Below are 56217 nucleotides of genomic sequence, written 5' to 3' on the forward strand. Positions count from 1 at the left end.
GGCTTGTTCCGGGGGCGGGGGCGCCCTCCAACCCCGCCCCCCCCCCGCCCCCCCCCAAAAAAAAACCCGCCGGGGGGGCCGTGTCCCCACACCACCCCCGCCCCCCCCCCCCCACTGCCGGGTGGATGTAAGTCCCGATGAAAAACGGGGTTTGCTGCCTACCCCTCTAGTTCAGCCCAACCTTGCCTTTCATGGAGTCAAATAGCTTCATGGAGTCAAACCCTACCCCTTGCTTGAAGACCAGCTCCATGCGGCGCACCTGCTGTATATCCTTTTCCGGGTCGCCGTCAATCAAAACCAGATCGGCCTGCTTGCCGGCCTCAATCGTCCCGATTTCCTTGTCGCGGCCCAGGTAGATGGCCCCGTTCAGGGTGCTGATCTTGATGGCCTGCACCGGCGTAAAGCCGGCTTCTACCAGCAGCTCAATCTGGCGGCGGTTGGCGTAGCCGGCAATGGTGCGGCCCGCGCCGGTGGGGTCGGTGCCGGCTACCAGCAGGCCGCCGGCATCGTAGAACTGCTTTTCCCAGGCCATTTCCTTCTTGAACAGCCGCACGCTGGCCGAGTCTTTCTGCTGGTTCTGCTGCCAGGTGGCGGTTTCGCGCTCCTGCAGCTGCGGCAGCAGGGCGCTCAGGCCGCCACCGAGCACCACCTCCCGGCCGGTGTAGGGCTCAAACACGGGTAGGGTAGAAGTAAGGGCTACCTTCTTGCTGATCAGGAAGCGCATCAGGTCTTGCATGGCCGGGCTGTTGACCGGCAGCTGCAGCAGGGAGCGGCGCCCGGCGGGGTAGTCGGCTACGTCGGGGGCTTTGTTGGGCACGAAGTCGGAGCTGGCCATAAACCCGTGCTCCAGGTTGTCGATGCCGATTTCGGCCGCCTCGCGGTAGGTAATGGAGCAGAGGTGGCCGGTTACTTTAAGCTGGCGGGCATGGGCCTCGCGCACCACGGCGGCCAGGTCGGCGCGGGTGGCGTGCATGTACATCTTGAAGGAAGTACAGCCCTTGTTGGCCCAGAAGGTGGTAGTAGCCGCCGCGTCCTCGGGGCCTTTAATGGTGTTCAGGGCCGGAATATCGAGGGCCGGCTCCTCCATGTACGGCGCCGTCACGTCCATTTCCGGCCCGATGAGCTTGCCCTCCCGCACCATGCGCTGAATGGCCAGATCCGTCTGGGGCTCGATGCTGCCGGCCGTGCGGATGGTGGTAGCCCCGCCGGCCAGGTACAGGCGCGGAAAGGAGTACGGCATCTGGGCGATGTTGAAATAGCTGCCCGTGGGCATGGTGTAGTACAGGTGCTCGTGCAGCATCACCAGGCCCGGAATCAGGGTTTTGCCGGCGCAGTTAATCACCTGGGCATCGGCGGGCACCTTCACCTTTTTCGCGGGCCCTACCTGCACGATGCGCCCCTGCCGGAGCACCACCGTCTGGTGCAGCTGGGCCGGGCGGCCGGTGCCGTCAATCACCTTGGCGTCCGTCAGGGCCACGGTGGGGCTGTTCACCCTGATGAACTCCTGCACCTGCGGTGTGAATTGCTGGGCCCGGACTGGCAGCGCGGCCATGAGCAAAAGAAAAGCGCCCGACAGGAGCCGGTGGCGGGTAGAAACAAGCATGGAACAGGGAAGGAAGGAGGTGAAGGCGAACCGGACGAGCGGTTCGGCCGGCGCAAGGGTAAAGTGGTAGATGGGGGTAGGCTCACTTAGCTTGCTGCTACCCCGCAAAAGGTAGCAACGCGTATCGTCAGCCGGCAAGCCCTTACCGCTCTTGCGGCTCGATGATATCTACAATTCGGTAGCGTACAGCTGATTTTTTGGGCCGGATGTCCAGGCCTACGTAATGCGCATACGCTTTGGTAAAGCACGCTCCGAAGTAGAAGATCATGGCGGAGTAGAACACGAACAGCAGCACCAGCACAATGCTGGAGGCCGGCCCGTAGATGGGGCCCAGGTTGCGCGGGACCAGCAGGTAGCCCAGGGCGTTTTCGCCCAGGTCAATAAGCACGGCCGTTACCAGGGCGCCGCGCAGCACGGCCCGCGGCGGCACCCGGGCGCTGCTCAGGTTGCGGAACGTAACGGCAAACCAGGCCACCAGAATCAGCAAAGAGGCCAGCTGGTTGGCCACCTGGAACAGCACGAAGCCGAAGGTGGCATCGAAGTCGCGCACGTAATCGGCCAGGAAGGCCAGCGCCCCATCAAAGAGAAAGGCCAGCAGGGAAAGCAGGCCTGTGGCCAGCAGCAGCCCCAGGGAGCGGGCCCGCTCCTTCAGTACCTTATGGAAGCGGTCGGTATGGCGGCTGGGCCGGATTTGCCAGAGCTGGTTCAGGGAGCTTTGAATAACGCCGAACAGGGTAGTAGCAATGAAAAGCAGAAAGCCAAACCCCAGCCAAGTTACCAGTCGGCTGCGCTCCAGGTTGCTCACGTTCTGCAGAATCTGCTCTACTAGGCCGGCCGCGGAGTAGCCCAGCAGGTGCGAGAGTTTGGTGAGCAGGAGCGTCCGGACCTGGGAGGTAGAATAGAGGGAGCCCAGCACCTGAATCAGGATAATCAGGATGGGCGGCAGGGCAAACGTGGTGAAAAAGGCCGTGGCGGCACCCAGGCGCAGCGGGTCGTTGGCCGCAAACTCCCGGGCCGCGCGGCGCAGCAGCAGCAGGAAATCCAGCAGGAAATTGCCTCGGGCTCGGCCCGGCGGGTGTACTTTTGTCATCTCAGATGCGTAGGTAGCCGGAAGCAGATAGCCAGCCCGGGGCAGCCCACGAAGGTAACGCCCTCGCCGCGCATCCCCCAGCCTCCCTGGTTTTAACTTCGCCGCCCGTGACTGACCGCTCCGACCCCGCCCTGCCCCTTCCGCCCCCTGCTGCCCCGCCCCAGGGTTGGGTACGGCGCCGCTTGGTGCAGCCGCTGCTGGGGCTGCTCAGTCAGGGCCTTACCGCCCACCAACTGGCTCTCACGGCCGCGCTGGGCACTGCGTTCGGCTTGGTGCCGATGCTGGGTATTACCAGCCTGCTGGCCACGTTTACGGCCATGCGGCTGCGCCTGAACGTGGCGGCTATTCTGCTGATTGCCCACCTCTGGAGCCCGCTGCAACTGCTGCTCATTATCCCGTTTATGCAGCAAGGCGCCAAGTTATGGGGAAGCCACAGCCCGGCCCTTACCCTGGGAAAACTGCAGTATTTGTTTGCCCATAGCTGGGCCGAGGCGCTACGCCTGCTCTGGCACGCCATGCTGGGCGGGCTGGCCTTGTGGGCGGCAGCCTGTCTGGTGCTGGCCCCGCTCCTGTACTTTGTGCTGCGGCCCGTACTGGCCCGGTTTATCAAGTAGCCGCCGGGCGCAGTACCAAAAAACCTTCGCCCTGCCGTATCCGGCGCTGGCATGCGGCCGGAGTACAGCAGGGCGAAGGGTAAAGAATTCCAGCTACCGGCCGGATAAGGTCAGGGCGCTTAGGCGCGCTGATAAACGGGGGAAGTCTGGAGCAGGTACTGAATCAGGGGTTCCTCGGAGGCGGGGTCAATCAGCATCAGGTCCACGAACTGCGTCTCGCCAATCTTGCCCTGAATAACCGGGCCCAGCTCCTGCAGGAAAGCCGGGTCCTGCTGCTCCGTGTCAATGGCCACCAGAAGGCGGGCCTCCGCCGGGTTGTGCTGCATGCGCATTTCGGCCAGGTACACGTTGCGGATGTGGGACTGGGTAGCGCTGTACTCGCGCAGGGCCTCCATCAGCTCGGTGGGCTCGGGCTCCGGCTGGTGCAGCGACACCTGCAAATCCTGGGGGTTGGGCATTTCAAACAGCTGCCCGCTGAGCAGGGCCTGAATTTCATCGGCGGCCAGCAGCTTGCCTACGGCCGAGAAAGGGTTCAGGGCACACTCCGCGCCTTGCACCATCGTAAAGAAGTCGTGGCCCCGCAGGCGCATGTAGGTTACGCTGCCTTCGGGTACGGCGCCGTTGTCGAAAATGCGCTCAACAGCCGTGAAAACCGCAATTTTGCCGTCGTGCAAAGCCTGGAGCTGTACTTCCATGCCTTCGGTGGGCGTAATCTCGCCGGGCTCCTGCTCTTCGCGGGCGGCCAAGACTACCACCACTTCCTCACCGAGCAGGGCCTGGTAGAAGGGGCTGCGGAACTGAGGATCCACGGCCGCCTGCATCAGCAGCTGTTCCAGAATATTAAGGGGCTGGAAATCGGGCAGCTGGGGAGCTTCTTCGCTGAAGGTGCCCGGCAGCGGGATGGGCGGGGCCGGCGGAATGTGGGGCATGGGCGGCGCGGCCGGGGCGGGCGGCATCTGGTAGTTAGAGCCTTTATAGCGCGGGCCGGTAGTAGGAGCCGGTTCAGGGGAAGCGGGCGTAGCCGCATTATCGGCAGCCGGAGCAGGGGTAGGGGAAGACGCGGGAGCGTCTTCGGGTTTCTTTTTCAGGAAGTCAAACAGACCCATAACAAAACATACAGATGAAGCTGCAAGCTAAGCAGGTTTAGGGGAAGATGCACCTGCAGTGAACCAGGAACCAGTGAGATAGTAAAATAGTGAGTTTGCCGTGCTATAAAGCCGAGGGGCTCGGATTTGCTCCCCACCTCATCCGCTGGAACCTCGTGCCCATCAAGCGCACTACCTCACCCTCTTGCCGCTACTGGCCATCGGAGCCGTTGCAGCGGCCTAGCAGCTCCGAGGCTTCCCGAATGGTGTAGGGCTGGTTCTGGTTGCCCCAGTTGGTTTGCAGGAAGTTGAGCAGGTTGGTAATCTGCGAGTCCGTGAGGTCCTCGTGGCCGGGCATTACCTGGTTGTAGGCTACCCCGTTCACGGTCAGGGGGCCTTTCATGCCCTTCCGGATAATGCACGGCAACTCGGCGCGGTGCTGAGCTACGTAATCAGCAGCGGCTACCGGCGGAATCAGACGCTGCAGGCCCTGGCCCTGGTCGCCGTGGCAGTTAGAGCAGTGAGCGGCGTAGAGCTTGGCCCCCTCGTTCTGGCGCTCCGTGAAGCAGCCCCCGAGGCTTAGCAGCACCACGGCCCCGCCGCTGACCAGCGCCGCCCAGCCATTGCGCGTCAGACGGGAAGCTCGCCGGCTCATTTGGCCGCCGTTGGTTGATTGTCGGCTTCCTCCTTGAGTAAAATGGGCAGGTCGTGGATCAGTTGATCTACTTGGCTTGCCACCATGCCATCGTACACCCCGCGCACCCGGCGCCTGGAGTCCACCAGGGCAAAGGAACCGTCGTGGGCGTAGCCGCCGGCCGCTTGCTTGTCTATTTGGGCAGCGGCCATGTACGCTTTGGCCAGGGCAAACACGGTGTCGTGCGGGGCCGTGGCAAAGTGCCAGCGCGAGGCATCGTTCACGCCCAGCCGCTGAGCGTAATCCCGCAGCACGGGAATCGAGTCGTGGGCCGGATCAATGGTATGGCTCAGGAACAGCACGTTCGGGTTACCCTCAAATTTCTTGTACACGCGCAGCATCTCGCTCTGCATCTTGGGGCAGATGTCGGGGCAGGAGGCAAAAAAGAAGTCGGTCACATACACCTTGCCCGCAAACGTTTGGTTGGTAATCGTTTGCCCATCCTGATTAGTGAGGCGGAACGAGGGAACCGGGTCGGGCAGCGTATCGGCCGGAGTGCGGGGCTCGGTGAGCTTGATACCCAGAACGGGCAGGCGGTCTGCTTCGGCTGGTTTTTCGGTGCAGGCAAACGGCAGCACTCCAGCCGCAGTCAGCAGGGCGGCAAGAACAGCAGTGCGCAAGGCGGGCAAACGCATCATAAAAAAGGAGATCATAAACGGGCGGAAGAAGAGGTAGAAGATGCCGCCAGAAGGCGCCGGGCCGAGTCCTGGCTAGCCCGGAACAGGTGCCCGACGGAATCAATACGGGTTTGCTGGGCGGCGTAGTAGGTTAGCCGGCGCGCCACTGCCACGGTATCCTGGGGGCGGCGGTAGCGGTGCATCCAGTCCATCATGCCGGCTTCGGCCGCCAACAGCGCCCGGCGGCTGCGGCCAGCCGCCGCCGTATCGGTGGGCGGGGTTTTCTGCAGCTGCTGGCGCAGCTCGTACAACTGGCCCAACTCGGCCATCAGCTCGTTGTGGCGGGCCAGAACGGCTTTTTCGGCGGCCTCCGCTTTCTGCTCGTCACTTTGCAGCGACAGACAGGCGGACAGGAACACCAATACAGAAGCAAATCGGAGCGTTTTCACGGCGCAAAGGTACAACCGGATCAGGGAGTGTGTGGTGGTAGAACTGGCAAAAGCGGAATCGGTTCGGGCCCGGCCGGCAACCTCCTCACCAGCAGGCTGTACCGGAAAAAGGCTATTTCGCGCAAATAAGTTCGGGCCCAGCAGCTGCCGGGGCCCCGTACCCGTGGGTACCAAAAAGCCCCGGTACCAGCGGGCCGGGGCTTCCAGAGTTGAAAGGAAAACAGCGGTAGATGCGAAGGGCTTACGCCTGCTCCTGCTCCCGCAAATAAGCCAGCATATGGCTCAGGGTCAGCTCCTGCTGAGCCACCATGTTCAGCAGGCTCCGCTCATAGGGGGCCAGCACGCGGTCAGAGTCGTGGGTTAAGGCCAGCGCGGCCGCCACTATCCGTTGGCTGCCTTCCTCCGATTCAACAAGCGAAGGGTACTGGCTCAACCACAGAAGAAACAAAAAATGCATGCGTAAAAATTGCAAGCCCTATTCGCATTGCAAGCTCAGCAGGCGGGGGTTGAATGCCAACAGGAGCAACCAGCAGGCGAAGGAAGCCAAACCACCGACGAACGAAGCCGGGCGCTTGCTCTAGAACGCCTGCTCCAGCAGTTGATACAGGGCTCCGCCCAGCTTCCAGGCGCCCCACACCAGGGCGCCGCCCAGGGCCAGCAGCACCACTGCTACCCCTATAAGCAGCCCCTTGCCGCTGCCCTGGTACCGCCCTTCAGCGTAGTGCGCCCGCAGCAGGCGCACGTTTCGGTCGTTGGCTTTATAGGCGAAGTCGAACAGGTTGCCCAGCACCGGAATAGCCCCGATAACAGCATCGAGAACCACATTCAGTACCATTCGCATCACCAGGCTGCCACTGGCTCCGTGGCGCAGCATGGTCAGAATTAAAACTCCGGAAAGGGCGAGGGAGGGCAGTCCTCCCACCACCGGAATAAGGCCCATGAGCGGATCGAGGCCAAAACGCCACGTGGTACCCGGTACCTGAAACTGGCTGTCGAGCAAACGGGAAATGCGCTCCACCCAGCGCAGACGCTCATCTTGATCCAAAGGGGTAGGGGTAGCCATAAAAGCAGCAAGGAAAACCAGGTCAGAAAAAAGTAAACATGCCTAGTACGACGATGAGCCCTGGCTAGGCTGAGTGAACAGGAAGAACAGTTGCTGCCAGAACGGGCGTCTGCCGAGCGCCGCATCTCGCTCGGCTTAGGTTGAGGTAGCAACCAGATGGCAGCACGCCTGTTGCTGCGCTGCGCCGGCCCACTGGCCGGGCCGGAGCCCCGGGATTGGTACGGCGGAGTTACAGCCTTACGGTAGAAATTACGTATAAGAGGCCTGTTTTGGGTTGTGCCGGCCCCGGCCTGACCACCAGTATCTGCACAAACGGTTACAGAACCTACAAATGATCCGCATAGCCCTGGCAGATGATCATGCCATTATCCGGGACGGAATCCGGGCCCTGTTGGTGGGGGAAGCCGACTTACAGATTGCCGCGGAGGCAAGCAATGGTCGGCAGCTGCTGGAGTTGCTGGCCGAAATTCCCGTGGATGTAGTGCTGCTGGATATCAACCTGCCCGAAATGGACGGCCACGAAGCCATCCGGCAGCTGCAGAGGCACTATCCGGGCATACGGGTGCTGGTACTGTCTATGCTCAGCCACGAAGAATACGTAACCCGGGTGCTGGAAGCCGGGGCCCTGGGCTACGCGCTGAAGAACGTGAGTAGAGACGAAATCCTGTTTGCTATCCGGTCGGTGGCGGCCGGCCGGCGGTTTTTGTGCACTGAGCTGGGCGTTTATCTGCTACACAGGCTGAGCAAGCTGGGTGATAAGCAGGCCCCCGGCGAGGAGAAAAAGCCGCCGGTACTTTCGCGGCGCGAAACGGAGGTGCTCAAGCTCATTGGCGAAGGGTTTACCACCGGCGAAATAGCCGAAAAGCTATTCACCAGCAAGCGCACCATTGAAACCCACCGCCAGAACATTATCGAGAAAACCCAGGTCCGCAACACGGCCGCCCTCATTCGCTACGCCGTTACGCAGGGGCTGCTGTAGGTGGTTGGCCGGCGGCCCGGGCCGCAGCGCGCCGTTAGCGCCGCATGGGCGGGAGCAGGTCAATCCAGCCATCTTCGCTGACTACCACTACCAGCACGGGGTAGCGGCTGGTTTCCACGTAGCGCAGGGCCGAGTTGTAGCGGGAGCCCCGCGAGGAGTCGCCTTTTTCGGTGGCCAGACCGTCGAGAATAACGCCGATGGCGTAGCAGGTGCCGGCCGGGTCGATGAGCACGGCTCCGTCGATATTGGTAACCAGCCGCAGCACGGAGGGCGTCATCAGGCGGGGCGCCACCCGGAAGCACTGGCGGGTCAGGCGGGCGGCCTCCTGGGCTGCTCCTTCCGAAATAACTAGGATGGTGCCGTTGGTTTGGGCCGTGGCCTTCAGCGTCAGCTCCCAGAGGTAAGCCACGCCCGCCGCATCTACCCCCGGAAACACCCGGCGGACGGCCGCCGCAAAGTTCAGCTCATCGACGGTGCCCTGGGGCAGGCGCGGCGTGTTCGAGACTACCTTCATCATGACCTGCCCATTGTGGCTCAGCTCCCAGCTGTAGTGCTTGGTGAAGTGCACCGTGAACAGGGGCTCGTACTGCGCATCGTTGGACTCCACCAGGTAGCCCAGGCCAAACACGTCGGACGCATCGGAAATCAGGGCGTTACGGTCTTCGCTGAGCTCCAGTAGCTTGCGAATGCGCCGGTAGTCGCGCAACGGAATCGGGGATTCCAGGGTCATGATGGGTACCACGGCCGGGTGGCTGCGCCGGGCAATCAGCATGGTGCCTACCCCCTCGTCGCCCTCGTGGCGTAGGGCCGCAATGCCGTTGCAGGCATCATAGAGGCCGTGCGAGCCGGCGGCGGCGCGCAGCATAAACCGCCGGCCGGCCGCCCGCAGTACCTCGTTGTAGTCGCGGTCCAGCACGGGCCGGTCATCGTCGGTGTCTGACTCGCGCAGGGCGCGGGAAGCATCCTGCAGAAACTCCTGCACCGTGGCCGCCAGCAGGGAGGCCGGCCGCGTGGGGCCCGCCGGGCCGGGCAGGGAATAGTAGCTGTTGTACACCTCCGCCGAAAGCTGCAGCACCACAATCACCAGGTAGCCCCCCACACTCACGGGCAGGGAGCAGAACGTAACCCGGTCTTCTTCGCGCAGGCTTACCAGGTCGTTGAGGGCATGCTCGGTGGCCCGGCGCAGCAGTTCGTACCAGCGGTGTTTCTCAAACCGGTCGTGGTCCAGGGGGTGCAGGTGATACACCACCTCGCGGGGGCCATCGGGCTCCAGGGAAGCGGCGCGGGCTTTCACGGCTCGAAAATCGTAGGGACGGTAGCGGTGCGAAGTCGGCTCTACCACAATGGCTTCGGGCTCCGAGGTTTCGCGGGCGGAGGCCAGCCCCAGCAGGAATACTTCCGGCTTCAGGCTTCGGTCCAGCAGGTTAAAGATACCATCGGCCGAAAGCTGGGCCGAAACACGAAACAGACTTTGATTTTCCCACATAGGGAGGTAGCGGGGGTAGGCGTAAGGGGGCGCAAAGCTGGAAGTACGCGAAATCCGGCCGAAGGATCAGCAGGCGCATGAAATAGCCGCAATTTTTAGGAACCTTCTGCCCGCATTACGGTTAAAAAGCTGCCCGGGCCGTTGGGCGGGCTTGACTACTAGCGCCAAGCGGCGTATCTTCCGGAAAGTCCCACGCCTTGCCCCGTCGTGCTATGTTCGTAGATATTCTACTGCTGGGCGCCGTTTGCGCCCTGTCGCTGTTCCCGATTACGACGGGTTACTGCGCCTACAGCTACGGCCGCTCGTTCTGGCTGTGGTTTGCCCTGGGCATTTTCCTGCCTATTGTTTCCTATTTTGTGTTGTTTGCCCTGATCCTGCGCCAGCAGCTCAACCACGGTCAGCGCCTGCTCACTCAGGCCAAAGCCATCCTGGCCGAAGCCGAAGAAGCCGAGCGGGTCAGGGAAAGCGGCTGAGGCCGTGCGCTGGCAGCGCGAACCGGCCCGCTGGGGCTGGCTATTCGCACTTACGCACTACGCATACAGCTGGCTACACCAACCAAGCCTTGCCGCCACGCCGTAGGCAAGGCTTGGTTGTATTTTGAAGGGGTAGCCCTGCGGCCAGAATGGCGGGTGTGGCCCTGCTTTTGCGCCCGCCCGCAACCTTAAACCAGTGCTCCGTTACGCTCCAGCCACCGCCGGATGCCCCGGGCGGCCCAGGCGCCGGTGCTAAAGCAGCCCTGCAGCAGGTAGCCGCCGGTAGGAGCTTCCCAATCCAGCATTTCGCCGGCCACGAAAACGCCCGGCAGCCGGTTCAGCATCAGGTGCTCGTTCACCTCGGACCAGGCAATGCCTCCGGCCGTGCTGATGGCTTCTTCCAGCGGCCGCAGCCCCGCAACCGGCAGGGGCAGGTGGGTGAGCAGGTGAGCCAGTGCCGGGGCTGCCGTTGGCAGGTGGGGGGGGCTTACCTCCCGTAGCAGCGTCGGGACGGGCGGCCGGAGCTTGAGCGCCTCGCCCAGAAACGAGGCCAGGGACTTGCCGGCCCGCCGCCGGGCCAGCTTTTCGGTGAGTTGGGCCTCGGTCAGATCGGGTTTGAGGTTCAGCAGCAGCGTAGCCGGGGTGCCGGCGGCCAGGGCCTCGCGTAGGGCAGGCGTAAGGGCATACACGGGGGTGCCTTCCAGGCCGTAATCGGTGAGCAGCACTTCGCCGCGCACCGTTTGGCCGCCGCAGTGCAACGCAATGTTCTTCAAGGGGTGGCGCCCGACTGTCTCCCGAAAAAAAGCCGACCATTTTACCTCGGCGCCGCAGTTGCTGGGCGCGAAGGGCACGCACGCTACCCCGGCGGCCTGCAGGGCTGGCAGCCAGCGGCCATCGGAGCCGGTTTTGGTCCAGCTGGCGCCGCCCAGGGCCAGCAGCGTAGCCGCAGGGTGCACCACGGTTTCCTGGCCCGTTGCTTCGTGGCGGATGCGCAGGCCAGCATCAGGTGCGGCGAAGCCCAGCCAGCGGTGGCGGGTGTTCAGCGCTACGCCCAGGGTGTGCAGCCGTGCCAGCCAGGCCCGCAGCACCTGCGCCGGCTTGTGCTCCTCGGTCGGGAAAACCCGTCCGCTGGTGCCCACAAACGTGCTGATGCCGAGCTGCTGGGCCCAGGCCCGCAGATCCGCCGCCGAGAAATGCTGCAGGTACTGCGCAAACTCCGGCCCGCGGGCGGCGTAGCGGGCGGCAAAGGCCTCGGCCGGTTCGCCATTAGTCAGGTTGAAGCCGCCGTGGCCGGCCACCAGAAACTTGCGCCCTACCGTGGTCTGGGCCTCGTACACCGTTACGCGGCAGCCGGCCTCGGCCAGGTGTTGGGCCGCCAGCAGGCCGGCGGGCCCACCGCCCACCACGGCTACCCACGGCGTACCAGAATCGGGAGTTGTGTGCATGCTGCAAAGGTAGGAACCAGGGCCGCCGCCCAAACTACTTCCGGCGGATACCGGGCCGGCTGCGTATAGCACTGCACATAGCAAGGCGTACAAAAGCGTATGGGTTCCTATTTCATTCTCATTGGCCTCAGCCTGGCCGTTATTCTTTCCTACCTCTTTGATCTGGCCGCGCGCGCCACCAAGGTGCCCTCGGTGCTGATGCTGTTGCTCTCGGGCATTGCCCTGCGCCAGGCCGCCGACTACGTTGACTTCACGCTGCACATTCCGAAGGTGGTGCTGGAAATATTCGGCATTATCGGCTTGATTATGATTGTGCTGGAGGGAGCCCTCGACCTGAAAATCAGCCGGGAAAAAGCGCCCCTGATCCGGCGCTCCTTCCTGGCCGCCGCCCTCATTCTGGTGGTACAGGCCGTGGTTATTGCCCTTATCCTGCATTTCTGGCTGCAAGTGAACTTCCAGAGCTGCCTGGTAAATGCCATTCCGCTGGCCGTTATCAGCTCGGCCATTGCCATTCCGAGCGTGGCCGGTTTATGGGGCGAAAAGCAGGAGTTTATCATCTACGAAAGCACGTTTTCCGATATTCTGGGCATTATGTTTTTCAACTTTGCCCTGCAGGACAACTTCGCCCAGGGAGCCTCGGTCTTTACCTTCGGGCGCGACGTAGTGGCCGTGCTGGTGGTGGCCGTGCTGAGCACGGCGGCCCTGGTCTTTCTGCTCGACCGCATCCGGCTGCACGTGAAATTTTTCCTGATTCTGGCCTTCCTGGTCTTGCTCTACAGCATTGCCAAAAAGCTGCACCTGTCTTCGCTGGTGCTGGTACTGGTGTTTGGGCTGGCCGTCAACAACGCCGATCAGTTTCTGAAGGGGCGGCTGCGGCGCTGGTTCCGGCCCGAGCGCCTGCAGGAAGAAGTGCACCAGCTGCGCAGCATCACGGCCGAGTCGGCGTTTCTGATCCGCACGTTTTTCTTTCTGCTATTCGGCTTCAGCATCACGCTAAGCAACCTGCTCAGTGGCCAGCTGCTGCTGCAGGGCGTACTGATTGTGGCGGCCCTGACGGCCATTCGCTACTGCTACCTGCGCTACATTGCCCGCACCGACCTGATTCCGGAGCTGTTCATTGCGCCCAAGGGCCTAATTACGGTGTTGCTGTTCTACAGCATTCCGGAAAAGCACCTGATTGGCGAAGTCAGCGAAAACATCCTGTTCATGGTTATTCTGCTGACCGGCATTCTGATGATGGTGGGCCTGCTCATGGCCCGGCAGGAGCCGGAAATAGGAGAGTATTAGGTGAAATTGTTGGGTGTCATGGCGAGGACGCACGACGAAGCCATCCGTCCTGCCCACCGTGCTACCCCCTGAAACGTGCCAAGCCCTGCTCCATTGTCATGGCGAGCAGCGCGACGCCATCCTTCCTGACCAACGCCCTACCCCCTTAGATGTGACAAGCCCTTGACGACTGTGCTGGCGTCAAGGGCTTGGCTGTTTATCAGGCTTGTCACAAAAGAGAGGAAGGATGGCGTCGCGCTGCGTCCTCGCCATGACAATTCATTTCATCAAATTTCGCTCTCCTTGATCAGCTGGCGGCGGTAGTTGGCCAGGATGGTGGACTTGAGCAGGAAGCCGAGGTAGCGGTCATCGAGGCTAAGCACGGGCAGAGCCCAGGCGTCGAGCTGCTCCATGCAGCGCAGGGTGTCCAGCAGGGTATCATCGGGGCGGACGATGGCGGGCGGAGCGCTCATCAGGTCGCGCACGCGGGTGGTGTTGTAGTGCTCGTCATCGAACAGGGCGTCGCGCACCGTATCCAGGCTCACGACGCCGTGCAGGTGCCCCCCGGCGTCCACTACCGGAAACAGGTTGCGCGTGGCGTGGCGGAAGGTTTGCACCAGCTCACCCAGGGTATCGTCGGGGCGGACGGGTAGGAAATCGGTCTGGATCAGGGAGGCCACATCCAGCTGAGCCAGCAGGCCCCGGTCCCGGTCCTGGTTCACGTACACGCCTTTCTGCACCAGCTTACGGGTATAAACCGAGTAGGGCTCAAAGTAGCGGGTAATCAGGTAAGAGCCCGAGGTAACCACCATAAGGGGCACAAACAGCGCGTAGCCACCCGTAATTTCGGCAATGAGGAAGATGCCGGTCAGGGGCGCGTGCACCACGCCGGCCAGCGTACCGGCCATGCCCAGCACAATGAAGTGTACTTCGGAAATGGGGTAGAGGCCGCTCATGTTGATGAGGCGGGCAAACACGAAACCGCACAGTGCCCCGGCAAACAGCGAGGAGCCGAACATGCCCCCGTTGCCGCCCGAGCCGATGGTGATGGTCGTGGCTACCACCTTCAGCAGCATACTACCGGCCGCCACCAGCAGCACCAGCCACACGCTCTGCTCCTGAAACACATCAAACAACGAGCCGTTCACGAGCTGCTCGGCGTGGCCGCCCAGTAGCAGCTGCACAATGTTGTAGCCCTCGCCATACAGGGGCGGAAACAAAAACACCAGCCCGCCCAGGGCCAGCCCGCCCAGCAGCACTTTCCGGAACGTGCCCGGCAGCTGCTCGAAATACTTATCGGCCCAGAAATACACCCGGATCATGTACACCGACAGCAGGGCCGTAAACACGGCCAGCATCAGGTAAAGCGGCACGGCATCCACGGGCCAGGAGGTGGTAATCAGCACGAAGGGCTGGCCGGCGTACAGAGCCTTCGAGACCACCGTGGCGGTAGCCGAGGAAATCAGCAGAGGCACGAAATACGCCGCTGACAGCTCGGAAAGAATCACTTCCACGGCAAACAGCACCCCGGCAATGGGCGAGTTAAAGATGGCCGCTACCCCCGCCGCCGCCCCGCAGCCCGTGAGCAGGCGCCGCTCGCGCCGGCCAATGCGCAGCACCCGCGACGTATTGGAGCCAATGGCCGAGCCCGTGACGGAAATGGGCGCCTCCAGACCCGCCGAACCCCCGAACGTAACCGTCAGGAAGGAAGAAACCAGCTGCGAATACAGCTTGCTGCGCGGCACCACGCTGCCCTGGCGGGCAATGTTGTAAATAATCGGCCCGATGCCCCGGCCCAGGTTGCCGTCGAGGAAGTACCGCGTAAACAGCACCGTGAGGGCAATACCGATAATCGGGTAGAAGGAGCTGGTAAACACCTGGTACCGCCCCGGCACCCAGGCGTTGAGCATCTTCTGGGTATCGTGCACCAGGGTTTTGAGCAGCACCGCCGCCAGCCCGGCCAGCAGCCCCACCACCATGCTCACCAGAATAAGGTACACCCGGTCGCTGATATAGCGCCGGCGCCATATCAGCAACGGGCGTAACAGCCGGTGAATGGTGTTTTGGGCCATGGGCAAAGATGGTGAAATTGTGAGATGGTGAAATGGTGAGTTTGATGTTCTGGCGGCGCGAGTAGCCCGGTAGCCCCAGCGGGGCGGCATATCGGTAGCCGGCCCTACCCCTCTTGTTTAATCAAAACCCCAGCGGGGCGACACATTTCGTTCAACGATTGGGTGTCGCCCCGCTGGGGCTTTGTTGCTTCTATACCCGCTTATTTCTACCGATATGTCGCCCCCGCGGGGCTTGGGGAAATGTACAGGGGTAGGGATGCCCATCGGGGATGCCGCATAATTCGCGCCATTTGCGCCGTCAGAACATCAAACTCACCATCTCACCACCTCACCATTTACTGTCCCAGGGCGGGCACGCCCAGGCCGGCTCCTACCAATTCCTGCTTTACTTCCTGCATCACGCGGCTCTTGAGCTGCAGCACCCCGCGGCGGTAGTCATCGGAGTCGGCCCAGAAATACACGCGCAGGTCGGCGGTGGTGTTGCCGGCTTTTTCCAGGTTGATGTAGGGCGCGCGGGGCGTTTGCTGAATATCCGGAATGGTGCGCAGGTAGTTGAGGATGATGTTAATGGCCTGATCGGGGGTAGCATCCGGGCCCAGGTCCACCGTCACCGTAAACTCCTGGCGCAGGTTGCCGTCGCGGGTGTAGTTGATGAGGGGCTCCTTGAGCACCAAAGAGTTGGGCAGGAAAATGTGCTTGCCATCGAAGGTGCGCATGAGGGTAGTGCGCAGGTTCAGAGCCTCCACGTGCCCGATCAGACCCTTGATTTCCACGGTGTCGTTGATGTGAAAAGGACGATTAAAGGCCAGAATCACACCCGCCAGAAAGTTCTCGGCAATATCCTTGAAGGCAAAGCCCACGATAAACGCCGAAACGCCCGCCGCGCCTACCAGGCTGCCCACAATGCCTGAGAAACCCAGCACATTCAGGGCCACCATCAGGCCCAGCAGCACCATGGCCCACTTGCTGAGCCGGGCCAGAAAATCGGGCAGGAGGGGGTCGTGGGAGCGGCGCCGGAGCCGCCCGCCCAGCAGGGCGCTGGCGCGGTTCGCAATGAAAACAGCCACTACCAGCAGCACAATGGCAATGAGCAACTTCGGCAACACGTACAAGAACTGTTGCCAATAAGTAGAAAGCACGCGGTGCAAATCCTGCATCATGGGAGAGTGGTAACGTGGTACGTGGCAAGAGCCGTAAAGCAAAGCCCCACGGGCAGATGCCAGCGGGGCCGAAACAGGTGGCTATACGAGAAAAAACAGTGCCAGGGTTGAAAATGAGCGCCGCCTCAGGCCTGGGCGGGGCGGTTCATCCAGCGCCAGAACACCAAGCCGCCCAAAGTATAGGCCACCACGTCCAGCGGGTCGGCGGTCATGCGCGGGTTGAAGCGCGGCATAATCAGCTCAAACCACACCGCAATAACCACCCAGCTGGCTACTATCCAGGAGGTTGGCAGCACAAAAGCGGGCTGCCGGAAGTAAAAGCGGCGCATCAGCCAGAGCACCATCGTCAGCTGCAGGGGCAGGTCCACCAGGTCGGCCAGGTGGGAGTTGACGAAGGTGGGCAGGCGCCAGATGGGCCAGTAGCGGTTGACGCACGCGAAAACGTAGAGTCCTACCCCCGTCAGGAACAGCGGGTGCCGCAGCTCCGTGGGCAGCCTCATCCGGCCAGCACCGTTACCAGCCACACTATAAACGCCATAATGGCCGCAAAGGCCAGCTGCCCACCCCGGATGATGTACTTGAAAAAGCGCACCACCGGTCCGTCATCGGGCTTTATTTCGATCAGCATAACCGACGACAACGGCTGCTCCGACAGCTTTTGCCGGGCTTCCTCGCTGGCCACGCGGTAGGGCTCCAGCACCTGCCCGCAGTGCTGGCACCGGTCGGTGGGCTGCTGGCTCCACTCGGTCCAGCGGCCGCAGTGCGGACATTTCTTGGTGGCTGTCATCCTGCTGAGGGGCTTGGTTACAGTTCCATGATGTCCTCGTTCCAGAGCGTCGGCTCGGCCCGGATAAAGTCCTGCATCATCTGCACGCACTCCGGCAGGTTCAAAACCTCCACTTCTACCCCGTGCGACTCCAGAAACTCCCTGGATTCGCCAAAGGTCTGGTCTTCGCCTACTACCACCTTCGGAATTTTGAACTGCACAATGGTACCGGCGCACATGTAGCAGGGCATCAGGGTGGTATAGAGGATGGTGTCGCGGTAGGAGCGTTGGCGGCCGGCGTTGAACAGCGCGTCCATTTCGCCGTGCTTGATAGGGTTGTCCTCCTGCACCCGCTTGTTGCGGCCGCGGCTCACAATCTCGTCGCCGCGGCGCAGCACCGAGCCAATGGGGATGCCGCCTTCTTTGCGGCCCTGAAGCGCTTCGTCAATGGCGGCCTGCATGAATTTGTCCATAAGTCAAGTTTAAATGTAAATGCAAGGTAGAGCGCCCGGCTGTTATTCCGAGCTTAGGCGAGGAATCTGGGTTAGCCTCTTGTGCATAACCCAGATTCCTCGCTTAAGCTCGGAATGACACAGCTACCTGGCGCAGATGCCCTTGTAGGGGCAATACTGGCACTTATCCTGGTCGTCGGTTTTGCGGATAGGCTCTGCGGGGTCGAGGATGCGGTTGACGAGCTGGCTGAGCAGCTGCTCGCTGTGCTGCACGAAATCCTGACCGTCGGCGGTCAGAAAGCTCATGTCGGCCGACATGGGGCCGGCACCGAGGTTGCGGAGGGAAATAATGGCCGCATCGGCGGCGGGGCGGCCCTGCTGGGCCAGCAGGAAGCGGTAGAGCCAGAGCTGCCGCACCTTGTCGGCGGCGGGGGTAGCGTCGGTGAGCAGGCGTTGCACGGCCTCGGCGGGGCCTTCGCCGCGCTTGAGCAGCTGCAGGTGATACTTCTCCACCATACCGGTTTTGTAATCGACTACCCGCAGGCGGCCATCCGGAAACTGGTCCACCCGGTCAGCCTTGCCCAGCAGGCGCACCGGCAGCTTCTCGCCGCTGGGCAGGGGCACGAACACGGTGGCATGCAGCTCCTCTTCCAGCCCCTGAATCTGGAGCGGCAGAGTATCGGGCTGTTCCAGCAGGCTTTCCAGGTAGCGGCGCACCAGCTGCCCGGCCACCTGGCCCAGTACGTGGTTCAGGCCCTCGTCGGCGCGGGCGTGGCGGCCCTCTTCCTCCTTGCGCAGGGCCTTGGCTATCATCACCGGGGCCAGCTTCACAAGGCCCGGAATATCGGCGGCGGTGAGGGGCGGTGCCTGCGCATTTACCGTCTGCCGCCGAATGGTTTGCGCGAAAGGCGTCAGCAGCTCTTCCAGGGCCTCGTGGACTACCGTCCCGAACCCGTCCGGACCCAGGGCTTCCTCTACTTCATCGTTTTCGCGGAAGCGCGCCACCCGCTGGAAGTAGAACTGCAGGCTGCAGTTCAGGTACTGGTTCAGGGCCGTGGGCGAGAGCCCTTTATCCAGCACTTCCCGCAGGGCCAGCAGCATGCCGGCATCCTTTTCCAGCACCAGGTCGGTGGTTTCGGATGAGTTGTCAGTTGCCGGTTGCCGGTTGCCAGTGGTTGGCTGGTGAGGGGTTATTGATTGGCCCCGCTGAGAAGCTGGGTTATATACTGGCCCATCAGCTGGCAACTGATAACCGGCAACTGACAACTCACTGGTAACGGTTAAATTCCGCAGCACAAGGCCGGGGTTCTGCACGGCCAAGTCGTTTTCAATCTGCAGCAGAAAGCGGCTTCGTTCCCCGGTGCGGGTACCTTCGGCGCCGGGCAGAATATGCAGTAGATCTACCTGGCGGGCGCGCTGCAGCAAGCGCCAGAACTGGTGGGCCGTGGCCGATTCGTGGTCGGCGTAGGTGGGGAGCTGAAACGTGGTGAGCACGTCGTAGGGGAACAGGGAGCTGTGACGCTTGGGGGCTGGCAGCACGTTCTCGTTGCAGCTCAGAATAATGATGTGGTCGAAGTCGAGGGCGCGGGTTTCCAGCAAACCCATCACCTGCACATCGGCAATGGGCTCCCCACTGAAGGGTAGGCGGGTGGCCTTCATCTGCTCGTACAGGAACCGCCGGAACGAGCGCACCGACAGCCGCTGCTCCCTGCAGTCAAACACCGAATCGAGGCGCTTGACCAGGGTGAAAAACAGATAGAGGTATTCCGCCTCAATGGCCGAATGCTGGTCCTGGTAGGCCTGTTTCAGCAGGTTGATGAGCGTGTAGCAAGCCGCAATAATGTCGTCGCAGTTGTTCCAGGTGGCAAACAGGGCCTGCAGCAGCTCGTGGCCGCGACCCAGCTCCACCAGCTCCTCGGCGGGCAGCAGCACGGCGTGACGCTTCACAATGGCCCGGCAGACTTTGTCGAGCAGGCCGTGGTATTGGGCATCCTCCTGCTTATCAAGCCAGTGCTGGTAGCGGCGCAGAAAGGGGTGCTGCAGCAGCTTACTCACGGCCAAGTGGTGGTAGCGCGGAATGCCGTAGCCGGTTTCCGGCGAGCCTTCCCGCACGCCCGTCAGGTGCACTTCAAACAGCAGATCCACCAGGTTGAACAGGGGCGTACTCTGGAAGTTGAGGCCCATGGTGACGTTGTACTCCGGCACCGCGTCGAGGGGTAGGCCATGGAGTACAGGCAGCAGCAGGGTTTCGTCGGGCAGCACCACGGCTACCTTGGCGTTGGGGTTCAACCTCCGCGACTCGGCCAGTAGCTGCCCGGCCACTTTGCCCTGCATGGAGGCGTTGGCCACGCCTACAAACCGCACCTCCCGGGGCAGGCCGCGCAGCAGCTCGGCGGGCCCTCCGAAGTTCTCCCAGGGCAAATCAAACAAGTCCTGGTACTCGCGCAGGTGCTGACCGGCGCGGTTAGGCGAGCCGCGCTCCAGATAAAACGCATCGGCATCGAAAAACACCTCGGCCCGGTGGGCCTTGCGCAGCAGCCGAATCAGCCGCTCCTCGGCTTTCGAGAGCAAACCCAGGCCGATGAATACGTGCTGGGGTAGGGCCTCGCCTTTCTCCAGTTTATCCTGCACCCGGTTTACGGCCAGTCGGTAGGCCAGGCCGGGGTAGGCGAGGTGGTTCTGCTCCATGCGGCGGCGCAGGCGGCGGTACACCTTTTCCAGGTCGTCCCAGAAGCGGAAGTAGGCGGCCGTGGTGCTCTGGGGCGAGGGCTCGGCGCCCAGCTCCCAGCGCTCCAGAGCCTTGGCCTGACTCAGGTACTCAAATACTTTCTTAGGCGAAGCCAGGTTCTGGTCGAGGCTGGAAAAGTCCTGCACCAGCAGGCCCGACCACCCCACGAACTGGTCGAAATCCAGCTTGGGGTCGATGTCGCGCAGAATCTCGAACAGCAGCAGCTGCAGGGCAATGGGCTCTTCTACCTGCACGCCGGCCAGCTCCACCATGTAGTCTTCCATGGCCGCAATGCGCGGACTCCAAACGGCCTGGCCTGCTTCGGCCGCCAGGCTCAACTCGTTCTGCAGGTACACCACCGCCCGCCGGGTGGGCACCACCACTACCAAATCCGACAAGTCGCCCGAGGGGCCGTACTTGGCCACCAGCTCGCGGGCCATGCGCGTGAGGAAGGGCGTCGTATCGGGCCGGTTTAGGAGCGGGGCGAGGGTAGGGGAAGCGGGGGCGGTAATCATAGGGGTAAAGATAACGCCGACAAAAGTGGAAACTGTTTCCCGAGAGCGGTCAGTTATTACCTTCGCTGTGTAACTATAAGTCGTTATTCAAGTGAAATTCAGTATCCAGAAAACGATTATTCCAATACCTTCTCGGCTTCCTGTAACGGCAGAGAGTAGGGTGGAGCGTGTATTAACTATAGTTCTGGCAGTAGTTCTTGGTATTCCGGTGCTTCTCGTGGTAGGAATGATAAGCCTGATATTCGGAGGGTTTGTGTGGCTGCTAGAGAAGTTGAAAAAAGTAATGGGCTTGCCGGAAGCAACTGCCTCATCTTCAGTAATAAATTCGCCTCCGCAGAATTTATTTAATAATGAGCAGTTTAAGTTGAGTATTGTGGATTTAGATTTAGATTTAGAAGAGGAAGTAGGGGTAGATTTTTCGGATTGGTGTTATGATACTTTGGGAGCTTACTCGCCTGGAGTCAGCCGGCTGCTTACAACCCCTGAAATTTCTGGCTTGCACGGGCAGCTAGTAGGTACGTTGTGTCGGGAGTGGCCTGATGGTATATTCCTTCAGCTATTTGAGCCTACTATCAGGCAGCCATCGACTGGAACCTCGTGGTTGGTGTATCTGGAATTTGCCACCCTGAGATGGAATAAACTGGAAGAAGTCGGGGGCTTTTACTTATCAGCAAATTACGCTGAGCACGGCCTCTTTGATGGTCAAGATGCTGATGGGGTAGTCATACAGTTTAGGGTAGAGGGTATCGAAGATGCCTTCTTACCTTCTCTTGTTGTTTAGTAAACTATCTATGCCTCACTTCTTGTGGCGCTTTCTGTTTTTGAGCTTGGCACTTGCTACCGCCTGCCAGCCCTCCACACCCACCGAGCAAGTTACTACCCCACCCAACACGCCAAACCCGGTAGAAGCCGAAGCCGTTGCCGCACCGGCGCCGCCCGCTCCCAACACCACCGATTGGCTAAGCCGAACCCTGCCGGGCAGGGCCACCACCGACACTACTTTCCTTATAGATGGGAAGCCGTACCGCCTGCGCCTGAGCGCTACCGCCGACTCGGCCCGCATGCTGCGCATTGCCACCGGCGGCATTGTGGGGCCGGCCCTGGCGGCTGACAGCAACTTCGCCCGCAACCGGCTGGTGGAGGGCCCCACGGGCTACTACCGCATTGCGCTGAGCACGCCGGCGGGCCAGCCCGTGCTGCGCAAAGAATTCCAGAAGCCGGATTTCTACCAAGTGGCCGGGGCCGATATTGTGGTGGTGAGCGAGCCGACGCCGCCCCGGTTTCTGGGCTATTATCCGGAGCTGGGTGGATTGGCGTTCTGGCAGGAAATCGGGATTCCGGGCAGCGACGTGGGTAGCTACATTTTCTACCTGCTGAATCGGCAAGGGAAGGTTCTGGAAATGTCGGCTGGCAACGAGTTCGGGGAAGGTAGCGCCGACTGCGACCCGCTGCCCGCCCCGCGCGGCGGCGCCTTTATCACCTGCGGCAAGCTCCTGCGCGCGGGCCACCCGCCGCTACCCCTGCAAAAACCGCACGCCGACCTCGTGCTGGCCCGTTTCCTCTCCGATAGTACCCTGCTCACTATCTATCAATACGGGGAGTACGTCGTGACAAACGACAGTCTCGGCAACCCGGAAAGCATGGAGTGGCAGGTGCCACCCGGCATGCGTGCCCAGCCTAATGCCTTCGTGCTGAACCTGCAGGGTAGGCAATTGGCGCAGTTCCGGTACGAGGGTTTTGCCAGCAACCTCGGGTATTCTGTGCCCCGCGCCTACGTGCCCGCTACTAATACCTACTACCTGCTGGACTCGGAGCGCGGGCTGCGCCTGCTGCCCGGGCAGAACCCGGAGGCCACGCAGGAAGTAAAATTTAGGCAAATGACTCGGTTTCAACCCCCGGCCCGCCCTTCGGAAATTCGGTTCTTTATTGAGGTGGAAGACGCTCGCTTTGAGTTCTATGCTGAGAAAAACCACCCGGAGCAGCTGCGCTACCGGCGGGTGAAAACGGCCGGGTAGCTACCCGGTGCCAAGCTCCTCCTTAACCCTACCCCCTCCAGCGCACGTAACCCGGTAGCACCAACCACCTGCTATTCTTTTCTGATGGATCCTACCCAACTCAGCCTGGAGCTTCGCCACGGCAAAAGCGCCGACCTCAAACGCCGCCGCTGGATTATCGGCCTCTCCCTGGTGGGCGTAGCGGCCGGCCAGATGGTCAGCCTCTACCAAACCGGCATCATCAAGCACCTGCCCGATCCACCCCTGGACGTGTTTGACTCCGACAAGGTTGATGCCTCGGACTACGCCTACAAACGCCTGGATACGCCCGATGCCCTGCCCATGATTATGACCTATGGCCTCACGGCCACGCTGGCCGGGGCCGGCGGCATGAACCGCGCCGCCCAGCAGCCCCTGCTGCCCGTAGCCATGGGCCTGAAAACCCTGTTCGATACGGTTACCACCGTAAAGCTGGGTAGGGAGGAATGGCAGGAGAACAAGGCCTTATGCTTCTACTGCCAGGTAGCCACCGTCGTTTCTATAGCCTCCGTGGTCCTGGCCATGCCCGAAGCCCTGAAGGGCCTGAAGAAGCTGCTGGGCAAGCGCTAGGCTTTGGTTTGTTGATAAAGCAAAAGGGCCCGTGCTACTACAGCACGGGCCCTTTTGTGTGCCTGTAACCATCTGGAAATATTCTAATGCCCGGCACTTACCACGGGCTCGGCAGCAGCAGCGTCCTGCGGAGCGGGAGCCACGTACGAGGCCAGGGACCGAACCAGCAGCAGCAAGCTCACCAGAATAAGCACCGCACCCAGAATGAACGGGGCCCCGGGAAAATACAGAGGCGCTTTGGGGCCGGTGTAGTAGGAAAACAGGTTGGTCATCAGGGGTGGGCCCACGATGGAGGTCAGGCTCATCAGGCTGGTTAAGGCGCCCTGCAGCTCGCCTTGCTCGTTGGCCGGCACCTGCCCCGAGATGATGCCCTGTAGGGCTGGGCCCGCAATACCGCCCAGGCAGTAGGGTACCAGGAAGGCAAACATCATCCAGCCCTCAGAAGCAAAAGCGAACAGCACGAAGCCCACCGCGTACAGCAGCATGCCCAGAAAAACCGAGCGTTTCGGGCCCAGCTTCGGGTTGATGCGCCGGATCAGCAAACCCTGCACGATGGCCACCAGCAGGCCCAGGGCTCCCAGGGAGTAGCCTACCCAATCTTCATTCCATTTAAACTTCTCGATGACGTAGTACGACCATGTGGACTGGGTGGCGTGGGCCGCCACGTACAGCAGCAGCAGCGAGGCCACCAGCCCGGTAATAACGGGGTAGCGCCGCAGCATCTGCAGGGAGCCGATGGGGTTGGCCCGTGCCCACTCAAACGGCCGCCGCTTGTCTTGCGGCAACGATTCCGGCAGCACAAAATAGCCGTATACCACGTTGAGCAGCGTGATACCCGCCGCCGCCAGAAACGGCACCTGGTGCCCATATTTGCCCAATATCCCGCCCAAAGCCGGCCCGATGATGAAGCCCAGGCCAAAGGCCGCCCCGATCATACCGAAGTTTTGGGCCCGGGTTTCCGGGGTGCTGATGTCGGCGATGTAGGCGGAGGCCGTGGTGAAGCTGGCCCCCATCACGCCCGCAATGAGGCGGCCCGCAAACAGCCACCCGATGCTGGGGGCAAAGGCTACCAGCAGATAATCGAGGCCGAAACCCAGCAGGGAAAGCAGCAGCACCGGCCGCCGCCCATACCGGTCGGAGAGGTTGCCCAGTACGGGCGAAAACAGAAACTGCATCACGGCAAAGGCAAACACCAGCCAACCGCCAATCCGGGCCGCGTCGCTGATGGTGCCGCCGGTCAGGCTGCGGATCAGGGCCGGAATGACGGGTACGATGATGCCAATGCCGATTACATCCAGCAGCAGCGTCAGGAAGATGAAGCCAAGCGCGGCCTTGCGGGGTGTTGCCATGAGAACGAGGGGTAGGGCGAGCGGCAAAGGTAAGTTTTCCGGAAGCCCAATGGCGCTGGGTGCCGCCTAAAACTCCACGACTTCCTGCGTATCAAAATAGTACAGCACGCACCGCACCTGCTCGTAGCCGAGCTGCCGGAACAGTTGGGCGTAACGCTGCAGGGGCTGGCGGTGGTGCGGTTCGGGCGGAGGCGCCTTAAAGTCGATGAGCGTAACCAGGCGGCCGGTGGTTTCAAACACGATGCGGTCGGGCTTGTAGTCCTGCTTGCGCGTGCCGCCCACCAGAATTTCCCGCTCGGCCTCGGCCTCTACCTGGGCGCTAAAGTAGTGGGCCATTCGGGGGTGCTTCGTTACCTCGTGCAAGCGGCGCAGCAGCTCCGGCCGCTCGCGGGTACTCACCAGGCCCTCGGCCACCAGTTGCGCCGCCACCCGATCAATCTCCGAGGCGCGCTTCACCCGGCGCAGGGCGTAGTGCAGCTTACGGTTCCACTCGCGCTGGGCCTGCTGGTCATTAAAGTCGAACACCGTGTTGGCGTGCTGCTTCAGGCGCAGGCGTTCCTCCCAGGGCGTACTGGTCAGATTATGAAGGGGTAGGGAGTTATCGGTAGGAGCTTCCTGGGTTTTGAATGCAGGCACGAAGCCCTGGGCGTCGGCCAGCACGTAGGCCATCTGCTCGTCGTGCCAGTGGCCGGTGCTCAGCAGGTAGCGGTGCAGCAGCTCGGCTACGGTTTTGGCCGGCTCGGGCGGGGTAGGGGCGTCGACGTCCTTCGCGGCTTTCACCGGCCGGGGCTTGCGGCTAATGGCATAGAGGCGGTGCCGGGGTCGGGTAAAGGCCACATACAACATGTTCAGGCCTTCCAGAAACGTTTTTTCAACCTCCTCGGTGTACTGGCCGGCCAGCGGCGTGTGCAGCAGGGCCTGGGTTTGTGGTAGCACCACCACGGCCGGCATCTGGGCCAGCGGCTTGGCGGCCGCATCGGCCAGGCGGCCCCACAGCAAGGTGCCCATGTACGGTTTCAGCGACCAGTCGGCGAAGGGTACAATCACCACGCCGTAGTCGAGGCCCTTGGCTTTGTGCACCGTCGTGATGGTAATGGCGTCGCGGCCGGCGGGGGCGTTGATGCTGAGGCTGCTTTTGCGCTGGTCCCAGTAAGTCAGGAAGTTGTTGAGGTTATTGCCAAAGCGCAGGCTATACTCCAGGGTCAAGTCCAGAAACCGGAAGAGATACTCCTGTTCCGCTTCCCGGCGCAGCAGCCCAAACAGCCCAATCAGGCGCTCGGTCAGCTCGTAGAGGCCCAGGTTGCCGGTTTCCTGCTCCTGCACGTCGTAGCCCAGGGCGCGCAGCTCATCAAAAAACGGCCGCGCCGACTCGTGGTTGGCCAGCGCCGACCACTTGCGGGCCCGCTCGGGGGTAGGGGCCTGGTGGCGTACTACCCTGTCAACGAGCAGCAGAGCCTCGGCCCGGGCCAGCGTGTCGGCGGGCTGGTTGAGCACCCGAAACAAGGCCACCAGCAGGTTCACAACCTCCGCAAACTCTAATGACAGAGAGTCGGCCGAAATAATATCGTAGCCCCGCTCTTTCAGAAACTTGGCTACCCGGCGGCTTTGGTCGCGGCGGCGGCAGAGCACGGCCACGTCCTGCAGGCGGAAGCCATCGGCCAGGGCTTTTTCCACCAGCTGCAGCGTGAGGTAGAGGGTGCTTTCGGTATAATCCAGCGTCTGGCCCGTGAGGTAGCCCGGCAGCAGCGCCGGCGTGTAGGTGCCCAGGGCCGCATCGTAGCGGCAGGCCGGGGCCTCGTCCTCCGTGAACAGCAGCTCCACGTGGCCTCCGGCCTGAGCTGATGCCGACTCCGGGCCCCGCTGCACAAAGGCCGCATCATAAATGCCCTGCACCAGGGGCAGGGCCTCATGGGTGGCACTGACGTGAGTAAAAAAAGCGTTATTGAACCCGATGATGGCCGGGGCCGAGCGGTAGTTGGTGTTCAGGCTGGCCGCCTCCAGGCTCGGGTCGAGGGTTTGGTAGCGCAGGGCCAGCAAGTCGCGCAATTCTTCGTCGGCGGCCTTGTTATACAGGTGCTGGGTCTGGTTCTGGTGCAGACGCAGAATCTGCTCCATTTCGCCACCCCGCCAGCGGTAAATGGCTTGTTTGGCGTCGCCCACGGCCAGGCTGAGCTGCCCGCCGGCCACGGCATTTTCTACCAGCGGCAGCAGGTTGTTCCACTGCAGCACGGAGGTGTCCTGAAACTCATCAATCAGCAGATGCAGATACTTTTCGCCCATGCGCTCATACAGAAACGGCACCGGCTCGCGCAGCACAATCTGGGCAATGCGGCGGTTGAACTCGGCAATCAGCACTACCCCCCGGTCGCGGCTCAACTGATCCACCGATTTGCTCAGCTCGCTCAGCAGGCTTACCTGAAACAGGTAGGGTAGCATGCCCGTCACCAGCAGGTAATCGGGCAGCAGCGTCGCGCGGAGCTTTTCCACCAGCTCGTAGGCCGAGAGCAGGGCCGGCTTCACGGCGTCCACGCGGGCCTTGTCGGCGGCGGTTTTCACCTTGCCGCTGTACCACTTGTCCTGCTCCACGGTGGCCCGCACGTAGGAGTTGGCCTCTTTTTCGGGCTGCAAACGTTCTTCCCACTTGGTGAGGTAGCCCAGCAAGCCGCTGCGGCCCTGGTAGAGGTCCGAGTCGGTTACGCCAGCCGTGTCCACGGCCTCCTGGGCTACCTGCGCTACCTGGCGGAAGGCATCCTCAATCTCGGCTTTGCGCTGACGCAGGGCCTCGTGCAGGCGGCGGTAGTCCTGCATACTCAGCTTCTGCAGTTGCTCTACGGCCTCGTGCACCGGCTCGCTGAGCAGGAACTGCCCGAATTCCACCAGCTCTTCGGGCAGGTTGTTCCAGCTGCGGCCTTCCTCGGCCTTGCTCAGGGCAAAATCGGAAATGGTGCGGGAGAGCAGCCGGGCGTTCGGGTCGCGGTTCACGCGGTCCAGCAGCAGGGCCACGGCGCTCTGCAGCACGGTGGCGCTGTCCAGCTCTACCTCAAAGGTGGCGGGCAGGCCCAGCTCCCGGGTAAAGGCCGTCACGATGCGCTGCACAAAGGAGTCGATGGTGCTGACCGCGAAATCGGCGTAGTGGTAAAGTACCAGCCTAAAGGTGCGCGCTGCCCGCTCCCGCAGCACTTGCTGCCGCTCCGGGGGGGTAGGGAGGTAGGCCAGTTGCCCCTCGGCGGCTAGTTCCTCGGCAATATCGGTCAGCAGCGGGTCGGTTTGGCCTTCCGGCAGTTGGGCAAACCGGCGCAGGGCCCCGATGATGCGCTGCTTCATCTCGCCGGCCGCATCGTTGGTGAACGTAATGGCCAGAATCCGCTTGAAGTACGAGGCGTCATCCGTACCCAGCGCCAGCTTCAGATATTCCTTGGTGAGCTGATAGGTTTTGCCGGAGCCGGCGGAAGAGGAGTAAATGCGGAAGGTGGCGGGCATTGGGGTATTGACAGGGGGTAGAAGACGGATAATCAAGTAGATACCCGCCTCCACGCATCGAAAGACTAATCTTCTTTCTCCGGAGTAGTCACCGGAATCTGGTTTTCGACAACTATTCTGTTGGCACCGGCCCGCTGAATCATAACCTGCTTGCCAACTTCGGCCAGGTTACGGCTCTCGTAAATCTTCATGGCCGTGGAAACGTCAATGGCCTGCCGGGTTTGCTCGTCCAGGTCGAAGGTGAGCGTGATGAAATTCAGGTGTACCCCCAGTGGCTCCAGCGCCTTGTTCGACTGCACCAGCAGGCTGTTCTCAATTTCAGCCTGGTCCAGCTCCACAATATCTTCTGTCAGGAATAAGGCTTTGCTTACGTCGCGGATTCGCTTGTCAATCACCATATTTTCCGCGCCTTCAAACGCGGCCGGGCTGAGGGCCTCGTTGCTGTCTGCCTGGGCGTTGGCTTTGCCCAGGTATTTGGCTTGCCGGATGAAAGCCAGCGGCTTGGTAATCGAATAATCGTAGTCGATGTGCACGGAGGCGCGAACCCGGTCCTTTAGATTGGTTACAAACTTACTGTCGCCTTGCATCGGGAAATTGGGGATAACCACCTTCATATAGCACGGATTCATAGCCCCCTTGGGCACGGCGTCTCCCGCCGGAATCTGGCTCCAGCTCATGCCACAGTCGTCAGATACCAGCACCTGCTGATTTGATTTGGCGTAGCTGCAGCCGGCCAGCCAGCCGGCTGTTAGTAGGGTAGAAAGTGCGCGCATAAAGCCGGAAGTGAAATAAGAGATGAAGTGCATATCTAAGGTAGGAAGAAGTCGTAGAGCCAACCCAATCTACACCGGCCCCCACAGCCGCGCCACCACGTCCGCTTCTATCCGCACGGGCCGTTTGGTGGCAGGGTCAAGCAGCACCCACTGAGTTTCCGCCTCGCAGAGCAGCTTGCCATCTTGGGCCCGCTCGATGCGCACAAAGCGCTGGCACTGGGCCCCGCGCACTTCCCCAATCCAGGTAGTACAGCGCAGCTCCTCGCCCAGCAGGGCCGGGTGGCGGTACTGCACCCGGTGCTCGCGCACCACCCAGATATACTGTTCCCGCTCGCCGGGGGGGTAGGCCGTCAGCCAGTGGGCCCCGGCCGTATCTTGCACCCAGCGCACGTACTGCACGTTGTTCACGTGGTTTAGCTCGTCGATGTCCTGGGGCTGAACCGTGAGGAGGCGGGAAAAGCGAAAGGCGGCGGCAGAAGGTGTTTCCATGGAGCACAAATGTACCAGGCGCGCCCGAACACGAACGCCAATACAGGCGGGCTTCCGACAAAATAAAAGCCGAAATGCGTGAGCTGGTCAGGTTGTAGTAAGTTGATAAAAAGATACTTGGCTGCTGAACGGGGAAGATGCGCTTGCCTGTGCGCGTAGTATTTCTTCGTGCATAAGGTATTCCACATCTAAAATATCCGTGTATATTTGAGCAGAATAAGAAAACGCGGTTTCACCGTCCTGTTGAGTACTTCCGTAAGGGAGGGAAAGCAGAGTTGAGTGCGCTTTCCTAACAAAACATCCATCATCACCAGTACCATGCAGACAGGAACTGTAAAATTCTTCAACGAAACCAAAGGTTTCGGCTTCATCAAAGTTGACGAAACCGGCGAAGACGTATTCGTGCACGTAACCGAGTGCATCGACGAAATCCGCGACAAAGACAAAGTGGAATTTGAAATTGCTCAAGGCCGCAAAGGCCCGAACGCCGTGAAAGTGAAACTGGCTTAGTCCAGCATCCTTCCCCGGATATCTTTAGAAAAGCAGGCTCCTGAAGAGCCTGCTTTTTTTATGCCCTGCCAGGAGTTGGGGCCGGGGCAGGGGGTAGGAAATGGCAAGCTGCCCGGCCGCCGACCGGGGGTAGTTGCCCAGGCTTTGGTGTACTGCGCCCCGGATGATCTTATGCCATGGCTGGCCTTTTTCATTATTTCTGCGTAGCTTTGCACCCGCATTTGAGAACGGCCACGTTCCGCGCAGCTTAAGAGCTGCCTGTAAGAAACCTGTTGGGCCGGCTTTATCTTCCGTCCGTTGCTTCCGTCACTTGTCGTTGTGTTGAGTGGGAGAAGAGCGTCGCTGAATCCGCTGTTTTCAGAGCTACAGTCTCCACTCCATCAACACAGACATGGAAAACGAAAAGGAAAAAATGAAATTCAGTGAGCTGACCCTCTCTGAAGAAATGCAGCGCGCCATCTCGGAAGTGGGCTACGAGGAAGCCTCGCCCATTCAGGCCGGCGCCATTCCCGTGCTGCTCTCCGGCCGCGACGTAATCGGACAGGCCCAAACGGGCACCGGTAAAACCGCCGCCTTCTCCATCCCCGCCATTGAGCTGATTGATACCGACTCGCGGGAGGTGCAGGCCCTGGTGCTGTGCCCTACCCGCGAGCTGGCCGTGCAGGTTTCCGGCGAAATTCAGAAGCTGGGCAAGTACAAGCGCGGCCTCTCGGTAGTGCCGATTTACGGCGGCTCTTCTTACGACCGGCAGTTCCGCGCCCTGGAGCGCGGCGTGCAGATTGTAATTGGTACGCCCGGCCGCGTTATGGACCACATCGAGCGCGGCACCCTGAAGCTGGACGCCTGCAAGATGATCATCCTGGATGAGGCCGATGAAATGCTGGACATGGGCTTCCGCGACGACATCGAAACGGTGCTCAAGCAGATGCCCGAAGAGCGCCAGACGGTGTTCTTCTCCGCTACCATGAGCAAGCCCATCATGGAGCTGACCAAGCGCTACCAGACCGAGCCTCAGATCGTGAAGGTAAACCATCAGGAAATGACGGTTACCAACATCGAGCAGGCCTACTTTGAGGTGCGCGGCCCCCAGAAAAAAGACGTGCTGACCCGCCTCATCGACATGTACAACATCAAGTCGGGCATCGTCTTCGCCAACACGAAGCGCATGGTGGACGAGATTGTGGGTGACCTGCAAGCCAAAGGCTACTTTGCCGAAGGCCTGCACGGCGACATGGGCCAGCAGCAGCGCCAGAACACGCTCGATAAATTCCGCAAAGGCACCCTGGAAATTCTCGTAGCCACCGACGTAGCCGCCCGCGGCATCGACGTGGACAACGTGGAGGTAGTAGTAAACTACGACCTGCCCGCCGACGAGGAATACTACGTACACCGCATTGGCCGTACCGGCCGCGCCGGCAAGCAGGGCAAAGCCTTCACCTTCGTGAGTGGCCGCGACATCTACAAGCTGCGCGACATCATGCGCTTCACCAAGGCCACCATCAAACAGGAGCGCGTACCGTCCTTCGAAGATGTGTCGGAGGTGAAAACCACGCTCATGCTGGGCTCCATCAAGGAAGTAATTGAGAAGGGCAACCTCGACAAGTACATTGCCCGCGTGCAGCGCCTCATCGATCAGGACCAGGAGGATGGCATCACGTCCCTGGACGTAGCAGCCGCCCTGCTGAAAATGACGATGAAGGAAGACAAGCGCGCCCAGGAAAGCCTCGACGCCAGCCGCACCCAGGGAGCGGCCCGCCCCGGCTTCACGCGCCTGTTCGTGACCATGGGCAAAAAGGACCGGCTGCACCCCCGCGACATCGTGGACCTGATTGCCGAGAACACCAGCCTCACCGCCGGTAAAGTAGGCGACATTGCTCTGTATGACAAGTTTAGCTTCGTGGAAGTGCCGAACGAGTTTGTGGAGGAGGTAGTGAGCCAGTTGGGCCGCAGCACCATTCAGGGCCGGCCGGTAGCCTTCAATATTGCTACCCCCCGCCAAGAGGGCGACGCTCAACAGGAAGGCGGCAACCGCGGCGGCTTCGGCGGCGACCGTCCTCGTCGGGGTCCGGGTGGCTTCGGTGGCGACCGGCGGGAAGGCGGCTTTGGCGGCAACCGTGGCGGCTCCTATGGCGGTAACCGGGGCGGCTTCGGCGGCGGCGACCGGCGCGAAGGTGGCTACGGTGGCAACCGGGGCGGTGGCTCTTACGGCGGCAACCGCGGCGGCTCCTACGGGGGCGACCGTCGGGAAGGTGGCAGCTACGGTGGTAACCGCGGTGGCGGCAGCTACGGTGGCGGCTACAAAGGCAAGCGCGACAACGGCGGCTTCGACGAGTAAGCCCTAGATTCTGGTGAGTGAAAGCTAACTGGTCAGATTTCAGGCAATTAGCTTCCACTCAACCCAGCCTCAAACAGAAACAGCCACGTGGTATCACGTGGCCGTTTCTGTTTGAGGCTGGGTTAAAATGCAGCCTGGCCGCGGGTTGAAAACTGCCCCTCAACCCGCAAAATCTTTGAGCTTATTTAGAAGCGTTGCGCAGGGCTTTGATTTCGTCGTGGCCTTGCTGAATGCCTTGGTATTGCTTCTCAAGAATAGACTTCAGCTGACCGGGCAGCCCTTCTGCCTTAAGCGCCGTCTGGTAGGCTTTCACGGCGTAGTCTTCGCCCCGTTCGCATTCGTTGAGAATGCTCTCCCGGCTTTTGCTGGTAATGGCCGCCTTCAGGTTGATGAAAACCCGGTGCAGGGTGCCCGTTAGCGAGCTTTCCTCTTCCACCTTAATATTGAGCTGATGCAGTTGGTCTTCAATTTCCGTAAGGTAACCGTCGCGCTGCACGGCGTACTTCTTGAACACTTCCTTCAGGTCCTGATCTTCTACGTCGGTGAGGGCTTCGGAGTAGCCTTTTTCACCGTCTTTCAGCGTTTGAACAATTTCTTTGAGCAGGGCCTGGGTTTCGTTGGCTTCCATGAGGAGAGTAGATTTGGGTGTTAAGGAAAGGTAGTTGTGCCTTTCTTTACTGACAAAACCCAAATCAAGTTGCAAGAAGTACTAAATGGATCAAGGGCGAAACTACAGGTGGGCCCCGCTGCGGATAGAGATAGAGTGTGCCCGGCAGGAGCTATACTTACCAGATATGGAATGTTTGCCCTGGTCATTCAGGGAATGAAGGCAAAGGCAAATAAAAGAAACGGTATATAGCCGGTTTTGTAAAATCCAATCTACTCAGCGGCCCATCTGGCCACGGGATTCACTGAACACGTCACTCTCCGTGCTAAGCTTGTCATTCTACTAGCGGGCGGAACCTCTGCTAACCCAGCCGTCATAATGACTTAGTGGGTAGTGGCGAACAACTGGTGGGCGCTCTAAGGGCCGCTGGCTGCTTCCCGGAACTGGGGCGCCAGGCTGCGGTTTACACCAACTGCCCAGCCATAGCCCGGCCCGCCAGGTACCCGGTTGTCCAGGCCGCCTGGAAGTTGAAGCCGCCGGTAATCCCATCTACATCAAGCACTTCGCCGGCAAAGTGCAGGCCGGGTACCCGGCGGCTCTCCATGGTTTGCATGTTGATTTCGCTTAAGCTGATGCCGCCGCAGGTCACAAACTCATCCTTGTAGGTTGTTTTGCCGCGCACGGGTAGGGCCGTACGGAGCAAGCCTTCAATGAGGCGGTTCTGGAGCTTGGCCGGCAGCTCATTCCAGCGCGTTTCCGCTCCAATGCCAGCTTGCTCGGCGAGGGTGCGCCAGAGGCGCTGGGGTAGGCCAAACAGTGGGTTACTGACCACCACTTTTTTGCCGTGCAGCTCCCGGTATTCCAGCAGATGCTGGCGCAGCGTGTCCTCGGTGTAATCGGGAATCCAGTTGATGAGGGCTGTGCTCTGGTACTGCAGCTCGTGGAGGCGGCGGGCCCCCCAGGCCGAAAGCTTGAGCACGGCCGGTCCGCTCAGGCCCCAGTGCGTCACCAGCACAGGCCCTTCGTATTCCAGCTTTTCGCCGCTTACCCGCACCCGGGCCCGGGGCACGCTCACGCCCGGCAGCTCACGCAAGGGCGAGTCGGGCACGTTGAAGGTGAACAGGCTGGGTACCGGCTCCTGAATGCTGTGACCGAGTTGCTGCAGCCACTTGTACTGCTCCAATTTGGGCGCGCCTCCCGTGGCCACCAGCAGGCGGGCTACGCACAAGGCCTGGGCATGCGCGCCGGTGAGCGTCAGCCGAAAGCCCCCCGTAGGAAGGGGCTCAATATGCTCGGCAGTAGTTTGCTGCAGAATTTCGATGCCGGCCGCATGGGCGGCATCCAGCAGGCAGCGGGCAATGGTTTCCGACGAATCGGTGGTGGGAAACATGCGGCCGTCGGGCTCCGTTTTCAGGCGTACGCCGCGGCGCTCAAACCACCGCACCGTGTCCGGGGCGCCGAACTGCTTGAAGGGCTCCTTAAGTTGCTTGGCCCCGCGGGGGTAGTGGTGCACCAACTGGGCGGCGGTTTCGGCGGCGTGGGTCACGTTGCAGCGCCCGCCTCCCGAAATCCGGACTTTACTCAGCAGCTTCGAGGTTTTCTCAATCAGCACCACCCGCAGGGCGGGGTTAGCTTCGGCGCAGGCAATGGCCCCGAAAAAGCCGGCTGCTCCGCCCCCCAGCACGGCCACTGTATTCTTCGCTTCGTTCACGAAGGCAAAGGTACGGCTTGTACGGGTGGCAGAGAAGCCGCCCGCTTAGCAATACTCCAGGGCCGCTACCACATCCTCGTGCCGGAACTGGTAGCCCGTCAGCTCCCGGATCAGGGAGGAATCTATTTGCTTGCCACCCGTTGTTTCTTCGAGGAATGTAGGCGGCTGCAGCCCGAGGCGGGTAGCGGCGGCCGTGTAGAAGGTGCGTCGGGTGGGGTGGGTGGCGGCGCTGGCATTGAAGGTGTAGCCCCACAGCTCTTGCTCGATAATGCTGGATAGCAAGTTGATGCAGTCCTGCAAATGAATAAGATTCACCGGGGCCTCGCCGTGCGGCACCCCGGCCCGGCCCGCCAGGAAGCGGCCCGGGGAGCGGCCCGGCCCAATCAGTCCGGCCAGCCGCACCACCGTGTGCTGCTCCGACTGAAACAAAGCTTCGGCCTGCAACAGTGGAACCTCGGCGGTAATGGCTGCCTGCGCATCGGATTCGCGCATGATGCGGGGCTCATCGGCGTACACGCCGGTGGAGCTGACCAGCAGCACATGCCGGACCCCGGCCAGGGTAGCAGCCTCGGCTACCGGCTGGAGCAAGGCGGGGTAGGCCTCGGGGCTGCCGGCCGCACGGCTCGGTGGCACGTTCAGCACCAGCACCTCAGCCCCGTGCAGCAGAGCCTGCAGCGTATCGGCATCAATCACCGAAAGGCTGGGGGAGAGGCTGAGCAGAAACGGCCGGATGCCAGCGTCGCGCAAGGTCAGCAGCTGGCCGGGGGTGGTGGTAGAGCCGTGCACACGGTAGCCGGCCTCAACCAGCGTGCGGGCCAGCGGCAGCCCAAGCCAGCCGCAACCCAATACGGCCACTGTTGGGCGAGAGACGAGAGATGGAGCGTCGGTCATGTGGGGGTAAAGGTGGCAAAAAATCTTTCCCGGGCAAGGTGACTTCCTGCGAATGGACAAACTGTTACCTTGTGGCCCAACAAGTATGCAAGCATACTACCTATGACTTCCCCGTACCGCCTGTATCCTGACCACCCCGACGACTTCGAGGCCCGCGTGCGGCTGCTACGGCCCGACGAAGGCGGCCGACAGCTGCTCCCCTGCAATGGCATCCGCTGGGATTTTGGCTACGCCCAGGACCGCCCCCTGATCAGCTACATGTGGCTCCACCCGGATTTCTATGACCCCGAAACCGGCAACTCGCTGCAGGAGCTACCGCTGCCCGTGGATAAGTGGCTGCACGCGCGGGTTGCTATCTTGCTTGCTGCCGCCCGGTCCTTTCACCGGCCGAAGCTTTGGCCGGGAACCAGCTTTCATTACTGCGAGGGTAGCCGGATAGTGGCCGAGGGCACCGTTACCCGCCTAACCGGCTTAGGCCAGCCCCGGCCGTAGGCAGAAGCACTGAACAGAATTTTCCCACTTCAACTTTCTCATTTCTATGTCCTCAACTCACCCCTACGCCCAGCCCATGCTCCGTGATAATGCCCTGCAGGGCAAAACCATTGTGGTAACGGGCGGCGGCACCGGCCTCGGCCGCGCCATGACTACCTATTTCCTGCAGCTGGGCGCCAATGTGGTTATCAGCTCCCGCAAGCTGGAGGTGCTGGAGAAAACCGCCGAGGAGCTGCGCCAGCAAACCGGCAACCCGGGCGTACTGGCCGTGCAGTGCGACGTGCGCAAGTACGACGAGGTGGAGGCCCTGCTTCAGAAAACCATTGACACGTTTGGCGGGGTAGATGTGCTGCTCAACAATGCGGCCGGGAACTTCATCAGCCCTACCGAACGCCTGAGCCACAAGGCTTTTGATGTAATTGTGGACATTGTGTTAAAGGGTTCCTACAACTGCACCCTGGCTTTCGGCAAGCGCTGGATTGCGGAAAAAAAACCCGGTACCATCCTCAATATTGTAACCACCTACGCCTCCGTCGGCTCGGCTTTTGTGGTGCCATCTGCCACGGCCAAGGCCGGCGTACTGGCCCTGACCCGTTCCCTGGCCGTGGAGTGGGCCAAGTACGGCATCCGCTCCAACGCTATTGCCCCGGGACCCTTCCCAACGGAAGGCGCCTGGAGCCGCCTATTCCCCGAGCCGCTGGCTTCGAAGCTCGATCCGGCAGCTTCCGTGCCGCTCAAGCGCGTAGGCAACCACCAGGAGCTGGCCAACCTGGCTGCCTACCTGGTGTCGGACTTCTCGGCCTACATGAACGGCGAGGTAGTAACCCTTGATGGCGGGGAGTGGCTGAACGGCGCGGGCGAGTTCAACAAGCTGGAACTGCTGACCCCCGATATGTGGGACCACATCGAAAAAACCATGCGCCGCTGAATTGCGGATTAAGCGGATTGATAGATTGCGCGGATTCCGGTCACGGGCCCCATATCAATTCATGCTTGACTTACTAAGCGGGGCTTGCCATTCGGCAAGCCCCGCTTAGTGGCTACTCTCTCAGAATCATCACCAAAATCCGCGCAATCCATCAATCCGCTTAATCCGCGGTCAGAGTTTGTAGCCCTTGAAATCCTTGGTGAACTCCTGAGCCGGAATGGGTTGGTTAGCAACAATGTCGCTGAACTCGAATTTTTCAAACAGGCCTTTGTCGTCGTTTACCTGAATGACGAGGGGTAGGGTCATCTTCTGATCCACGGCGATGATGACGCGGCGGCCGTAGGCGTTGGGCACCTGCAGCGTGCGGCCGGCCGGTACCGTGGCGCCCGGCGTAAGGTCGTTGCGTTCCAGAATGCGGTACTCGCCGCAGCCAAACCGGTCGGCAATGGCGCTTACCGTTTCCGCTTTGGTGGTCTTGTAGGGTACGTAGCGGAACTGGGGGTAGTCGGCGCGCAGGATGTGGGCGGGGCGGCCCTGCACGGTGGTGTCGCCGGCGTAGCGGAAGCTTTTCTCGAAGCTGCGGTCCAGGCGCTGCCCGGAGCCGCGCAGCAGCTCGGCAATGGTGCCGTAGCCGGCGTCCAGCACGCTGTGGTGCTGGGTTTTGCGCATTAGGCTGCCTAGCGGATCGAGGCTGACCGTGACGTAGGGGAAACTGTTGGGGTACACCCAGGCGTCGCCGTCGTTCTGGCCCGTAACGTACAGCACCTCAATGCCTTTCTGGTTGCGCAGATATACTTTATAAGGCTTAAAGGCCATTTTCATGCTGGTGCGGGCCTGCTGGTAGCTGCCCGCAATGCGCTCCTGGGCCCGCACATTGCAGCGCAGGGTTTTCAGGTTTTCGATGGATGCCGTCAGGCGGGCAATAAGCTGTTCGGTAGTAGGCTTGGGGTCGGCTGGTACGGCGGCCATGCCCCCCAGGGCCAGCACGGCAACCGTAAGAAGTCGGAAATAACGAATCATGCAGAAAGTAAGAGAATTACCGGGTAAAAGCGCGTGGGCAAGGTAGCAGAAACCGGGCCGAAGCAGTAAACCAGCTTACAGCCTACCCCAGCCCCTCAATTAAGACTGATGCGCGGGAAGCGGCTGGCGGTGCTGTCGAACACAAACAGCTCGTCGATTTCAACTTCGCGGAAAAACCGGTACAGCGGAAATTGTTCCACTACGGCCTTCACGGTAGCCGCATTCAGCCCGTTGATGGTTACCCAACCGCGGGTGCGGTCGGCGCTGATGGCGTACGATTCCACAATGTTCTCTTCGATCAGACTGGTGATGAAGGCACGGTGACGCGGAATGAGGGCAATAAAATCCTCATCGAAAAAATCGGGCAGGCGCAGCGTAACAACGAATTTAGCCATGGAACAAGCAGCGGACACGGCCATAACGCCACTTGCGGGACGAAGGTTGACTACCACGGGGGCCTGTAACTTTTTTCGTCGCCAGCCGGAATAGGAACCATGCATTTCTCTGTCATCACCCCGACCCACAACCGCCGTGACTTTCTGCCCGAGGCGGTAGCCAGCGTACGGGCCACCGTATCGGCCCCGCTGGATTTCTCCTTTGACCACCTCATTTGCGAAAACGCCTCCACTGACGATACGGCCGATTGGTTGCGCGAAGCCAGTGCCCAGGAGGGCGTACCGCTGCGGGTGCGCCACCAGGCCACCAAGCTGCTGCCCGGTCCCGCCCGCAACCTGCTGATCCGGCAGGATGCCCCCGCCGACGGCTGGATTGTGCCCCTCGACGACGATGATCTGCTGTTGCAGCGCACCCTGCTGCACTACGCCCAGCAGATTGAGCAGCACCCCGGCCGGCCGTGGCTGGTGGCCGATTTTCTGCGCGTGGACCAGGACCGGCGCTACCTGCCGGGGGAAGATTACTACGCCTGGCAGTTCGACTCGCCCACGGACATGCTGCGGGCCATTTTCCGGGCCGAGCACTTTATTCAGGGTAACGTCTGCTACAGCCGCGAGCTTTTTGAAGAGGTAGGGGGCTACGATGAGCAGATTGAAATGGCCGAAGACCTGGACCTGTACGTGCGGTTTCTACTGGCCGGCCACCAGCCCGTTATCTGCCCCCACATCAGCCACCTGCACCGCTTCCACACCAGCAACGTTAGCATCGGCGTCGATGCCGACAAGCACGGCCAGGACCTGCGGGTGATTTATGATAAATACGCCGCGCAGCTCCGGGAGCTGGGTATTGAACGGCCGTGAGCAGGCACTCGATAAATGTCATTCCGAGCGGGAGCAAGGAATCTGGGTCCACGCAAGAGGTCAATCCAGATTCCTTGCTCCCGCTCGGAATGACCCGTTTTTACTCCTTCGCTACTACCCCGCCTTTCACCACCAACCGTATCTGCCGCAAGGCCTTGATGTCTTTAGTCGGGTCGCCGGCTACGGCTATCAGGTCGGCGAGCAGGCCGGGCCGGATGCTACCCCGGTCGGGTAGCTGGAAGATGCGGGCGTTGCCGGCGGTGAGGCCGCGCAGGGTTTGCAGAGACGTGAAGCCATACTCCTGCACCAGCAGCTCGGCTTCGCGCAGGTTGTCGCCGTGGGCGAAAACGCCGACATCGCCGCCAATGGCCAACTCTACGCCGCTTTGCAGGGCGGCTTTTACCGTCTGCTTTTTCTGCTGAATGCGCTCGGGTTCAGGGTCCTGGCCTTTGCGCCAGCCCCGGTACTGGGAGGTAGCGTCGCCGGCGGCCACGGTGGGGCAGAGGGCTACCCTCCGCTGCTTCATGAGCTTGAAGATTTCGGGCGTGCCCGCGTCGCCGTGCTCAATGGTTTGCACCCCGGCCAGGGTAGCGCGGCGCATGCCTTCGGGCGTGCTGGCGTGGGCCACTACCGGGCGGCCGGCGCTGCGGGCGGTTTGCACTAGCAGGTTTAGCTCGTCCTGGGTGAAAGTGGGTCGGCTGGGCTCGTTGGGACCCCAGCGGTAGTCGGCGTACACCTTAATCACGTCGGCGCCTTTACCGATCTGCTCGCGCACGGCCCGGATGATGCCGTCCACACCATCGGCCTCCTGGGCACCCTGGGGCACCTCGAAGCCCGAAAGCAGCTTGGGGCCGTAAGAGCCGGTAGCTACCAGGGCCCGGGTTGCCACCACCATGCGCGGCCCCGGAATCAGGCCCCGGTCAATGGCTTGCTTAAGGCCCACATCGGCGTAGCCGGCGCCCTCGCTGCCCAGGTCGCGCACGGTCGTGAAGCCCGCTTCCAGCGTCCGGCGGGCGTGAGCCGTGGCCCGGGCCACCCGCAGCGCCTCCGATTCCTGCAGCACCTGGTCGTTCCAGCTGGTTTCATTATAGGGGTGGAGCAGTAGGTGGGAGTGGCCCTCGATGAGGCCCGGCAGCAAGGTCAGGCCCGGCAGCTCCACGGTGCGGGCACCAGCCGGAGCCGGAATCTGGGCAGCGGGCCCCACGGCTTTGATTTTGTCGCCTTCCGTCAGCACGGCCCAGCCCACGTGCAGGGTTTCCCCGTCGAACACGGCGGCGGGCCGAAGCAGGAGGGCGGGGGTAGGCGTAGGTGAGGTAGGCTGTGCAGTAGTGACTAGGCTACTTAGTAAAAGGCCGGTAAGGCAAAGCAGGCGCACAGAGAACAAAATAAGAAATGGGATCAGAAGGAACGAGCGATGCGCTAAAACTACGGTGACCCTTCGCGCAGACGGACAAACTTATTTTCCGCTTCGATAGATTTTATCGAACTCCTTATGGGTCAAAAAGGTCAACTGTTGCTTCTCAATATCCAAGACCGAAACGTACTCCCGACCCATAACAATGTGCTGGGGAGCGGGAAAAGAATCTTTGTAGAGCAGCAGAGAACAAATATCTGTGGGCGTAATGTATGGGTGAGCCGGCAGGTGACTGTGCATACCCGCACGAACGGTTTGAGAGCCTTCGGGCAAGCGCATACCTAAGTAGCTATTGTGCAGGCGCTCTACTTTCTGCAGTTTCCCCACCGCTGTAAACTGCATCAGAAAATCATTGCCGATAGGAAGAACGCCTCCTTCCTGAGGGCCTACCAGCACGTACGCCCGCGGGGTAAGCCCCTGGTCTGATAAGATGATATTAGGACGAGTGTTTTCGGGGAACTGATAGGCTGCTCGCGCAACCCGCCCTGATTCAAGCTCCTCTTCAACAGCTTCGCGCAGTGCGTATAGCTTTTGCTCCCGAGCCGAGGCTTTTCGAAGTCCTTGCTGCCGGGCCTTAGCTGGTTCAATTGCTACACGAGGAAAGCTGAAACTATATGCAACTGTGAGAGGGCCAGGAGTAGCATTTCTTCTCACGAAAACGGTTCGGAGTGAGTCACCATCGGCGTAGGAGAAGTAGCCTCCAAGCGTACTCATGTCCGGCTTGCTAGCCAGCAGCAAGTCCGTTGCTACCCACGAGGCTCGTTCCGACTCGTACAAGGCCAAGCCCTCGCGCATGATTTCTTGTCCTAGTGCCTGTTGCTTAGTTGTTTGTGCGCCGGCCTGCTGACCCACGCAGATGCTCAGTAGCGTTGCAGCTAAAAGAGGATATTTCATAGAAGAATAAAGTGCAAATGGCGTTAAATGCGACGCCCGCCGGAAGGTATGAATTCCGGCGGGCGTCGTTTGTATGTGCTAAGAAAAAGATGCTAGGCCTTCTCCTTGGCGGGCTTGCGCTTCACTTTAATCTTCTCCAGTTTCTTGCCGTTCTCGGGGGTAGCGGCCTCGCTGCCCGGGCCGCCGACCAGGGTCATTTCCCGGACGAGGTGACCGGCACCGGCGAATTTATCGACTACGAAGAGCATGTAGCGCACGTCGAGGGTGATGTTGCGCACCCGGTCGGGGTTGAACATGATGTCGGACATGGTGCCTTCCCAGTTCCGGTCGAAGTTGGTGCCGATCAGCTCCCCGCGGCCGTTGATGACGGGTGAGCCGGAGTTGCCGCCGGTGGTGTGGTTGGTGGCAATAAAGGCAACGGGTACGGTGCCTTTGTAGGCGTAGGGGCCGAAACCCTTGTTTTTGTACAGCTCGGCGAGGCGGGCGGGCACTTCAAACTCGGGGTTGGTGGGGTCAGCCTTCTCCATAATGCCGTCGAGGGTGGTGTAGAAGTCGTACTGGGTGCCGTCGGCGGGCTGGTAGCCGGCTACCTGGCCATAAGCCACGCGCAGGGTGGAGTTGGCATCGGGGTAGAACTTGCGCTCCGGCTGCTGCAGGCGCAGGCCGGCCACGTACGTGCGCTGAAGCAGGGCAATGTTGTCGGTAGCGGCCGTGTAGGTGGGTAGTACTTGCTGGCGGTAGGTGGTCACGATGGCCTGGGCCAGTTGCACGGCGGGGTCGTTGCGCAGGTTGGTCACGTTGCCTTTTGCTACCTCATCGAGCACCGCGTAAGCCGATTCCTGCGTGGTCAGGCGCGACTTGCTGTAGAGCTGGGCCGCGTAGGCCGACCAGCCGGTGGTAGCGTACTGCTTCTGCAGGTTCTTGACGTAGGCGGGCAGCAGGGCGGCCGGGGTTCCGTTGGCGTAGAGGGGTAGGAGGGCGGCAGCCACCTTCTGGTCGGTGGGGGCGCTGTAGTTGCGGAAGAAGCCCACGGAGCCTTTCCGGGTTTTTTCGGCGGCGGCGGCCAGCTCTTCCAGCGGGACTTTTTTATCAGCCATATCCAGCAAAGGCAGCAGGCTGTTGGCGTAGGTCATCAGCTCCACACCCAGGGCAGCTTCCGTCACGTAGTCGCGGGCCAGGGTGTAGTCGCGGACGGTGGCGTAGTGTTGACGCAGCTCGGGCAGGAGGCCGGCAAAGGCCGCGCGACGGGCCTCGTCACCACTTTCGGCCCACTGCTGGAACTGAGCTTCCTGCTGCTGCTTCACGCGCACGGCGTCCAGCTTTTTCAGGCCCCGGGTTTCGCCAATCCACTTTTTCCAGTAGTTAGCAATGCTGGCGTACTTGGCCGCGTACTGAATGCGCACCTTGTCGGAGGCCTTCATGTCGGCATCCAGCACTTTCAGCTTGGCGTCGCGCACCTTGATTTTAGCCGGGTTCGACAGCGAATAGGTTTCATCAACGCCCCAGGAGGTCAGGTACTCGTTGGTGCGACCGGGGAAACCGAACACCAGGGTGAAGTCGCCGGGCTGCACGCCGCTCAGGGAAATGGGCAGGTGGTGGCGGGGCTTGAAGGGCTTGTTATCGGGAGAGTAGGGGGCGGGTTTGTTGTCGGGGCCAGCGTAGATGCGGAAGATGCTGAAGTCGCCGGTGTGGCGGGGCCAGGCCCAGTTGTCGGTGTCGCCCCCAAACTTGCCGATGCTGCTCGGCGGCGCGCCTACCAGCCGGATGTCCTGGAACACTTCCGTCACGAACAGATAGTATTCGTTGCCATTGAACATGGGCCGCACGAAGGCCTGGTAGCCAGTGCCCTGCACGGCGGCCTGGGCCACGCGCTGGCTGTTTACCTGCACCAGTTTCTCGCGCTCAGCCTCCACAATGCCTTTGGTAGGCACGCCCGCCAGCACCTGGCTGGTCACGTCTTCCATGCGCACGATAAAGGTAGCCGTCAGGCCGGGGTTGGGCAGCTCCTGCTCCCGGTTCATGGCCCAGTAGCCCTTCGTGAGGTAGTCTTTCTCGACGGAAGAGTGGCTCTGAATCTGGCTGTAGCCGCAGTGGTGGTTGGTCAGGAGCAGGCCCTGGTCGCTGATGATTTCGCCGGTGCAGCCCCCGCCGAACTGTACCACGGCGTCCTTGAGGCTACCCTGGTTGATGGAGTAAATCTGCTCGGCCGTGAGCTTGAGGCCTTTTTTCTGCATGTCGGCCTCGTTGAGCTGCTTGAGTAGCAGCGGCAGCCACATGCCTTCATCGGCGCGGGCCTGGGGCAGGCAGGAAAGGAGGGTAAGGGCCAGCAAAGCCAGCCGGGAGCGTACGCGCATAGGGAAAGAAGTTATGCTGCTGGGTGGTCAGCAAAAGGATGACGCAAAAATAGCGAACCGGCTGCTTGCAGGGCCCGACAAGAGCTTTTATCGGCAATTTTCCACGAAAAAGCCCTACCTCAACCTTGGGGTTGAGGTAGGGCCAGAGGGGTAGGGCGTACCTGCCGTAGTGCTTACGAATGACCCATTTCGGCCACGGCCGGGGCGTTTTCGGCATTGGTGTTCGAGGCGGCGTAGGCGGGCTGGGCGGCAGCGGCCGGAATGTCGTCGGTTTTTTCGGAGGCGTGGGTTTGCTCCCACTCCCGGAAGCGGGTGATTTCGCCCTGGAAGCTATCCACAAACCAGCTCAGCAGGGCCAAATCATCCAGGAAGCCTACCACCGGAATGAAGTCGGGCACTAAATCAACCGGGGAAAGGGTGTAGAGCAGCACGCCCAGCGCCGACACAATGGTACCGGTTTCAATCTGGCGGTAGTTGCCGCTCACGTAGTTGCGCACCAGCCGGACCACGGTGTAGGCTACGTCGAAGAGTTGCTTGAACTTGTTGTCTTTGCTTTCCTTGCTGGCGAGCTTGTTGGCCACTTCGTTCAGTACCATTACTACCTTAAACGGGCGGCCCAGCAATTTGCCGGCACGGTTGAGGAAGACACTAAACAGGGCGTTTTTGGAAATTGAAATACCTTTTTCTACGAGAGAGGCCATAAGAACGGGGTGATAAGAAGTGTGCTTCCTCTACGCTTGCTGCCGGCCCCGTGTTGCCCACTAGCGGCCTCAGCCGAGCAGGTAGGCGTAATAGGCGAAAGATTCCCGGAGCAGGGCGTACGCATCGCGCCACTCGTAGTAGGTGGCGTGCGCCGCGTGTACTACCGGCACACCTTGCTTCCGCAGGAGCAGCTTGGTGCGGCTGAGATGAAAGAACTGCGACACGACCAGGGCCGAGCGTAAGTGCCGCTGCCGGGCTAGGCGGGCGTAATTGCGGGCGGTAGCTTGCGTGGTATTGCCTTCGTTATCAATAAGAATAACCTGGTTGGGTACGCCCTGCGCCACCAGGTAGCGCTGCATCACAGTGCCTTCATAATGGCCCTCCTTGCCCAAGCCTCCGCTCACCAGAATCAGCGGGCTGACTCCCTGGCGGTACAGTTCCAGGGCCTTATCCAGCCGGGCCTGCAGGCGAGCAGATAAGCTGCCATCCGGATTAACCGTGTTGCCCAGCACAATCAAACAGTCAACCGGCTGCACATCATCGGTGAGGCCATCAACCGTAACCACCGCGCTGTGTATGATAAGCCAGCCGAGTAATAAAGTCAGACCCGTGAGTACGCGACGTTTAACCGTGGACATGTGCCGGTAAAATGGAGGGGAAGAGGCTTTGCGAGCTGAGCGGGGGTAGCAAAACACCAGAATCAGGTAGCATCTGCCAATCTGTACTATCTGCTCGGAAAACTACTGCTTTCCTGTAGCTTCGCCGGCATGAGCCACCTCACCACCCGCCCCGCTGCCACTGAGTACGCGCCCTTCTACGAAACCTACGTTCGCCTGATTCCGGCGGGCCACGACCCATTGCAGCAGCTGCGGGAGCAACCCGCTACCCTGAAGCAGCTGCTCCACGGCCTCACCGACGAGCAAGCCCGCCTGCGCTATGCGCCCGGCAAGTGGAGTATCAAGGAAAGCCTAGTGCATGTGCTCGATACGGAGCGCATCTTCGCCTACCGGGCCCTGCGCATCGCCCGCGGCGACCAGCAGCCTTTGCCCGGCTTCGACCAGGACGCCTACGTGCCCGCCTCCGACGCCGATGAACGGCCGCTGGAAGATATTCTGGCTGAGTATGATGCGGTGCGCGCCGCTACCCTCAGCCTGTTCGGCTCGTTCCGGCCGGAGGCCTACGAGCGGCTGGGCACGGCCAGCACGTTTCCGGTGAGTGTGCGCGCCCTGGCCTACATGACGGCCGGCCACGAAGCCCACCACCTTACCCTGTTACAAGAGCGCTACCTGCCACTGCTGAAGTAATTCGTACTTTCACCGGCGTACAACACCGGCCCGAACGGGCGCGTTAAAGTACCAGAATCCTTCCTCTCATCATCCCTACCACCATGGCAAAAGCACAAGACGCCCGCAAAGAGAAAAAGAAAGAGTCAACAAAGACGGACAAAGAAAAAAAGGCCGCGAAGGATGAAAAGAAAGCCGCTCGCGCCCGCAAACAAGAGTAGCATGGAAGGCAGCCTGGGTAGAATTACCCAGGCTGTTTTTGCTTTCTACAAATGCCATATACATGCGTGCAAACCAGCGAATTGCGCTGCTTACCCTGGTAGTAGCCGACTACGATGAGGCCATTGCTTTTTACACGCAAAAGCTGCACTTCCGGCTGATAGAAGACACCGATCTGGGCTCCGGCAAACGCTGGGTCCGGGTGGCGCCCCGTGGCGTAACCGGTGGCACTGAGCTGCTGCTGGCCCGCGCCAGTACTCCTGAGCAAGCTACGCGGGTGGGCAACCAGACCGGAGGCCGCGTAGCTCTGTTTCTTTACACCGATAACCTGGCGCGGGATTATCAGCAGCTGCTCGCGGCGGGCGTATCCATTGTGCGCCCACCCGCAACCGAACCCTACGGCCGAGTGCTGGTATTCGCGGACTTGTATGGCAACCTGTGGGACTTGCTTGAGCCGGCTTCCGGTCAGAGCGTGTAGTACACCTCTTTCTGCTTGTCGTGGTGCTTGATGTAGCCGTGTAGGGTAAGCTTGATGAGGGTGCGGTAAGCCCGGCGCTGCCCGATGTTGAGCAGCTTCATGTACTGGGCCAGCGTAATGCGCGGGTTTTTCTGGAGGTAGTCCAGCACGGCCAGTTCTTCCCTGTTCAGCGGAATGCGCTCAAACTGAGGGGTAGGGTCGGTGCGCTCCAGCACTTTTTCGGTGAGCTGACTGGTTTGCACGCTTTCGTCGCGCACGCGCACGTAGGCGCGCCAGTCGCCCTCGGCTACCTGGGCGCGGTGAGGTTTGTGGGCGCTTTCCGCCACCGTCACTACCAGCACTACCCGGTCATCGTGCTCCACCTCCCGAAACCGCAGCTCCAGGGGCGGGTCGATGTAGTGCCGGGCGGCTTCGCGCAGCTGAAATAGTTCTTCTTCCGCATCGCGCACGCCCACAATCCGGCCGTCGTCATCCACGCCCACCAGCACCCGGCCGCCGTGCGTATTGGCCAATGAGGCCAGGGTGCGGGCAATGCGGGTCGGGTGGGTAGTCCGCTTCTTGAACTCCAGCCGCTCACCTTCGCCCTGCCGAATCAGTTCCTGCAAATCAGTCATGTTGAGAAGGTTTAGCCCGACGTAGGGGGTAGGAAATTGGTACTTCTTTAACGCTGCAGCACCGCAGAAGGTACCCGGCGGGCTGCCGAATTCTTACTCAATGCCGGTTTCCTCGGCGGATATGCGCCAGAGGCGGCTGGCCTCCGTGCGGCTCTGGGCGCGCTCCGAAGTCCGGGCGGGGCGGGCGCCGGCAAAGTACCGGCCGCTGACCCGCGCCACTTCCGGCGAGGTAGCCAGGTACAGAGTGGTTAGGGCCCCCCGTTCGGGCGAAATCATTAGGGGCCGGGCTGCCCACCACAGGGCTTTCATAACGGGAGAAGTGCCGGGCCGCATCAGGCCAGTGTCCACCAGGCCGGGGTGCAGGCAGTTGGCCGTGATGCCCGTCAGGTCGAGGCGGTGGGCCAGTTCATTGGTAAACAGAATGTTGGCCAGCTTGGAATCGGCGTAGGCGGTGAGCCAGCTGTACTTGTCAGGGGAGTTGCGCACGTTCCGGTCGGGCTCAATCTCGCCCACCCAGTGCGCCACCGATGCCACCGTGACTACCCGCGCCTGCCCGGCCGCATCAAGCAAAGGCAGGAGCAGGTTGGTCAGGGCGTAGGGGGCCAGGTGGTTGGTAGCCCAGCTCAGCTCATGGCCCTCTTCGGTGAGAGCAAACCGCCCCGGCATGATGCCGGCGTTGTTGATGAGAATATCCAGCTGGCTAAGCTCGTTCTCCAGCTCCCGGGCCAGGGCGCGCACGTTCCGCAGCAACGAGAGGTCGTAGCACTTCACGGCTACCGGCGCCTCGGGGCCCACGGCGAGCTGTACCGCGGCCAGCGCGCGGGCCGCTTTGTCGGGGTCACGGCCTACCAGCACCACGCGGGCTCCCTGCCGGGCCAGCTCACGAGCAGTTACCAACCCAATACCGCTGGTAGCTCCCGTGACAAGGGCCGTTTTTCCGGAAAGTGGGAGAGAAGAAATCATAGAGCAAATTAGCAGGCGGCCCGGCCGTAGCCTGCCTAGCCAAAACAGTTTGACAAAGGAGCAGGTAGCGCCGGAAGGAAATACGAAAAAAGTAGGGGAGAGGTAACCCGACTTGTCCGGCCACCCAGCACGGCGGAGCGGCGGCCCCTGGCGGCTACAAAATTCTCGCCACGTTACACAAAAAGCCGCTTCCCAGCCTGGGAAGCGGCTTTTGTGTACTGCCTATAGCAGCCTGCTCCTTATATATTAGAAAGGCAGGTCGTTGTCGTCGTCGGAAGTAATCGGGGCCGCCGAAGCACGCAGGTTAGGGTTCTGGTTCTGGGCCGGAGCCGCCGCACGCGGAGCCGCCTGCTGGTAGTTGCCACCGCCCTGGGGAGCCGAAGCGCCACCACCGGCACCCGACTCGATGCGCCAGGCCTCAAGGTTAGTGAAGTACAGCATCTGGCCGTTCTTGTTGAACCCACGGCCCCGCAGGTTAAAGGAAATTTTTACCTCGTCACCTACTTTATACGAGTCGATGAGGGCCGTCTTATCCTGTACCAGCTGAAACTTGATATGCTCGGGATACTGGCCGTCTACGACCTCCAGCACGAACTCGCGCTTGCGGAATTTTTCGCTCACCTGCTGTTCGTCGAAAATCTCGTGCAGGCGGCCGGTAGCTTCGTAAGCCATAAGAAAAATAGGTTTGGGAAGTTGAAAACAGTAAACCAAACCTACGAAAAAAAACGCGGTTCGTTCGGGTCAATCCGGGGCTGCTGAGCCCAGATGCTTGCCTACCTTTGTCTTGCGTTTTTACCTGCCCGCTAATTTTTTTCGCTTTATGACAAATTCCTTCGCTTTGGCTTTGCACGGTGGTGCCGGTACTATCTCGCCCCAGTACATGACGGCGGAAAAAGAGCAGGAGTACCGGGCGGCGCTCGGCCAGGCCCTGGCCGTTGGCTACGCGGTGCTCGCTCAGGGAGGCTCGGCCCTGGAAGCGGTGGAACTGGCCGTTCGCAGCCTCGAAGACTGCCCCTTGTTTAATGCCGGCCGGGGCGCCGTGTTCACCCACGAAGGCCACCACGAAATGGACGCTGCCATCATGGACGGGCGCACCCGCGCCGCCGGGGCCGTAACCGGGGTGCGGAGCGTACAAAATCCCATCCGGGCGGCGCGCCTGGTGATGGAGAAAACGGAGCACGTTCTGCTGGGCTACCCCGGCGCCGACGCTCTGGCCCGCCAGCACGGCCTGCCCCTGCAGCCCGTAGAATACTTCTTCACCCAGCAGCGCTACGACCAGCTGCAGGAAGCCCTGGCCGAAGGCCGCATGCGCCTTGATCATAGCCAAGCCCAGGAAACGGCAACTCCCCTGCTGGAGCCATCAGCTTTTCCTAACGAAGACCCCAAAAAGAAAATGGGTACCGTGGGAGCCGTGGCTCGTGACGTGCACGGCCACCTGGCCGCCGCTACCAGTACCGGTGGCATGACCAACAAGCAGCACTCCCGCATCGGCGACTCGCCCATCATCGGGGCGGGCACCTTCGCCGACAACCGCACCTGCGCCATCAGCTGCACCGGGCACGGCGAGTTTTTCCTGCGCGCCGTGGTGGCCCACGATATCAGCTGCCTGATGGAGTACCGGGGGCTGAGCTTATCGGAGGCCTGCCGTATTGTGGTGCACGATAAGCTGGCGCCCGTCGGAGGAGAGGGCGGGCTGGTGGCCGTGGACGCGGCCGGCAACGTGGCCCTACCCTTCAACTCCGAAGGCATGTACCGCGCCTACCAAACCAGTGCCGATGCCGGTCCGTTCGTGGCTATTTACAGGGACTAACCGCCGCCTCAGTTTTGCGCCTATATATATAAGGAGTAGCCGCAGAAAGTAGCACGGAGGGTTCTGGTTAGATATCATTCAGATTTTCAGATGATAAAGCAGGAAATACGAGCATCCGTGCTTTTCCTGAACGGATACCCCATGCTGGTCCCTACCCCCATGCGTAAGGCAAAGCGCAGCAACAAAAAAAGGCTTCCCGAGCGGGAAGCCTTTTTTTGTTGGTAGAGCACAGGGCTGGCTTAAACGGCCGGTGCCGGCTCGTTGGCATCCTGGCCGGCAGTCAGGCGCACCGACTCGGCCGCCTGCAGTCGAATTTTCAGATCGGGGTAGAACTCGCGCTGCCCGATGTCATAGACGTTGCCCTTCACCAGCACGTGCAGCAGCATTTTCTCAATGGAAATGGCCTCCCCCTTTTTAGCCGCCGCCGCGTTGTTGTGCTCCAGGTGGTGCCCATCCATGATGATAACCAGGTTGGAGCCGATGGTTTCAATGTGGTTGCCCTCCGTGATAAGTACGCCGGTGTCCTCGCCCAGCCCAATGCCGATGAGCTTGGGGTGCAGCGCCACTGCCTCAATCAGGCGGCCAAAGCGGCCCCGCTTCACGAAGTGCGAGTCGATGACGACATTGTTGATGAAGCCCAGGCCGGTACCCATCTTCACGGCCCCCTTCATCAGGGCATCCGGTACGCTACCGCCCTTGATCATGGTTTTGGACATGGCCATGGCCCCGGCCGAGGTGCCCGCAATAATAAAGTTGGGCTGATGGTAGTACCGTTCCCGCAGCGTAGCCAGAAACTCGGTGCCGCCGAAGATATCGGTCAGGCGCGACTGGTTGCCGCCCGAAAACATCACAATATCGGCCAGCTTGAGCCGCTCAATGTAGGCAGGCTGCAGGGCATCCTCCGGCACCCGAATGTCCATGATGCCCACATTATTGCAGTTGAGCATGGTGAAGGACGAAATATAAATACAGGCTACCTCCTCCGGAATCATGGAGGCAGTGGTGATGACCTCAATGCGCGGGTCTTCCTTGCCTGACTCCAAAACGACCCGCTTCAGAATGCCCAACTCGAAAAAGTTGAGGTAGTATTTCTTTTTGGTGCGCGGGTTCGGGTACGTGCCCTTGTCTTCATTGCCTCCAATAGCAATGAGCTTACCAAGCGGTTTAAGATTTTTCAAGGCGGAAAGTCAGCTTAAGCAACACAACTAAAAAGGAACCGGCTCATGCAAGCAAGGTTCAGGCCACCTCTGGGGGTAGGCTGAGGGCAGCAAACAAGGCGAGGCCGCCGGCTTGTTCCGGCTCGCTTCGCATTTGGCCGCGCCAAGTAACCGCATACCCGGTGGCCGCACGCTTGCTTCTGGTCGAAACGGCCAGCTTACTCGACCGGTTTACCCAGCAGCGCGTCGAAGGTGTTAGTGGCTACCGCGTGGTAGTTGCCCCGGGCCTCGGCATAAATGCGCCGGGCCTGGTCGGCGCCGTCCGGTACGGCTAGCAGGGCGCGGTAGAGCGGCACCAAAAACTTACGGCGCCCAACCCGCGTCATGAAGTGGCGCAGCGCTTCTGCGGCCGGCGCATACCCGGCTGTAATGGTGTGCGGAAACCAGGCCGCCAGAACTTCGGCATTACCCGAATGAGTAAACCCAAACGTGGTATCCAATTCCGTTAGCTGCACCAAGGTCAGGCCCGGGGGTAGCCTTTGCAGGAAGTACACCCACTCGTGGCTGCTCCAGGCGGCCGTGTCCAGGGCTGCGGGCGGCGTACCCTCCTTCCACTGCCGCAGGCCTTCCGCTACCGCCGCGAATCGGGATGCCGAAACCGGCGGTGCTACCGCTGGTAGGCCGGGTCCCTGAATCCAGGCATCCAGCTGCAGCTGCTCTTCCAGCCCGGGATGCTGGTCCAGCAATTCCTGCCGGAGATAGTGCACAAAGGAGGCCGTGTCCATGCTGCGGAAGCTGTGGCGGGCAAAGTATTCCTTGATAAATGTGTCAAGCGTTGCGCGGCCGACCAGGTGTTCCAGCGTAAGAAGCAGGTAGTTGCCTTTCTCGTACGCAATTTCATTGAGTCCCTCGTCGGGGTCCCGGCCGGCCAGGTTGAGGTGCAAGTGGGTATCGGGGCTGGTAGGACCCAGCTCAACCAGCGTGTGCTGCAGGGCCGTGTGGCCGAGTACTTGCAGCATATCGGCATAAGTGCGGCCGTAGAGCTTTTCCATGATACGCCGCTCAAAGTATACCGTGAAGCCCTCGTTCAGCCAGAAATCATTCCAGGTGGCATTGGTTACCAGGTTACCACTCCAGGAGTGCGCCAGCTCGTGGGCTACCAGGCTGGTCAGGCTCCGGTCGCCAGCTAGGATGGTGGGCGTCACGAAGGTCAGCCTGGGGTTTTCCATGCCGCCGAACGGGAAGGAGGGGGGTAGCACCAGCAAATCGTACCGCTCCCAACGGTAGGGGCCGTACAGGTCTTCGGCGGCCGTCACCATTTCTTCCAGGTCGCTAAACTCTGCCGCCGCGCCGGGCAAGGTAACGGCTTCGGCGTACACTCCGGTGCGGGCACTCAAAGGGCGAAACTCTACGTCGCCCACGGCCAGCGCCATGAGGTAGGCAGGAATAGGCTGGCTCATACGAAAGTGATACTCGCCTGTCGCGCTCCGCTCCTGCGGATTTTCGGCGCTCATCAGGGCGAGCAGATGAGCGGGCACCCGCACCCGGGCCTCGTAGGTGAAGCGCACCCCCGGCGAGTCTTGGCACGGCAGCCAGGTACGGGCCAGAATGGCTTGCGACTGGGTGAAGAGAAAAGGCTGCTCACGCCCGGCGGTTTGCTCCGGCGTCAGCCACTGCAGGGCCGCCGCAGCGGGGGTAGTGCGGTACTGAATCGTGACGGCAGTAGTGCCGGGTTGAAGGCTGATGCGCAGGCACTGGCCCAACACCGCATCGGCCGGGCCCAGCGCAAAAGGAGCGGGCGTACCGGCGGGGCCGTGTAACAGAACATCCTCGATGATTAGGTCGCGGGTATCCAGCAGCAGTTCCGGGGCACCGGCGTGGTTGCTGAGTTGCCAGGTGGCGGTTCCGGTCAGGGTGCGGGTAGCAAAATCTACCAGCAGCTCAAGTTCCAGGTGATGCACACTGACCTCGGCCGGCCGACCATAGCTGTGCGGATCGGAAACAAACGAAGTGGCAGTTGGGGAGGTAGTAGAAGACATAGCGCGAATAATGAAGGCAGCCGGAGGACTGGAAAAGAAAGCAAAGGTAGGCGGCTGCTCCGGGCAAACTGCACAATAAAACGGCCCTGCCCGTCAGCGCCGCAAACGGGAGCCAGCGGCCGGACCGCTTATTTCTACGTGTTTTTGTACGAAGGAGTGCCGTTAAATGCACTAACTTGCGGGGGCAGGAGAGAGGTGAGCCGCCCCGACAACTTACGGGTGCGGAAATCAGTAAAACGTCCTGAGTCAAAGTTCGGCCGTAGTTGGCGCGAAATCTGATGCAGTGCGGTTACCTTTTCTTTTGCTTACTCACATGAACGAAACACATCGTCCTTTTTTCTATACCCTTTGCTGCTGGCTACTGGGCCTGTTGCTGCTCACGTCCACCGTGTCGTGCAGCCAGGACCAGAAAGCCCAACTCAAGGAAGCGCTGCCCGGCACCCTCGGTAAAGCCGGTGGTGCCCAGCCTAAGCTCGACAGCGTGTACATTGTACAGTACATGTCGGCTGAGCCTAAATTCAAAGATCAGATTGAGTGGGCTAAAAAGTTTTACCGGGAGCGGGAATTCCGCCTGGGCTGGTTCCGTAACCACGAGTTAGTACCGCAAGCCAAAACGCTGCTTACGGTCATTAACAAGGCCGCGGATGAAGGCCTGGACCCGAAAGAATACAAAACCAAGAATTTTGATCAGCTTTTTGCCAGCTTAGAAGCTGCTCAAACTGACTCAACTAAACGCAACGCGCTGGAGAAGGAAATAGACGTAGCCCTTTCCGGTACCTACTTTAACTATGCTTCTGATTTTTACCGCGGTACGGTGGACCCGCGAGCGGTGAAGGCCATTGACTGGAAGGTAAAGCGCAATAAAATCAAGCTGCACAAAGCCCTGATGACTATCCTGAAGGAACGGGAAAGCATCTACGGTTACTACGATTTCGAGCCTCTGCACCCAGAGTATGACCGCTTGCGCAAGGCACTGGCCGACTACCGGGAGATTCAGCGCAATGGCGGCTGGCCTACCCTTCCGGCCGGTATCCGCCTTGTTCCGGGAGCTTCCTCACCGGCAGTAACGGCCCTGAGCGCCCGCCTGCTGGGGCGGGATGCTGCAACCCCGGCTCCGGCTGCCACGCCCGCGGTAGCCGTAGCAAACAAGCCGGCCGCCACCGCTACAACGTCCCCGGCGGCTGCCCAATATACCCCTGAACTGGTGGCCGCAGTGAAGGAATTTCAGCAGCAGAATGGGCTAAAGCCCGACGGTATTGTCGCCGGGGAAACCCTGCGTATGCTCAACATTCCGGTGGGCCAACGCATTGACCAGATCATGCTGAATATGGAACGGTGGCGTTGGATCCCAAAGAAATTTGAGCCTAATTACCTGCTGGTAAATATTCCGGAGTACACCCTGCACGTAGTAGAGGAGAACAAGGAGGTGTTCAACATGCCCGTAATAGTGGGCAAGACGTTGAACGCAACCCCCGTGTTCAGCGACAAAATGGAGTTCGTGGTGTTGGCTCCGTATTGGAATGTGCCCTACAGCATCATCGATAAGGAGCTGCGCAACAAGCTGGCTGCCGACCCCCACGGCACCCTCGACCGCCTCGACATGGAGGTGGTGAAAGGCTGGGGCGCCAAAGCAACCCCCGTTGACCCGGGTAGCATCAACTGGAGCGGCCTCACGGAAAAAACCTGGAAGTACACATTGCGCCGCCGCCCGGGCCCGAAAAATGACTTGGGTGATGTGAAGTTTATCTTCCCTAATTCCCAGGATATTTACCTGCATGATACTCCCCACGACCAGCTGTTCAACCAAACCAAGCGGGGCTTTAGCCATGGTTGTGTACGGGTGGCCGAGCCCATCAAGCTAGCTGAGTACCTGCTGCGTAATAAACCCGGTTGGGACCGTACGGCTATTATGGATACCATCGCGCAGGGCCGGGAGAAGTACGTTACACTCCCTGAGAAGCTCCCTGTTTACCTGGTGTACTTCACTACCTGGGTAGATGAAGCTGGCAAGATCCACTTCCGCGACGATATCTATGGCCACGACAAAGCACTGGCCAGAGAATATTTCGACTAGTTAGCTGCCTTAGCAAATCCTCTCCATTGATGCCTGCACGTAGCAGGTGCTGGCTGCATAAAGAAGCCGGCAGGATTACCATTCATTGGTAACCTTGCCGGCTTCTTTATTATATAAAAAAGCACGCCAGATAAGACAAAGCCTTGGACTGGAAGTACAACGCATACATATATTCGGGGCGCCGGCAGAGAGGATAGGCCAGCCCATGTTGGGGATGATTAGTTAGGTGTAGTGCAGCCGGTGGCTCATCTGGCGACGTAGGCCGGGTACATTGTAGTAACAAATTCAGAAACGATGTAGCGATGCATCCTAGCGTCTCATCGTCCGCGCTGAAGAGGGGCCTTCGCCCGACGCGGAAGCGCAAAGATGTGTCCCTGCAGTCGCCACTGCACCGTTCAGGAAACAGCTATATAGTCTTTAAATATCAACTATTGAGCAGCCAGATTCCCTGCTAGGCAGTCCATATAACTACTGCTGCAGCGAGTTGCGACAAGGAGTTTTCAGAACCAGGCTGACAGTGGCTGAAAAGAAATGCAGGCCGTGTTGGCAATCAGAAACCGCGGCCTGTTTACAAATGTATTTACAAGTGTAAACAGTATTTGCGGATGATAAGGATATGTTTACTTATGTGTCATGAATACTACTTGTCTTAACAATAGTAATTTATTAGGAGGCCAGGATTACATTGATTAAGAGGGGTAGTACATTTGTAAATCACGAATGCACCTTCCTATGATTGAGCAGCGCATTAAGGAACTACTACTGGCCCGCCAGCTTAGTCCGACACAGTTTGCCGATACTATTGGCATTTCCAGGCCGATTGTGAGTCATATCCTGAGTGGGCGTAACAAGCCGAGCCTGGAGGTGGTGCAGCGTACTATTGCGGCCTTTCCTGAGCTTTCCCTGTCTTGGCTGCTGAACGGTGTCGGACCGATGGTAGCTGCGGCAGCGCAGGGTGCGGAAGAACCCCCTCGTAGCCGTCCGGTTCGCCCGAGGAATGAGGGAACCCACCAGCCGAAGCAAACGGAGGCCTCAGAGGCCCTAAAACCAGAGGAAGCCCCAGCGCCGACGGCACCTACTCCTCCCGCAATTCCACCGACCATTGAAAACACAGAGGCAAAGCGGGCTGAGACAACCCCAACAGCACCAAGCAACGTAGCAGGACTGACCACACAAGCTGAAACAGCTCAGGTTGTTGCTGTGCCAGAAAAAACTATA

General features: G+C 60.7%; 51 protein-coding genes and 1 pseudogene (1 of these 52 cut by a window edge). 17 read left to right on the forward strand and 35 right to left on the reverse strand.

The genetic code is table 11. The features are described from left to right. Window positions 1-166 precede the first annotated feature (166 nt). Entirely contained in the window at window positions 167-1603 is a 1437-nt protein-coding gene (locus tag GGU46_RS11440; RefSeq protein ID WP_183403677.1) for an amidohydrolase family protein, read from the reverse strand. Window positions 1604-1745: 142 nt separating this feature from the next. Continuing rightward, entirely contained in the window at window positions 1746-2693 is a 948-nt protein-coding gene (locus GGU46_RS11445) for a YihY/virulence factor BrkB family protein (protein ID WP_183403678.1), read from the reverse strand. Window positions 2694-2800: 107 nt separating this feature from the next. On the opposite strand from GGU46_RS11445, the gene GGU46_RS11450 reads away from it, so the two are divergent. Beyond that, window positions 2801-3307 (forward strand): DUF2062 domain-containing protein, encoded by a 507-nt coding sequence (locus GGU46_RS11450; RefSeq protein ID WP_183403679.1) that lies wholly within the window; start codon window positions 2801-2803, stop codon window positions 3305-3307. Window positions 3308-3426: 119 nt separating this feature from the next. Here the strand turns inward: GGU46_RS11450 and GGU46_RS11455 are convergent, their stop codons facing one another. The 6 genes from GGU46_RS11455 to GGU46_RS11480 form a co-directional block, all read right to left on the reverse strand. Continuing rightward, complete coding sequence (locus GGU46_RS11455; RefSeq protein WP_183403680.1) at window positions 3427-4413, reverse strand: enhanced serine sensitivity protein SseB C-terminal domain-containing protein; 987 nt, start codon at window positions 4411-4413, stop codon at window positions 3427-3429. A 190-nt stretch (window positions 4414-4603) separates the two neighbouring features. Then, window positions 4604-5047, reverse strand: a complete 444-nt coding sequence (locus GGU46_RS11460; protein ID WP_183403681.1) for a c-type cytochrome — start codon at window positions 5045-5047, stop codon at window positions 4604-4606. Next, entirely contained in the window at window positions 5044-5739 is a 696-nt protein-coding gene (locus GGU46_RS11465; RefSeq protein WP_246398995.1) for an SCO family protein, read from the reverse strand. The genes GGU46_RS11460 and GGU46_RS11465 overlap by 4 nt, the downstream gene beginning before the upstream one ends. Further along, window positions 5736-6152, reverse strand: coding sequence for a hypothetical protein (locus GGU46_RS11470; protein WP_183403682.1), 417 nt, complete (start codon window positions 6150-6152; stop codon window positions 5736-5738). Before GGU46_RS11470 ends, GGU46_RS11465 begins: the two co-directional genes overlap by 4 nt. 241 nt (window positions 6153-6393) lie before the next feature. Further along, window positions 6394-6609 (reverse strand): hypothetical protein, encoded by a 216-nt coding sequence (locus GGU46_RS11475; RefSeq protein ID WP_183403683.1) that lies wholly within the window; start codon window positions 6607-6609, stop codon window positions 6394-6396. Window positions 6610-6729: 120 nt separating this feature from the next. Then, entirely contained in the window at window positions 6730-7215 is a 486-nt protein-coding gene (locus GGU46_RS11480) for a DUF4112 domain-containing protein (RefSeq protein ID WP_183403684.1), read from the reverse strand. Window positions 7216-7546: 331 nt separating this feature from the next. Between GGU46_RS11480 and GGU46_RS11485 the strand changes: the two genes are divergently transcribed. After that, window positions 7547-8194 carry a response regulator gene (locus tag GGU46_RS11485; RefSeq protein WP_183403685.1) on the forward strand — a complete coding sequence of 216 codons (648 nt, stop codon included), beginning with the start codon at window positions 7547-7549 and terminating at the stop codon, window positions 8192-8194. A 34-nt stretch (window positions 8195-8228) separates the two neighbouring features. Here the strand turns inward: GGU46_RS11485 and GGU46_RS11490 are convergent, their stop codons facing one another. Further along, entirely contained in the window at window positions 8229-9680 is a 1452-nt protein-coding gene (locus GGU46_RS11490) for a DNA integrity scanning protein DisA nucleotide-binding domain protein (RefSeq protein WP_183403686.1), read from the reverse strand. Window positions 9681-9892: 212 nt separating this feature from the next. Between GGU46_RS11490 and GGU46_RS11495 the strand changes: the two genes are divergently transcribed. After that, complete coding sequence (locus GGU46_RS11495) at window positions 9893-10153, forward strand: hypothetical protein (protein ID WP_183403687.1); 261 nt, start codon at window positions 9893-9895, stop codon at window positions 10151-10153. A gap of 188 nt (window positions 10154-10341) precedes the next feature. Here GGU46_RS11495 and GGU46_RS11500 read toward each other — a convergent pair whose 3' ends face one another. After that, window positions 10342-11598 (reverse strand): BaiN/RdsA family NAD(P)/FAD-dependent oxidoreductase, encoded by a 1257-nt coding sequence (locus GGU46_RS11500; protein WP_183403688.1) that lies wholly within the window; start codon window positions 11596-11598, stop codon window positions 10342-10344. 99 nt (window positions 11599-11697) lie between these two features. On the opposite strand from GGU46_RS11500, the gene GGU46_RS11505 reads away from it, so the two are divergent. Beyond that, window positions 11698-12885 (forward strand): cation:proton antiporter, encoded by a 1188-nt coding sequence (locus GGU46_RS11505; RefSeq protein WP_183403689.1) that lies wholly within the window; start codon window positions 11698-11700, stop codon window positions 12883-12885. A 266-nt stretch (window positions 12886-13151) separates the two neighbouring features. Here GGU46_RS11505 and GGU46_RS11510 read toward each other — a convergent pair whose 3' ends face one another. From GGU46_RS11510 to GGU46_RS11535, 6 genes are all read right to left on the reverse strand, one after another. After that, on the reverse strand, window positions 13152-14936 hold the full coding sequence (locus tag GGU46_RS11510) for a chloride channel protein (protein WP_183403690.1): 1785 nt from the start codon (window positions 14934-14936) through the stop codon (window positions 13152-13154). Between the two features lie 335 nt (window positions 14937-15271). Continuing rightward, complete coding sequence (locus tag GGU46_RS11515) at window positions 15272-16096, reverse strand: mechanosensitive ion channel family protein (protein WP_183403691.1); 825 nt, start codon at window positions 16094-16096, stop codon at window positions 15272-15274. A 125-nt stretch (window positions 16097-16221) separates the two neighbouring features. Then, window positions 16222-16596, reverse strand: coding sequence for a hypothetical protein (locus GGU46_RS11520; RefSeq protein ID WP_183403692.1), 375 nt, complete (start codon window positions 16594-16596; stop codon window positions 16222-16224). Beyond that, window positions 16593-16883 (reverse strand): hypothetical protein, encoded by a 291-nt coding sequence (locus GGU46_RS11525; RefSeq protein WP_183403693.1) that lies wholly within the window; start codon window positions 16881-16883, stop codon window positions 16593-16595. Before GGU46_RS11525 ends, GGU46_RS11520 begins: the two co-directional genes overlap by 4 nt. A 17-nt stretch (window positions 16884-16900) precedes the next feature. After that, window positions 16901-17335, reverse strand: coding sequence for a nucleoside deaminase (locus GGU46_RS11530; protein ID WP_183403694.1), 435 nt, complete (start codon window positions 17333-17335; stop codon window positions 16901-16903). 123 nt (window positions 17336-17458) lie between these two features. Further along, window positions 17459-20557, reverse strand: a complete 3099-nt coding sequence (locus tag GGU46_RS11535) for a PD-(D/E)XK nuclease family protein (protein WP_183403695.1) — start codon at window positions 20555-20557, stop codon at window positions 17459-17461. A gap of 91 nt (window positions 20558-20648) precedes the next feature. On the opposite strand from GGU46_RS11535, the gene GGU46_RS11540 reads away from it, so the two are divergent. From GGU46_RS11540 to GGU46_RS11550, 3 genes are all read left to right on the forward strand, one after another. Continuing rightward, entirely contained in the window at window positions 20649-21338 is a 690-nt protein-coding gene (locus GGU46_RS11540; protein WP_183403696.1) for a hypothetical protein, read from the forward strand. 10 nt (window positions 21339-21348) lie between these two features. Then, window positions 21349-22572 carry a hypothetical protein gene (locus tag GGU46_RS11545; protein WP_184094023.1) on the forward strand — a complete coding sequence of 408 codons (1224 nt, stop codon included), beginning with the start codon at window positions 21349-21351 and terminating at the stop codon, window positions 22570-22572. A gap of 84 nt (window positions 22573-22656) precedes the next feature. Continuing rightward, window positions 22657-23160, forward strand: a complete 504-nt coding sequence (locus tag GGU46_RS11550; protein ID WP_183403698.1) for a vitamin K epoxide reductase family protein — start codon at window positions 22657-22659, stop codon at window positions 23158-23160. Between the two features lie 83 nt (window positions 23161-23243). Here the strand turns inward: GGU46_RS11550 and GGU46_RS11555 are convergent, their stop codons facing one another. From GGU46_RS11555 to GGU46_RS11570, 4 genes are all read right to left on the reverse strand, one after another. Then, entirely contained in the window at window positions 23244-24509 is a 1266-nt protein-coding gene (locus GGU46_RS11555) for a TCR/Tet family MFS transporter (protein WP_183403699.1), read from the reverse strand. Between the two features lie 66 nt (window positions 24510-24575). Further along, window positions 24576-28025 carry a UvrD-helicase domain-containing protein gene (locus GGU46_RS11560; protein ID WP_215906336.1) on the reverse strand — a complete coding sequence of 1150 codons (3450 nt, stop codon included), beginning with the start codon at window positions 28023-28025 and terminating at the stop codon, window positions 24576-24578. Between the two features lie 29 nt (window positions 28026-28054). Continuing rightward, window positions 28055-28795 carry a hypothetical protein gene (locus tag GGU46_RS11565; protein WP_183403701.1) on the reverse strand — a complete coding sequence of 247 codons (741 nt, stop codon included), beginning with the start codon at window positions 28793-28795 and terminating at the stop codon, window positions 28055-28057. A 36-nt stretch (window positions 28796-28831) separates the two neighbouring features. Continuing rightward, window positions 28832-29251: an acyl-CoA thioesterase gene (locus GGU46_RS11570; protein ID WP_183403702.1), complete on the reverse strand. Its 420-nt coding sequence runs from the start codon at window positions 29249-29251 to the stop codon at window positions 28832-28834. Window positions 29252-29569: 318 nt separating this feature from the next. On the opposite strand from GGU46_RS11570, the gene GGU46_RS11575 reads away from it, so the two are divergent. Continuing rightward, a complete protein-coding gene (locus GGU46_RS11575; protein ID WP_110980085.1) occupies window positions 29570-29761 on the forward strand; it encodes a cold-shock protein in 192 nt (63 codons plus the stop codon). Window positions 29762-30152: 391 nt separating this feature from the next. Then, a complete protein-coding gene (locus GGU46_RS11580) occupies window positions 30153-32096 on the forward strand; it encodes a DEAD/DEAH box helicase (RefSeq protein WP_183403703.1) in 1944 nt (647 codons plus the stop codon). Window positions 32097-32277: 181 nt separating this feature from the next. Here the strand turns inward: GGU46_RS11580 and GGU46_RS11585 are convergent, their stop codons facing one another. The 3 genes from GGU46_RS11585 to GGU46_RS11595 form a co-directional block, all read right to left on the reverse strand. After that, window positions 32278-32724 carry a PA2169 family four-helix-bundle protein gene (locus tag GGU46_RS11585; RefSeq protein WP_183403704.1) on the reverse strand — a complete coding sequence of 149 codons (447 nt, stop codon included), beginning with the start codon at window positions 32722-32724 and terminating at the stop codon, window positions 32278-32280. A gap of 442 nt (window positions 32725-33166) precedes the next feature. Beyond that, window positions 33167-34414, reverse strand: coding sequence for a BaiN/RdsA family NAD(P)/FAD-dependent oxidoreductase (locus tag GGU46_RS11590; RefSeq protein WP_317171906.1), 1248 nt, complete (start codon window positions 34412-34414; stop codon window positions 33167-33169). A 45-nt stretch (window positions 34415-34459) separates the two neighbouring features. Beyond that, on the reverse strand, window positions 34460-35305 hold the full coding sequence (locus tag GGU46_RS11595) for an NAD(P)H-binding protein (protein WP_183403705.1): 846 nt from the start codon (window positions 35303-35305) through the stop codon (window positions 34460-34462). A gap of 102 nt (window positions 35306-35407) precedes the next feature. Here GGU46_RS11595 and GGU46_RS11600 point away from each other — a divergent pair, with 102 nt between their 5' ends. Both GGU46_RS11600 and GGU46_RS11605 read left to right on the forward strand, forming a co-directional pair. Further along, window positions 35408-35797 (forward strand): hypothetical protein, encoded by a 390-nt coding sequence (locus tag GGU46_RS11600; RefSeq protein WP_183403706.1) that lies wholly within the window; start codon window positions 35408-35410, stop codon window positions 35795-35797. Window positions 35798-35843: 46 nt separating this feature from the next. Then, window positions 35844-36725: an SDR family oxidoreductase gene (locus GGU46_RS11605; protein ID WP_183403707.1), complete on the forward strand. Its 882-nt coding sequence runs from the start codon at window positions 35844-35846 to the stop codon at window positions 36723-36725. 171 nt (window positions 36726-36896) lie between these two features. Here GGU46_RS11605 and GGU46_RS11610 read toward each other — a convergent pair whose 3' ends face one another. Together GGU46_RS11610 and GGU46_RS11615 are read right to left on the reverse strand one after the other, a co-directional pair. Then, window positions 36897-37745: a LysM peptidoglycan-binding domain-containing protein gene (locus tag GGU46_RS11610; protein ID WP_183403708.1), complete on the reverse strand. Its 849-nt coding sequence runs from the start codon at window positions 37743-37745 to the stop codon at window positions 36897-36899. A gap of 95 nt (window positions 37746-37840) precedes the next feature. Then, on the reverse strand, window positions 37841-38140 hold the full coding sequence (locus GGU46_RS11615) for a hypothetical protein (protein ID WP_183403709.1): 300 nt from the start codon (window positions 38138-38140) through the stop codon (window positions 37841-37843). Between the two features lie 99 nt (window positions 38141-38239). Here GGU46_RS11615 and GGU46_RS11620 point away from each other — a divergent pair, with 99 nt between their 5' ends. Further along, window positions 38240-38998 carry a glycosyltransferase family 2 protein gene (locus tag GGU46_RS11620; protein ID WP_183403710.1) on the forward strand — a complete coding sequence of 253 codons (759 nt, stop codon included), beginning with the start codon at window positions 38240-38242 and terminating at the stop codon, window positions 38996-38998. A gap of 100 nt (window positions 38999-39098) precedes the next feature. Here the strand turns inward: GGU46_RS11620 and GGU46_RS11625 are convergent, their stop codons facing one another. The 5 genes and pseudogenes from GGU46_RS11625 to GGU46_RS11645 form a co-directional block, all read right to left on the reverse strand. Then, a complete protein-coding gene (locus tag GGU46_RS11625) occupies window positions 39099-40373 on the reverse strand; it encodes a metal-dependent hydrolase family protein (protein WP_317171908.1) in 1275 nt (424 codons plus the stop codon). An 81-nt stretch (window positions 40374-40454) separates the two neighbouring features. Further along, entirely contained in the window at window positions 40455-41306 is an 852-nt protein-coding gene (locus GGU46_RS11630; RefSeq protein WP_183403711.1) for a hypothetical protein, read from the reverse strand. A gap of 92 nt (window positions 41307-41398) precedes the next feature. Then, entirely contained in the window at window positions 41399-43660 is a 2262-nt protein-coding gene (locus GGU46_RS11635) for a S46 family peptidase (RefSeq protein ID WP_183403712.1), read from the reverse strand. Window positions 43661-44007: 347 nt separating this feature from the next. Beyond that, window positions 44008-44106, reverse strand: a pseudogene (locus tag GGU46_RS22600) (YkvA family protein); the annotation flags it as partial. A gap of 324 nt (window positions 44107-44430) precedes the next feature. After that, a complete protein-coding gene (locus tag GGU46_RS11645) occupies window positions 44431-45000 on the reverse strand; it encodes a YdcF family protein (RefSeq protein ID WP_183403714.1) in 570 nt (189 codons plus the stop codon). Window positions 45001-45129: 129 nt separating this feature from the next. Here GGU46_RS11645 and GGU46_RS11650 point away from each other — a divergent pair, with 129 nt between their 5' ends. Further along, the gene (locus GGU46_RS11650) at window positions 45130-45666 is read left to right on the forward strand and encodes a DinB family protein (protein WP_183403715.1); all 537 of its coding nucleotides are present in this window, start codon (window positions 45130-45132) and stop codon (window positions 45664-45666) included. 262 nt (window positions 45667-45928) lie between these two features. Beyond that, window positions 45929-46342 (forward strand): VOC family protein, encoded by a 414-nt coding sequence (locus GGU46_RS11655; RefSeq protein WP_183403716.1) that lies wholly within the window; start codon window positions 45929-45931, stop codon window positions 46340-46342. On the opposite strand, the gene GGU46_RS11660 is transcribed toward GGU46_RS11655, so the two are convergent. The 3 genes from GGU46_RS11660 to GGU46_RS11670 form a co-directional block, all read right to left on the reverse strand. After that, window positions 46330-46956 (reverse strand): AlbA family DNA-binding domain-containing protein, encoded by a 627-nt coding sequence (locus tag GGU46_RS11660; protein ID WP_183403717.1) that lies wholly within the window; start codon window positions 46954-46956, stop codon window positions 46330-46332. The genes GGU46_RS11655 and GGU46_RS11660 overlap by 13 nt on opposite strands. Before the next feature lie 93 nt (window positions 46957-47049). Next, window positions 47050-47919 carry an SDR family NAD(P)-dependent oxidoreductase gene (locus GGU46_RS11665; protein WP_183403718.1) on the reverse strand — a complete coding sequence of 290 codons (870 nt, stop codon included), beginning with the start codon at window positions 47917-47919 and terminating at the stop codon, window positions 47050-47052. Between the two features lie 246 nt (window positions 47920-48165). After that, window positions 48166-48591: a DUF3127 domain-containing protein gene (locus GGU46_RS11670; protein WP_183403719.1), complete on the reverse strand. Its 426-nt coding sequence runs from the start codon at window positions 48589-48591 to the stop codon at window positions 48166-48168. Window positions 48592-48739: 148 nt separating this feature from the next. Between GGU46_RS11670 and GGU46_RS11675 the strand changes: the two genes are divergently transcribed. Next, complete coding sequence (locus GGU46_RS11675; protein ID WP_183403720.1) at window positions 48740-49729, forward strand: isoaspartyl peptidase/L-asparaginase family protein; 990 nt, start codon at window positions 48740-48742, stop codon at window positions 49727-49729. Between the two features lie 239 nt (window positions 49730-49968). Here GGU46_RS11675 and GGU46_RS11680 read toward each other — a convergent pair whose 3' ends face one another. Both GGU46_RS11680 and GGU46_RS11685 read right to left on the reverse strand, forming a co-directional pair. Further along, entirely contained in the window at window positions 49969-50907 is a 939-nt protein-coding gene (locus GGU46_RS11680; protein WP_183403721.1) for a cyanophycinase, read from the reverse strand. A gap of 197 nt (window positions 50908-51104) precedes the next feature. Beyond that, window positions 51105-52925, reverse strand: coding sequence for a M1 family metallopeptidase (locus tag GGU46_RS11685; RefSeq protein WP_183403722.1), 1821 nt, complete (start codon window positions 52923-52925; stop codon window positions 51105-51107). 313 nt (window positions 52926-53238) lie between these two features. Between GGU46_RS11685 and GGU46_RS11690 the strand changes: the two genes are divergently transcribed. Beyond that, window positions 53239-54999 carry a L,D-transpeptidase family protein gene (locus GGU46_RS11690; RefSeq protein WP_183403723.1) on the forward strand — a complete coding sequence of 587 codons (1761 nt, stop codon included), beginning with the start codon at window positions 53239-53241 and terminating at the stop codon, window positions 54997-54999. A 732-nt stretch (window positions 55000-55731) separates the two neighbouring features. Beyond that, window positions 55732-56217, forward strand: partial view of a helix-turn-helix domain-containing protein gene (locus GGU46_RS11695; RefSeq protein WP_183403724.1) — the 5' portion only. It continues 60 nt past the right edge of the window; the window shows 486 of its 546 coding nt (coding positions 1-486); its start codon is at window positions 55732-55734; the stop codon falls past the right edge of the window.

Source organism: Hymenobacter latericoloratus, from assembly GCF_014199535.1.
GTDB lineage: Bacteria > Bacteroidota > Bacteroidia > Cytophagales > Hymenobacteraceae > Hymenobacter > Hymenobacter latericoloratus.

Coding starts and splice junctions, on each gene's coding strand:
- GGU46_RS11440 (WP_183403677.1), bottom strand. CDS start 1,603: ATGCTTGTTTCTACCCGCCACCGGCTCCTGTCGGGCGCTTTTCTTTTG.
- GGU46_RS11445 (WP_183403678.1), bottom strand. CDS start 2,693: ATGACAAAAGTACACCCGCCGGGCCGAGCCCGAGGCAATTTCCTGCTG.
- GGU46_RS11455 (WP_183403680.1), bottom strand. CDS start 4,413: ATGGGTCTGTTTGACTTCCTGAAAAAGAAACCCGAAGACGCTCCCGCG.
- GGU46_RS11460 (WP_183403681.1), bottom strand. CDS start 5,047: ATGAGCCGGCGAGCTTCCCGTCTGACGCGCAATGGCTGGGCGGCGCTG.
- GGU46_RS11465 (WP_246398995.1), bottom strand. CDS start 5,739: ATGATCTCCTTTTTTATGATGCGTTTGCCCGCCTTGCGCACTGCTGTT.
- GGU46_RS11475 (WP_183403683.1), bottom strand. CDS start 6,609: ATGCATTTTTTGTTTCTTCTGTGGTTGAGCCAGTACCCTTCGCTTGTT.
- GGU46_RS11480 (WP_183403684.1), bottom strand. CDS start 7,215: ATGGCTACCCCTACCCCTTTGGATCAAGATGAGCGTCTGCGCTGGGTG.
- GGU46_RS11485 (WP_183403685.1), top strand. CDS start 7,547: ATGATCCGCATAGCCCTGGCAGATGATCATGCCATTATCCGGGACGGA.
- GGU46_RS11490 (WP_183403686.1), bottom strand. CDS start 9,680: ATGTGGGAAAATCAAAGTCTGTTTCGTGTTTCGGCCCAGCTTTCGGCC.
- GGU46_RS11495 (WP_183403687.1), top strand. CDS start 9,893: ATGTTCGTAGATATTCTACTGCTGGGCGCCGTTTGCGCCCTGTCGCTG.
- GGU46_RS11500 (WP_183403688.1), bottom strand. CDS start 11,598: ATGCACACAACTCCCGATTCTGGTACGCCGTGGGTAGCCGTGGTGGGC.
- GGU46_RS11505 (WP_183403689.1), top strand. CDS start 11,698: ATGGGTTCCTATTTCATTCTCATTGGCCTCAGCCTGGCCGTTATTCTT.
- GGU46_RS11510 (WP_183403690.1), bottom strand. CDS start 14,936: ATGGCCCAAAACACCATTCACCGGCTGTTACGCCCGTTGCTGATATGG.
- GGU46_RS11515 (WP_183403691.1), bottom strand. CDS start 16,096: ATGATGCAGGATTTGCACCGCGTGCTTTCTACTTATTGGCAACAGTTC.
- GGU46_RS11520 (WP_183403692.1), bottom strand. CDS start 16,596: ATGAGGCTGCCCACGGAGCTGCGGCACCCGCTGTTCCTGACGGGGGTA.
- GGU46_RS11525 (WP_183403693.1), bottom strand. CDS start 16,883: ATGACAGCCACCAAGAAATGTCCGCACTGCGGCCGCTGGACCGAGTGG.
- GGU46_RS11530 (WP_183403694.1), bottom strand. CDS start 17,335: ATGGACAAATTCATGCAGGCCGCCATTGACGAAGCGCTTCAGGGCCGC.
- GGU46_RS11535 (WP_183403695.1), bottom strand. CDS start 20,557: ATGATTACCGCCCCCGCTTCCCCTACCCTCGCCCCGCTCCTAAACCGG.
- GGU46_RS11545 (WP_184094023.1), top strand. CDS start 21,349: ATGCCTCACTTCTTGTGGCGCTTTCTGTTTTTGAGCTTGGCACTTGCT.
- GGU46_RS11550 (WP_183403698.1), top strand. CDS start 22,657: ATGGATCCTACCCAACTCAGCCTGGAGCTTCGCCACGGCAAAAGCGCC.
- GGU46_RS11555 (WP_183403699.1), bottom strand. CDS start 24,509: ATGGCAACACCCCGCAAGGCCGCGCTTGGCTTCATCTTCCTGACGCTG.
- GGU46_RS11565 (WP_183403701.1), bottom strand. CDS start 28,795: ATGCACTTCATCTCTTATTTCACTTCCGGCTTTATGCGCGCACTTTCT.
- GGU46_RS11570 (WP_183403702.1), bottom strand. CDS start 29,251: ATGGAAACACCTTCTGCCGCCGCCTTTCGCTTTTCCCGCCTCCTCACG.
- GGU46_RS11575 (WP_110980085.1), top strand. CDS start 29,570: ATGCAGACAGGAACTGTAAAATTCTTCAACGAAACCAAAGGTTTCGGC.
- GGU46_RS11580 (WP_183403703.1), top strand. CDS start 30,153: ATGGAAAACGAAAAGGAAAAAATGAAATTCAGTGAGCTGACCCTCTCT.
- GGU46_RS11585 (WP_183403704.1), bottom strand. CDS start 32,724: ATGGAAGCCAACGAAACCCAGGCCCTGCTCAAAGAAATTGTTCAAACG.
- GGU46_RS11595 (WP_183403705.1), bottom strand. CDS start 35,305: ATGACCGACGCTCCATCTCTCGTCTCTCGCCCAACAGTGGCCGTATTG.
- GGU46_RS11600 (WP_183403706.1), top strand. CDS start 35,408: ATGACTTCCCCGTACCGCCTGTATCCTGACCACCCCGACGACTTCGAG.
- GGU46_RS11605 (WP_183403707.1), top strand. CDS start 35,844: ATGTCCTCAACTCACCCCTACGCCCAGCCCATGCTCCGTGATAATGCC.
- GGU46_RS11610 (WP_183403708.1), bottom strand. CDS start 37,745: ATGATTCGTTATTTCCGACTTCTTACGGTTGCCGTGCTGGCCCTGGGG.
- GGU46_RS11615 (WP_183403709.1), bottom strand. CDS start 38,140: ATGGCTAAATTCGTTGTTACGCTGCGCCTGCCCGATTTTTTCGATGAG.
- GGU46_RS11620 (WP_183403710.1), top strand. CDS start 38,240: ATGCATTTCTCTGTCATCACCCCGACCCACAACCGCCGTGACTTTCTG.
- GGU46_RS11630 (WP_183403711.1), bottom strand. CDS start 41,306: ATGAAATATCCTCTTTTAGCTGCAACGCTACTGAGCATCTGCGTGGGT.
- GGU46_RS11635 (WP_183403712.1), bottom strand. CDS start 43,660: ATGCGCGTACGCTCCCGGCTGGCTTTGCTGGCCCTTACCCTCCTTTCC.
- GGU46_RS11645 (WP_183403714.1), bottom strand. CDS start 45,000: ATGTCCACGGTTAAACGTCGCGTACTCACGGGTCTGACTTTATTACTC.
- GGU46_RS11650 (WP_183403715.1), top strand. CDS start 45,130: ATGAGCCACCTCACCACCCGCCCCGCTGCCACTGAGTACGCGCCCTTC.
- GGU46_RS11655 (WP_183403716.1), top strand. CDS start 45,929: ATGCGTGCAAACCAGCGAATTGCGCTGCTTACCCTGGTAGTAGCCGAC.
- GGU46_RS11660 (WP_183403717.1), bottom strand. CDS start 46,956: ATGACTGATTTGCAGGAACTGATTCGGCAGGGCGAAGGTGAGCGGCTG.
- GGU46_RS11665 (WP_183403718.1), bottom strand. CDS start 47,919: ATGATTTCTTCTCTCCCACTTTCCGGAAAAACGGCCCTTGTCACGGGA.
- GGU46_RS11670 (WP_183403719.1), bottom strand. CDS start 48,591: ATGGCTTACGAAGCTACCGGCCGCCTGCACGAGATTTTCGACGAACAG.
- GGU46_RS11675 (WP_183403720.1), top strand. CDS start 48,740: ATGACAAATTCCTTCGCTTTGGCTTTGCACGGTGGTGCCGGTACTATC.
- GGU46_RS11685 (WP_183403722.1), bottom strand. CDS start 52,925: ATGTCTTCTACTACCTCCCCAACTGCCACTTCGTTTGTTTCCGATCCG.
- GGU46_RS11690 (WP_183403723.1), top strand. CDS start 53,239: ATGAACGAAACACATCGTCCTTTTTTCTATACCCTTTGCTGCTGGCTA.